Raw genomic sequence first — 57330 nt, 5'->3', positions numbered from 1 at the left:
CCGCTTGCCACGGGATGTGCTGTCGTGGTCCTGCCGCCACTCCAGGGAGACCACCGTGCCGCGGGCGCGCTCCGCATCGGTCAGGAACGAGACGGACACCCCCGCCAGGATCAGTCCGATGACCAGAAACAGCGCCCCGAACGCGATCGTCCCGAACGTGATCCACCGGCGGGCATTCCACCCACGCACCCGACCCTGCACAACCTGCACGACGTTCCTCTCACTCGTCCGAAGCGAGTAGGGACGTTATCCCAGCCACCCCGGTCGCCGTGCCCCGCCCCGGGCGACCGGCATCGGCACGCCTTCCGGGACGCAGGGCTCGCCCGGGCCTACGCCTTGTCCACGCCGCAACCCAGCCCGACAACGACACCGCGTGGATCAGTCAACTGCCTCTGCACAGGGCTACCTTGATGTCGCGAGGCGGCCGGCTCGACGGTCGTCCCGCGGGGCCGGAGTCACGGCGTACCTCGGCCGCGGCCTGCCGGTCGCGGATCGTGTGGATCGGGGCGGGCCGCACGCCAACTCCGCCGCCGGTTCCACGTATCCGTCGCCGGCGTGTCGATGCACGCATCGACGGCCACGCCGGCGTCCTGCGATCACCGCGGCGCCGCGCCGGCGCCATGCGAGCCGCACGGCCATCGAGGCGATGCTGCACCCTGCACCTTCCCTGCCCGCGGTGTCCGTCCGGGTTGTGCTGGTCCTGACGGGGGCGGATGGTGGGACATGGGCAAAGACCAGGTCGAGTGGGTGATGGGTCCGAAGAGTACGGTGAGCGACTTCGACATCGGTGGGCCGCTCGCTCTCACCAGGGCGGCCACGGCGGTCCTGGACGACCGTGGCGTGGTGATCGGCTGGAGCCCGGCCGCCCAGCACTTGCTCGGCTACGCTCCCGACGAGGTGGTCGGACGCAGCGGGGACAGCCTGCTGGCTGTCCCGAGGGCGGTGCCGGTCGAGGCACGGGCAGCGGACGCGGTCCGCGCGCGGGAGGCCTTCAGCGAAGTGATCGCGGTGCGGCACCGTGACGGTCACGCACTGTGGGCGGCGGTCACCATGTGTCCGGTCGACCGCGGCGGAACGCGGCCGGGCTGGGTGCTCGCCGCCGTCGGCCTGGAGGAGGAGCGGGCCTGGGAGGCCCGCCAGGCGATGCTGCACGGCCTTGCCACCCAGTCCCCGATCGGTCTCGCGATCTACGACGCCGAGCTACGGCTGACCTGGGCGAACGCGGCCTCCGACCGTGAGGTCGGGGCACCGCTGTCGGACTACGTCGGCAAGACCTCCGAGGAACTGTACGGCGTCGGCGAGGTGCTGACCGAGGGGTACGGGCGCACGCTGGGGGAGGTGATGCGGCGCGTCCTGGACACCGGAGAGCCCGTCATCGACCTGCACTTTCGCGGTCGGCCGCCGGTGGAAGCCACAGCGGATCACGTCTGGTCGTGCTCCTACTACCGGCTGCTGGACGGGCGCGGGAACACGCTCGGCGTGTGCGAGGACGCCTTCGACATCACCGACCGTTACCGTGCTCAGCAACGGATGGCCCTGATGGCGCTGGCCGGGCGGCGGATCGGTGCCACGCTCGGCATCGAGGAGACCGCCCGGCAGCTCGCCGAGGTCGCCGTGCCCGGTTTCGCCGACGAGGTCACGGTGGATCTGGTGTCGGTCGTCCTGGACGGCGAGGAGCCCACGGCGGGGAGCACGCGCCAGCCACTGATGCGCGTGGCCGGACGCGGCCGGGCCGGCCACCGGGACGGTGCGCGTGAGGACCGCGTCGCCGGCCGGTCCGGCGCCCACCCGGTCCGGTACGCCCCGGGGTCGCCGCAGGCCGTCTGCCTCGCCACCGGTGAACCTGTACTGGAACACGGCGGCGCGAAGACAGCCGGCGGACGGCCTGTCGCGGCGGAGCCCGACGCTGCCGTCCCGTCCTGCCTGGTGATGCCTCTGCGCGCCCGCGGCGTCATCATGGGCCTGGTCACCTTCCGGCGGGAGCCCACCTCCTTCCCGTTCGACGCCGACGAGCGCACCCTGGGCGAGGAACTGGCCACGCACACCGCGGTCTGCCTGGACAACGCCCGTCGCTACACCCGGGAGCGCAGGGCCGCCGTGACGCTCCAGCGCCTCCTGCTGCCGCACCGCCTGCCTGCCCAGAGCGCGATGGAGGTGGCCTGCCGTTACCTTCCGGCGGAGAGCCAGGTCGGCGTCGGCGGCGACTGGTTCGATGTGATCCCGCTCTCCGGTACCCGAGTGGGTCTGGTCGTGGGCGACGTGGTCGGCCACGGACTGCGTGCCGCGGCCACGATGGGGCGCCTGCGTACCACCGTGCGCGCCCTGGCCCGCCTGGACCTGCCCCCCGGCGAGCTGCTGAGCCGGCTGGACGACCTCGTCGGGCAGACCATCGACGGGGCGGACTGGGGCACGGACCGAGGGACATGGACGACCACCGGCCAGGGCGGGGGCGACGGCACGTACGGGCGGAGTGGCACGGGGGCGGGCTCGCAGCCCGGTCATGCGGACCAGCTGGTCTACGACGACGCGGTCGGGGCGACCTGTCTGTACGCGATCTACGATCCGGTCAGCGGCCTGTGCAGCATCGCCAGCGCGGGCCATCTCCCGCCGGCGATCGTGGACCCCCTCACGGGCGCGGTCGGGTTCCTCGACCTGCCACCCGGGCCGCCGCTGGGGCTGGGCGGGCTCCCGTTCGAGACGGTGGAGTTCAGCCTGGGCCACGGCAGCCTGCTGGCCCTGTACACCGACGGGCTGGTGGAATCGAGGGGCCAGGACATCGATGTGGGCCTCGGTCAGCTGGCCCGGATCCTGGCCGGCCCCGCCCGCCCCCTCGAGAGCCTGTGTGACGAGACCCTCGCCGGCATGCACCCCGACGAGCCGGCCAGGGACGACATCACCATGCTGCTCGTGCGCACCCGGCTGCTGGACACCGAGCAGGTCGCCGTCTGGGAGCTGCCCGCGCAGCCGGCCTCCGTGAGCCTCGCCCGCACCCTCGCGGACGAGCAACTGGAGAAGTGGGGGCTGCAGGAGCTGACGTTCACCACCGACCTGGTGATCAGCGAACTGGTCACCAACGCCATCCGGTATGCCTCGGCACCGATACAGCTGCGGCTGATCCGGGACCGTACCTTCCTGTGCGAGGTGTCGGACAGAGGACACTCCTCTCCCCATCTGCGCCATGCCGCCATCTACGACGAGGGCGGACGGGGCCTGTTCATCGTCGCGCAGCTGGTCCAGCGTTGGGGGACGCGCTACACCCCCGGCGGCAAGACGATCTGGACCGAGCAGGCGATCCCACCCGGCCACCAGCCGCTGCCCACCGCCGACTGAGGCCCGCCGTCACCCCTGCGGACGGGAGCTGCGAGCGGCGCCCGCCGATGCGGCCACCACGCACAGCACGGCGATCCACTGCGACCAGCGCAGCGACTCCCGGAGCACGATGAGGCCGACGAGGGCCGCCATCGCCGGCTCCAGGCTCATCAGGATGCCGAAGACGCGGGGCGGGATCTCACGCAGCGCTTCCAGATCCAGCGAGTACGGGATCACCGACGACAGCAGTGCCACGCCGAGTCCCGCAATCAGGATCCATGGCTGGATCAGCGCCGTTCCGAACAGCCGCAACGCGACCGTCCCGAAGCTGCCCACTTCGCCGAACAGGTGCTTGGCCGCTGCCGAGCCCACCTGGACGCTGACGATGCCGAGCAGTAGCAGTGCCGTTGGCGGGATCGCGCCGAAAGCACGTCCGGCAGGCGTGGTCAGCGAGGCTCGGGGGGACGCGCCGCGTTCCGTCGGGTCGACGTTCATGGTGGCCACGCGTGGATTGTGGAGGGTCGGATGCCGCACGGCACGTGAATTTCCGCTCCGGCGCGGGGACAGGGACCGAAACGCCGGGCTCCCCGGCGGACGGGCGCGTCAGCCCGGTACGCCCGTGAGTCCGGCCCACGGCTTCGCCCGTGACGCTGCCTCACAGGCTGACGGGCGCTCCGACGTACGCGAAAGCGTGATCTCATCGAGTCGGGGCCGGCGCCGACTCCTCTCGCCGAAGCGATCACACCGAGTGCAGTACCGGTTTCACCCGATTGCACCCGGTGGGCTGGCTCACTGCCACGTACGCGTGAAGCTGATGGGGCGTACGGTCCGACGGAAGGCGAGAACGCAATGAGTGCGGTCCCTGGCATACGACGTCACACGCGACGCCTCCACCGAACGGCGGCTGGATGCGCCGTCGCCGTCCTGTGCACGGTCCCGGCGCCACCGGCCTCGGCGGACGGTGGCGCCGGCGGTGTGAAGCCCACCGTTGTGCTGGTGCACGGCGCCTTCGCCGACGCCTCCAGCTGGAACGGCGTGGTCAAGCGTCTGCAGCAGGCGGGGTATCCGGTCATCGCTCCGGCCAACCCGCTCCGCGGGCTTGCCAGTGACGCCGAGTACGTCCACAGCGTGCTGAAGAGCGTGCACGGACCGGTCGTGCTCGCCGGTCACTCCTACGGCGGCGCCGTGATCAGCGAAGCGGCCGTCGGCGACGCCCAGGTCAAGGCGCTGGTCTACGTCGCCGCCTTCAGCCCCGCAGAGGGGGAGAGCGCCCTGGAACTGTCCGGCAAGTTCCCCGGGAGCACTCTCGGCAGCGCGCTCGACAATGTGCCCTTCCCCCTTCCGGGCGGTGGCACCGGCACGGACCAGTACATCCGGCCGGACAGGTTCCACGACCAGTTCGCCGCCGACGTGCCCAGGTCGGTCACCGACCTGATGGCCGCCACTCAGCGACCCGTGGCCGCCTCGGCCCTGCAGGAGAAGGCCACCAAGGCCGCCTGGAAGACGATACCCACCTGGACTCTGATCACCACCGAGGACCGCAACATTCCGCCGGCCTCGCAGCGCTTCATGGCGCGACGCGCCCACGCGCACACCGTCGAGGTCAAAGCGTCCCACGCCGTCTCGGTCTCCCAGCCCGGCGCGGTCACCGGCCTGATCGAGCAGGCCTCCCGGGCCGCCACCACCACCGTCACCACGACGGCGACCGACGCCGATCGTTCCGGCCCGGCCCTCGCGGACACCGGCTCCGGACGGCCGGGGATGCAAGCCGCCACCCTCGGCGGAACGGCCGTCGCGTCGGTCGGCGTCGGTTCCGCGGTCGTCCTCCTCGCCCGCCGCCGGCGATCGAAAGCCACGAGCGGTCGCTGAGGGCGTCCGTCACCGCGCCACGGGGAGGGAGAGGCGCGGACGAATCCGTGATTCTTCGCCTGGCCGCACGCGCGAGCGGATGTCTGCTCAGCGGCGTGCGGCCAGGCGCATGCATGCCCAGAAGCCGTTCGGTCCTCGGCCGGCCCGGAGACCGCCGCCACCGCCCGAGTGCGCGCCGCCTCGAACCTCGGCCAGCCCTCCCCCCCCGGCGACCGCGCAGGTCCTCACCGGCCCGATGGCCTGTCAGCCGGGGACAAAGCCAGTCGAACCCGCTGATACGGACGGACCGGCACCGTGATGCCGGCGAAAAGCCGTAGCGTTCGCACGCAGGTTTTACCAACCCGTGGTTGCCGCCTCAACAAGTCCGTCAGACTCTTGGTCACCATGCCGTCGGGCAACTGGTTCTGCAGGTCACGGGGGGTGCAGGGTCCCTCGCGCTGAGCGGGGAATGGTCATGCACCTCGAGTTCCGGCACCTCCGAATGCTGCTCACCGTCGCCGAGTCCGGCAGCATCCGCAGGGCCGCCGCACGGCTGCAGCTCTCGCAGCCGGCCACGAGCGCTCAGCTGAAGCGCATCGAACACGAGCTGGGCGGTCCGCTCTTCGTCCGCAGTGCCGACGGGGTGACGCCGAACGAGAACGGGCAGTACGTCCTGCGCTGCGCCCGCGACCTCGTCGCCGGCTTCGACCGGCTGCGCGAGCACGCGCGTTCGGCGGCCGAGGCGGACCGAGAGGCCGCCGCCCCGCTGAGGGCGGGCGGAACCGCCGGTCCCTTGGTGTCCCTGCTGGTCTCCGCCCTCTTCGAACTCGTCCCGGAGCGCCGGCTCACCATAGACGCCCGCCGCTCCGTGCACACGCTGATGAAACTGCTGAGCCTGTCGAAGTGCGACATCGCGGTATGCGGCGAGTTCCCGGGCTTTCCCCTCCCGGTCGGCGAGTGGGTGGCGACCCGCACACTGCTGCGCGAGCCGGTCTTCGTCCTGCTCGCCGAGGATCACCCGCTGGCGTGCCGGGAGATGGTCAGCCTCCATGAACTGGCGGGCGAGGACTGGGTCATGCCGGAGGCCGACGAGAGCGGTATGCACGCGTACCTCCATCTCACCTGCCAGGCGGCGGGGTTCACTCCGCGCATCGCCCATGTGACGCCGGACCTGTCCGTGGCGCAGATCCTGGTCGCCGGGCGGCGTGCCGTCTGCGGCGTGTGGCCGACCGCCGAAGTCTCCGCCGAGGGCACCGTTCAGCGGCCGCTCGTGGACGTCCCGTTGCACCGGCGGCTCCTGCTGGCCTGGAACACGGAATCGGTTCCGGCCGAGCTGGCCGACGCGGCGTACGAGGGGTTGCTTGCCGCCTATCTGTCGCTGGTGCGGCAGCGGCCGCAGTATCTGGCCTGGTGGGAGCAGGGGGGAGAGGAGTTCGCCCTCGGCGAGGGCAGGTGACGGCCGGGCCGCGAACCTCTGAGCCCTATAACTCCGCAGTTATATCCCAGATGGGATCACGTCAGGAACATGTCACCTGGTGAACACTTCGCGTCAACGTCCCAAGGACGTCGTCACCCCACGACGAGCGAAGGAATCACCCCGTCATGCCCCGTCCCCTTCTTGCCCTTTCCACCATGGTCGCCGCCGGCGTCATCACCGCGGGTGCGATGGCCGTCCCCGCGCACTCGCAGACCGATGCACTGCAGGGCGGAACAGCCGTCCGCGACACGGCGATATCCCACGCCAAGGCGAACGTGACCCGGCACGCCGACACGTTCGGGTTCGGCGCGGGCCAGACGCTCAAGGTGAAGGACGTCGTGATCGACGCCGACGGCACCCAGCACGTCCGTTTCGAGCGGGCCTACCGCGGTCTCCCCGTCGTCGGCGGCGACTTCGTCGTCCACCAGAAGGCCGACGGCTCGCTCAGAGGATCCACGCGCGCCAAGGCCCACAAGGTGGCGCTCAAGTCCGTCGCTCCCGCCGTCGGTGCAAAGGGCACCGCGGCCAGCGCCCTGAAGCGCTCGCACGGGCTGGTGCGCAACGCGAAGTCCACCCCCGAGCTGATCGTGTGGGCCGCCGACGGCACCCCCCGCCTGGCCTGGCGCACCACGGTGCAGGGCCTGGGCGACAAGGGCCAGCCGCACGGCGAGGTCTTCGTCACCGACGCCACCACCGGTGCGGCGATCGAGAACTACGACGCCGAGCGCGAGTCGACCGGCACCGGCCACTCCGAGTACACCGGTGACATCGGCATCGACACCACCCAGCAGTCCGACGGCACCTTCGCCCTGATCGACCCGGTGCGCGGCCACATCACCAAGGACGCGAACAACCTCTCGTCCTCGTCCCTGAAAAGCTCCTCCGGCACCCTGTTCACCGACGCCGACAACATCTGGGGCGACGGCAGGAAGTTCTCCACCAACCGCGCCACCGCCGCCGTCGACGCGCACGCCAACACCGCCAAGACGTTCGACTACTACAAGACGACCTTCGGCCGCAACGGCATCAAGAACGACGGCCGCGGCGCCACGGTCTTCGTCCACGTCGGCACCAACTGGGACAACGCCCAGTGGTCGGACTCCTGCTTCTGCATGCTGACCGGTGACGGCGACGGGAGCGTCGACCCCGAGCAGGTCGACCTCGACACCATGGGTCACGAGATGACCCACGGCGTCACCTCGGCCACTGCCAACCTGCGCTACAGCGGTGAGTCCGGCGGCCTGAACGAGGCCACGAGCGACATCCTCGGCACCATGGTCGAGTGGTACGCGAACAACCCGGTCGACACCCCCGACTACCTCTTCAGCGACCAGTCCACCCCGCCGTGGCTGCGCCGCTTCGACAAGCCGTCCCTGGACGGCCGCTCGGCCGACTGCTGGTCGAAGTCCGTCGGCCGTCTCGACGTGCACTACTCCTCGGGCGTCGGCAACCACTGGTTCTACCTCGCGAGCGAGGGCAGCGGCGCCAAGACCATCAACGGCGTCACCTACAACAGCCCCACCTGCAACGGCTCCACCGTCACCGGCATCGGCAACCAGAAGGCCTCCGCCATCTGGTACCGGGCGCTGTCCGTCTACATGACCTCCACCACCGACTACAAGGGCGCCCGCACCGCGACTCTGAACGCGGCGAAGGACCTCTACGGCGCCGCCAGCCCCGAGTACACCAAGGTGGCCGCGGCCTGGAGCGCGGTCAACGTCCTCTGACCCGGCGACGCACCGCCGGAATCATGGAAAGCCGGCCCGGACGACCACGAGCGCCTCACAGCCGTCGTCCGGGCCCCGTTCTCCGCTTCGACCCTGCTTCATGCACGCCGTCGGGGCCCCGGCCAGGGGTATCCGAGTCGATCGGCGAACTCCCGCGAACCGCCGCAGACTTCGGCGACCTCGCGGGGGTCCTGGGCAACGAGGCACGCCTCAAGGCGTCTCACCTGGTCGACCGGGTCGTCTCCGGAGACCGGAAGGGTCATGCGGAACTGAAGCCAGGGCCGGTCTTCCCTGATCGCGGAACGGCCGGGATGGAACAGGAAGACGTTGATCCGGTCAGGTTCCTGAGGCCAGGCCGAGACGGCTCCCAGCTCGCATTCCCAGGTGGTCAGCCAGCCGGTCCGCTCCCGGAGCCGCTCCTCCAGGAGCCTGGCGACCGTTCGGGCCGGCCACTCCCAGCTGTGGTCCGTCGCTGCCCTGTGGACCTCCGCTTCGTACTGGCCGACGTCGAATCGCAGCTCCGGGAGACCGACATCCCGGGCATCCGGGTTGCGCCAGCCGCTCCAGATCACCTGATCTCCGTCGCGCCTGATGGTCACGTAGACGGCGCCGCAGCAGCCTTCCGTGCACTCGGCCTCGGCAAGCCGCACCTCACGAGGGGTGCCGGTCGCGTGCAGCGGTGCACTCGGACCCAGCAGCCGGCGCGGGTCCTGAGCCGGTCCCTCGTCGAACACTTCGGCCAGGACGTCCCGCCCGCTGACGATCGGCCGGCATTCCACGGTGCCCTGCCGGCTTCCGAGCGGTGGAACGACGATGCGCAGGGACAGCAGATGCGTTTGCGAGGTCATGCACCGATGGTGCCGGAGCCAGTGACCGTAGTCCTGCGGGTTTCCGCGTACGCCTGGGGGGTGCCGCGTACGCCTGGCGGGTTTCCGTGGACGCCCTTTTCGGCCGGACGTGACTGCACGAACAGAATCCAGAGGCGTATGCCGGCTCGGTCTGGGCACCCGGGTGGAGGTGGCAGTGGGTGAGCACACGCGGCGGCGCGGCAACGATGACCGTGCCGCCGCGTGGTCCACGAGAACCCGCTACGCGCGGTAGCGGTAGCGGATCCGTCCGCGGGTGAGGTCGTAGGGGCTGAGCTCCACGAGCACCCGGTCGTACGGGAGGATCTTGATGTAGTTCTTGCGGATCTTGCCGCTGATGTGGGCGAGCACCGTGTGCCCGTTCTGCAGCTCCACCTTGAAGGTGGCGTTGCGCAGGCACTCGATGACGGTGCCTTCGACTTCTACGCCACCTGATGACTTCGTCATGTCGTTCGGTTCTCCCGTTCTGCGACGGTGTGTTCGGTAGGAAAGGAATGCGGCGCACGGTCGGCCGCGATGCCGTCTGCGAGCGGCCGGACACGCGCAGCCGATCCGCGGACGACGGCGGACCGGCGCCCGTCCGCCGGCGCTGCACCGCGCCGACGGACGGGCCCGCTAGCGGTGGACGAGTTCCAGGGTGCTGGCCGCGCGCCGGGCACCGATGCCCTCGAACAGGGCGGTGGCCGCCGCGTTGGACTCGTCCACCTCTGCCCATGCCCAAGCGGTCCCGGAGCGGTGCAGCGATCCCAGTGAGTGGGCCAGCAGCGCCCGGGCGATCCCCCGGCGGTGCCTGTCGGCCCGGACGGCGATCAGTCCGATCCGTGGCTGCCGGGGCAGCGGTGCCACCCGGATCAGGCCCACGTACGAGCCGGAGTGCCGCGCCACGGTGTACTTCGACGGGTCGAGCAGGGTGGTCTCCGCCGGACGGGGCAGTACCTCGGCCGGCATCGTCCGCCATCCGACGGTGGCCTCGACCTCGTCGCGGATGATGCGGTCCAGGGCGCCCAACGGGCCCTGCTCCGCCTCGCCGGAGGGCACGATCGTCACTCCTGACGGGGGCCGCACCGAAGCGAGCCCGGTGACCTCCGGGTCGGTGGGCACGAGGTAGCCCCATTCGCGGCGGGCCGCGGCGAAGCCGGCCCGTTCCCAGGCGAGCGTCGAGTCGTGGTCGGACTCGTCGACGACGGTGTGCAACGGTGTCGGCAGGTCCGTCAGCATGGCGTCGGCGAGGCGGTCGAAGACCTCGCCGTGCCACGCGTCGACGCTGATGAAGAGCCGCCCGTCGGATCGGCGCGAAGCGTTGCCGCGGCCGACCGTCCGGTCGTCCTCCACGGCGTGCCATTGCATGTCCGAAACCCGCGTGACCACGACCGGGTGGTGGCCCGTGCCCGAAGGGGATTGCACGAAGTTCATAGGTGGTGCCTCTCAGGAGTGCCTTGTCCGAGGCGCTCCCGGCGACACCTACGTCAATCGCCCACCGTGACGACAAGGGGGAGCACCCACATGGATACAGCCTTCATGGGTTCTCACCTCCTCGCGTTCTCTCACGGCTGCTCAGACGGTATCAGGGTGGGCCGGCCGGTCCAACCGAATTCGAGTCCCTTCCGGAGAACGGGAGTTGTGAATCCGTGGTCGGTGGTGGCTCGTCAGGGGGCCGCGCGGATAGAGGTACGCGCGAGAGCGGCGGCGTGGGCGGTGGGGAGCGCGTCGTGGGCTGTGGTGGGGATGTCGGGTTGGACGCCGGTGCCTTCTCCGGCCGGTGCGTGCGGTCCGGCCGAAGTCGGCGGCGATGCGTTCCCCGAGCTCCGGAAGACGTAGCGGTCGGCCACCAGTTCGCGTATCCGTGCTGTGGCGCGGTCGATTTCGGCGTGATCCATCGATTCCCCTCGGCTGCCGGACGCCGGCGCCAGTGGAGCACCAGCCTCGCCAAAGCGTCAAGATTCCTGGACGCTTGGCGTGTGGCCGCTGCAGTTCCCTCTGACCGCGACACTGACGGAGGTCGCCGAGAGCGCCACGGACGACGGTCCCGGCCGGCCTCGCCGCGGCATGCCGTGGCGGTGCAGGTAGCCTGCCGCGATGACGGTCTATCTCCTGTGGCACATCGGGCACCGGAACGAAGCCGGTGACGACGGTGCAACCCTCCACGTCCAAGGTGAGACCGTGTACATCGATGAGCAGGACGGTGACGACGCGAAGCTGCTCGGTGTCTACTCCACCCCGGAGAAGGCCAGGGAGCGTATGCGCCGAGCACGGCTCCTGCCGGGTTTTGCCGACGAGCCGGACTGCTTCGTCATCGACGAACACGGGCTCGACGAGGACGAGTGGTCGGAGGGTTTCGTGCGCATCCTCCCTGGGACCTGAGTCCCGCAGTTCTGTCGGTGCGCTGCCGCGTCTTCGTGCTGCCGCGTCTTCGTGCTGCCGGTCAGCTCGCCAGAGCCGGTTCCGTGGCCCGCCGGGGCGTGCGGTGGCCGGCTGCCCGGCGTGCGGCGGGACCCAAGGCGTACGCGGCGGCCGGCATGAGCGCGCCGAGCAGGAGCCAGCCGGGCGTGCCCCAGTCCAGCAGGAGCCAGGTCAGCAGAAGCGGGCCGAGCGTGCGGGCGATCGTCACGCCGGTGCCGAAGAAGCCCTGGTACTCGCCGATCCGGTCGGCGGGCGCCAGATCGAAGGAGAGCTGCCAAGAACCCGCCGACTGCTGCATCTCCGCCACGACTTGAAGCACCGCACCGGCGATCAGGAGGGCCGCCGCGGGCCAGGCCGGCCGCCCTGCCGACAGGGCGAACACCGCGCAGGAGGCGAACATGACGAGCCCGCAGCGGCGCAGAGCCCGCAGGGCGGTGCCGAGTCCCGTCACGGTCTTGGCCGTGCGTACCTGCAGCAGTGTCACAGCGAGCGTGTTGAGGACGAACAGCCCTGAGGCCAGCCAGGCAGGTGCCCCGGTCCGCTGGGTGATCCACAGCGGCAGCACAAGGCTGAGCAGCGGCAGCCGCAGCAGCAGAACGGCGTTGAGGAGCGCGACGAGGGCGTACGGTCGGTCGCGCAGCACGGCGAAACGCTGCCCACCGCCGGCCGTGGTGGTGGAGTCGGCGGTCGTGCCGGCTACGGCGGGCAGTCGCGACAGGAGCAGCGCGCAGACCAGGAAGCAGACCGTGTCCAGCACGAGCACACCCCGGTACGCGGCCGCGGTGGCGGCACTCAGCGCGAGTCCGCCGAGCGCGGCACCCACGGCGAGTCCGCCGTTCAAGGTCGCCTGCAACCGCGCCAGCAGGTCCGTCCGCTCACCGGCCGGGACCAGGCCCGTCAGCAATGCCTGCCGGGCGGCTGCGAGTCCTGACTGCGCGGAGGCATAGGCGCAGGCGGTCACAAGGAACGGTACGAACCCCTCGGCCAGGAGAAAAGAGGTGATCGCTGCCGAGGTCGCCAGCGCCAGCAGCACCGATGTGCCGCGTGGCCCGCGCCGGTCGGCCAGCCGTCCGAGCGGCACGCCGACCAGTGAACCGACCGCCCAGGCGAGCGTCAGGGCGAGCCCGACGCGTGCCGGCGCGAGCCCGGCGACATGGGTGAAGTACAGCGCCGAGGTCACGTAATAGGCGCCGTCCCCAGTGGAGTTGGCGAGCTGGGTGAGAGCCAGAAGACGCCGCGGTCGATTCGTCATACCGATCACGGTAGAAGCCGGGTGGACCGCTGAGCAGACCCAATTGCCTCCCGTGTCAGTGGCCCATTGTGGTCGCGCGGCAGCCGGCGACCGGTCACCGGAGTTCGGCGGGACCGGCAGCCGCCGGCGCCGCGCCGCCGGACGCGGGATCGAATCCCGGGAGACGTCAGCGGTGACTCAGCACGTTGACCACGCGGCCGTTGGGATCGCGGACGAAGAACCGCCGTACTCCCCACTCCTCGTCCCGCAGCGCATGAACGATCTCCGCGCCGCTGTCCCGCATCGCCGCGTAGGCCGCGTCCACGTCGTCGACCTCGATGCTCACGTCGGGAGTGACGGGGGCGGTCTTGTCGCTGGTCATGACGCTGACCTGCGCCGTCGGACTGGACGGTGAGGCAAGCGTCACGATCCAGCCGTGATTCATGACTTCCTCGAAGCCCAGCAGGCCGTAGAACTCCCGGCTCTCCTGTACAGCCTGTGACTGGATGACGGGCATGACGCGGCGCACGGCCATCGACGCCTCCTGACGAGAACAGAGCGCGGATCCAGGACAGTCCAGGGGTACTACGGCTAGTCCGTCACCGCACGCACCTTCGCCGCACGGCCCGTGCCGGCTTGTCGCCCGCCGGGTCGCGCCGTGCGGAGAGACACGCCGGCCGGCGGCCCGCACCCGGGCCGCTTCACATGGCCGGTGGAAACCAGGCTCGGAGGTTCTCCGGGTCGACCGGCACGGAGATGTGTTCGTGCGTGATCAGCCAGGTGCCGCCCACCCGGCGGCAGCAAACGGTCGAGCGTACCCAGATCGCGATGGGGAGCCCGTTCTTGCGTGTGCCGGAGTCCAGGTGAAGCATGTGCGCGAAGGCGACTTCGGCGCTGGTCGCCACGGTGAGGTCGCGGGTCTCCAGGCTGATGGGGCCGTCGTATTCGTCGAACCAGCGCACGAAGTTGCGGCGCACCTCGTCCAGCCCCGTGAACTGCATGGGGGGCACGACGTCGTAGTAGACGATGTCGGGGGAGTAGTGCGACATGAGCCGGGCGATGTCCTTCGTCCGACTGGCGTCGGCCCGGCTTTCCAACAGAGCCCTGACCTCGTGTTCGTTCGTATGCATCGCATCCTCCAATGACGCGTTCTCAGCCAGCCGGTGTCGGTGAACCGGGCACGGACACCGGCGCACCGATGGTGTCTGTCCGGTACGACCGGACAGCCGTCCGGATTGTGAGGCGGCACGGCGACCTCACAATGCGACGACCCGGTTGGTCGTACTGCTGAGAGCAGTCGAGACGAAGGAAACGGGGAAGACCATGACCATCCCGCCCGGGCCTGCGGACAGCGCCCTCGATCCGCAGCTGTGCGTGATCGTGAGCGAACGGCGTCGGCTGATCAACCTCGCCTACCGCCTGCTCGGTTCCCTGTCCGAGGCGGAGGACGTCGTTCAGGAGACCTACGCCCGCTGGTACGCCTTGTCCCGCCCGCAGCAGGAGGCCGTCGAATCGGTCGGCGGCTGGCTGACGACGGTTGCGAGCCGCATCTGCCTGAACCTGCTCGGCTCGGCACGGTCCCGGCGCGAGCGCTACGTGGGCGAATGGGTCCCCGAGCCGGTGCCGGACACCTCCGACTGGATCACCGGGCGCCCGGGTGACACCACCGCCGACCCGGCCGACCGCGTCACACTCGACGAGTCGATCAACATGGCCTTCCTCGTGGTGCTCGAATCCATGACCCCGGCCGAACGCGTCGCGTTCGTCCTGCACGACGTCTTCCGCTATCCCTTCGCCGAAGTGGCCGACATCGTCGGCCGCACCCCGGCGGCCTGCCGCCAACTGGCCTCCGCGGCCCGCCGCCGCATCCGCGCCGCCAAAGCACCGGCCACCCCCGCAGCGCACCAGGCCGGCCTGGTCAGGGACTTCAGACAGGCATGGGAAGCCAAGGACATCGGCGCACTCATCGGACTGCTCGACCCCGACGCCACGGCGGTCGGTGACGGCGGCGGCGTGGTCAGCGCTGCGGGCCGCCCGGTCACAGGCGCGCAGCGGATCGCGCACTACATGGTCGAACTCGCCCTCGGCGCACCGGACCTGACGTTCGCGGAACGCACGGTCAACGCCCGGCCCGGCCTCGTGATCCAACGTGCGGGCGCCACCGAGTCGGTGATCGCATTCGACGTCACGGACGACCGGATCACGCACATCTGGGCCGTACGCAACCCCGACAAGCTGCGGCCCTGGACGACGGGATGAGCGACCGGCACCAACGTCACGCACCCCCGGACGAGGTGATCAACAACGGCACAGTCCATGCCGGCAGGCGGCGCGCGGCCCTCACTGCTCCTCGCCACAGCACCCGTCGGGGGACGCGGAGCCCGCGGCGGTCTCCAGACGGCACGAGCAGGATGCCTCGATCGGTACGTCGGCCATCGCCGCGGCGATCTTCAGCTGCTGGGCCACGATCTGTGCCTCCCCCTCCTTGCCGAGCCGTACGAGGCACTCGTGGAGGCCGTGCAACGCCCACACGTTGCCCGGGTGCTGCAGCGGGCGCGGCAGCGAGTCGTCGAGTCCGAGGTCGGCGCGGTAGACGGCCTCGGCCTCCGCGACCAGGCCCTGTTCGAGGAGCAGGGCGCCGTAAGCGTGCCGGGTGGGCTGCATCCACCCCCACGGCTCGTCGTACGGGAGGCCGTCGTCCAGCTCGATCGCCCGGCGCAGGGCCGCGAACGCGGTGTCGTACCTGCCCTTGCGGTACTCCAGCTCCCCGTCCAGCATGTGCGCGGCGATGGCGAGGATGTCCGTACAGGTGTTGTTGAACAGCATCCGCGTCCGCGGGACCCGGGCGACCGCGTCGCGGAACAGCTCGCGTTCCCTGCCGGCCTCGTCGATCCGGCCCGTGGCCGAGAGAGCGACCCCGCGCGCGTACCGCAGCATGGCCGTGGTCACGCAGTACAGCCGCGCGTCGGCGGGGATCGGCAGCCGCAGGATGTCGTCCCAGCGGCCGAAGCGGACGAGGACGTGCACCCGCATCGCGAGGAAGCCCTCCAGCCAGTCCGCCATGGGCGGGCTGTCCACGCGCAGCAGTTCCTCGGGCACGGCCGCTTCGAGCCGGTCCGCCGTCTCGATCGCGTCCTGGAAACGACCGAGGAACATCGCACCATAGATCTTGAAGTGGTGGTTGTGACACCGGTACAGGGTGTAGAAGTTCATCGCCCCGGCCCTGGCGTGGAACTTCTCGTCGGCTGCGATCGCCGCGGTGTTGTCGGAGAGCACACGGCGGTAGTCGCCGCAGAGCACCTCCAGGTGTGACGGCATGTGCCGGAGGTGGCCCGCGTCCGGCACCAGACCGCGCAGCCGGTCAGCCGCCGTCAGGGCGGCCTCGGGAGTCGGGGACATCTCCATCAGGTGGACGTACATGTGGAGCAGACCCGGATGCCGCGCGCCCGCCTCCGTGGCGATGGCCCGCTCGAGCACCTCCCTGGCCTCGTCGGTCCGCGCGCCCGGGGCCGGCCTGCCCGTGCGGATGTCCCACAGCTGCCAGGGCGTGAGGTTCATCAGGGCGTCGGCGTACAGGGTGGCCACGTCGAGGTCACCGGCCGCGAGCCGGTGGACGGCCCGCATGCTGTCGGCGTAGGCGACGTTCCACACGGAACAGTGTTCGGCCTCCGGGGCCTGGGCCCTTGGATACCGGGCCGCCAAGGCGTCGACGAGTGCCTGCTCGACGGGGGCGGCGCCGGCAGCCTTCGCCCGTGCACGCTGCACGGCGGCATGCGCACGCGCCACCGTCCGCCCCAGGTCCTGCTCGTCGAAGAACTCCCAGGGCTTGTTGTAGTTGGGGCCGAGCGCGTAGGCCACGCCCCAGTCGGCCATCGCACAGTCCGGATCCGCCGCGGCGGCGGCCTCGAAACAGCGCACGGCCTCCTCGTGGTTGAAGCCGTACGTCCAGTTCAGCCCGCGGTCGAACCAGGTCTGCGCCTCGGCGGACGCCGTGGTCACGCGCCGGCCGTGGCTGCCGAGGTCGTAGTACTGCATGGAAGCTCCTCAGGGCCGCAGGCCGACCGCCTCCGGTCACCTGGGACGACACGAAGAAGACGGCCGGTGCCACGACCCTAGCGAAGGCCGGCAGCGATCCCGGCCCGACCGCGCAGGAAGACACCGCAGGTGTGACACCCGGTCGGAACGGTCCGGCCAAGCCTCCGGGACCGGAGGGGCGGCCGGCGGTGATCGCATTGTCAGTACCCCCTGTCATCATCCAGCCATGCTGTACGACGCCTTGACGGCCGCATCCCGTGGGAGCGACGCGCACGAGGACGCACTTCTCGCCCTGGTCCTCGGCGGGTCGGCGCCGCCCGCCGCCGACCCGAGGAGCACCGACGTCACGATCCTCCGCCCGATCAAGAGGGGTGTCCGATGGACCTCGCAGCCCGGCTGATGCGCGCGCTGACCGACCCGGACTTCAGCCACGACGACCAGGACGCACAGCCGGACCCGGCGCAGGTCTCCGACGAGGAACTCGGCAGCCTGCTCGCGGCGGCCTGCCGGGTCGGTGTCTCGGCCCCGCCCGCGATGCGAAGGGCCCGTTTCGTCGTAGAGGACGCCGCCCTGGAACGACGGCCGCGCTACACGCCCGACGCCTGCCGCCTGATGTTCGAAGCCCTCCTCGAGCGATGCGAGGAACACGGCTGGGCGGACCTCACCCGCGGCCTGGACGCGGTGGAGCACTGCACCGAACCGCGGCCCGACGTGTCCCGGCCGGCCCGCGCCCTGGTCGCGCTCCTGCTGGAGCAGGACACCGTGCGCCAGCCGTATGCACTGCTGTCGGTCGCGAAGCTCGCCGACGCCACGACACTGCGCGCGGCCGTGGAACGCCTGACCCGGGAAGAGGGCCCCATCGTCGCGGACGAGACGGCCGTCGTCGCCGGCCTCACCCAGGACGAACGGACGGTGCTGTCCGGGATCGCCCGGGAGGACAAGTTCAGCCCGCCGCCCCCGCACGCCTGGCGCAGAGCGGCCGGCAACCCGGCCTACGCCGCGTTCGCCCGCCGTGCCCTGGAAGCGGCCGCCGGCCGCACCGACGCCATCCGGGCGGGCGAGATCCCCTACCGGGCGGACAAGGCGTTCACGGACCGGGAGATCACCACACTCGGACAAGCCCTGCGCGTGGCGCTGCTGCGCGACGAACCCTGGCTGCCGGCGCTGTGCGAGCGACTGCTGCCCGGTGTCGCCCTCGCCCCGACGACAGCGAAGACCCTGCCCTCTCAGGGCCTGCTGTACGAGGTGGTGCGCGCCGTGCAGGACTTCCCGACGCCCGAGCTGGTGGCCGCGATCCGCACCGTGCGCCGCATCGTCCGGCACGCCGGAGTGCCCAAGCAGCTCGACAAGATGCTCAAGAAGGCCGACGCAGCCCTGGCCGAGCGCACCGACGTGGCCCTGCGGCTGCCCAGGCTGGACTTCCGCACCGTGGCCGACAGCGACGGGACCGCGGGCGGCGTCCTGTGCCGGACGGCCGGCGACTACCAGGCCGTCGTCACGGTCGCCGAAACCGCCACGCTCACCTGGCAGAAGGACGGCCACCCCCTGCGCAGCCTCCCCGCGCCGGTCCGCCGCGACCACCCCGCCCTGGTCAAGGAGCTGCGCGACCTGGTGAAGCGGGTGAACGCCCAGCTCGTCACGCTCGTACGCGCATTGGAGGGCGGCTTCGCCGTCGACGCCGTCCATCCCTACGGCTGGTGGCGCACCGAGCTGGCCGGACACCCACTGGCCCGCACCCTGGTCCGCCGGCTCATCTGGGAGGTCGAGACCGCACCCGGCGAGTGGCGGGCCGTGCTGCCCGAGACGGACGAGCACCTTCCCGAGGCGCCCGCCGACGCCTCCGTACGGCTGTGGCACCCGCTCCGCTCCGAGCCCGACGCGGTGCGGGCCTGGCGGGACCTGCTCATCGAGCGGCGCATACGGCAGCCCTTCAAACAGGCGTTCCGGGAGATCTACCTGCTCACTCCGGCCGAGGAGCAGACCCGCGTCCACTCCAACCGTTTCGCCGCCCACCTCGTGCACTACCCCAGGATGTACGCCCTCTTCAGGGCGCGGGGTTGGGACAGCAGGAGACTCGGCCCCTGGGACGGCGGGGACGCCGACGAAGCCGAGCGCACGCTCGCGGCGGGGGAATGGCGAGTCCGCTTCTCCCACAGCTGGGCCGACTGGGCGGACGGCGACGAACTGGCTTCGACCGACCACGTACGGTTCGACCGGCGGGTGGACGGTGCGTGGCACGAAACCCCGCTCGCCGACGTGCCCCCTCTGCTGTTCAGCGAGGCCATGCGCGATGTGGACCTCTTCGTCGGCGTGACCTCGATCGCCGCCGACCCCGACTGGACCGACGGCGGTCCCCGGCGCGCCTACTGGGAGCGGGCCTCCTTCGCCGAGCTGACCGCAAGCGCCGAGGCGCGCCGCGACGCCCTGACACGTATTCTGCCGCGCCTGAAGATCGCCGACCGGTGCTCGCTCGACGGCCGTTTCCTGACCGTCCGCGGCGATCTGCGCACCTACAGGATCCATCTCGGTTCGGGCAACATCCTGATGGCACCGGACGACAGCTACCTGTGCATCGTCCCGGCACGCGGCAAGGGCGACGGCAAGCTGTTCCTGCCCTTCGAGGACGACCGCCTCTCCCTGATCCTCAGCAAGGCGTTCCTGCTCGCCGCCGACACCCGGATCACCGACGAATCCATCCTCATGCAGATCGAGCGAGGTGCCTGATGGCCACCGTGACGTTCCGGGACGAGACCGCGACAGGCAAGCCGGTCGGCGAGTGGGCGGTCGCCGGGCTGCCGGACCGGATGACCGTACGGGAGCTGATCAGGCTGCGGGTCCGCGAGGAGGTCGACCGGCACAACGCCGCGCCGGGCCACCGCTTCAACGGCCTCGTACGGCCGGCCGACGCCGAGACGGAGCTGAACGGCTACCGGCTCCGCGAACCCCGCCGCATCGACTGGGAGAGCCAGGCCGAGACAGCCGAGCGTGCCTTCCTCGCCAACGGGTTCTTCGTGCTCGCCGGCGACCGCCAGGTCGAGGACCTCGACGAGGTCGTGGAACTCACCGCCGACCCCGACCTGGTCTTCATCAAGCTCGTCGCCCTCGTCGGGGGCTGAGCGCAGACACGCCCACGGTGCGGCCGGGGCAGGGGCCTGCGTGACTCATGAGCGTGGCGCCGCCCCTTCGTCGACGGGCAGGGAGACGGGCCGCTCCGGCGGCGGCGCGCCCGTTCCACGGGAACCGGACACCGTGCCGCCTTCCCCGCCCCGGACCCGCACACGGTGCAGCGCCACGTGCAGCACCGGCATCAGCACGCAGGTGATCGCGGCACTGTGCCACAGCAGCGCGTCCAGCCGGCCCGCTGCCAGATAGGCGCCCGCGGCCACCGCGGCGAGGGCGCACACCCCACGGTCCACGATGCTCTCCACCGACAGCAGCGTGGCCCGCGGCGCGTCCGCGGGGATGGCGTCGTTGACGAGCTTGCGCTGCACCGGATAGACGAACCCGGTGATCGCGGCGAATACGCACAGCAGCGCGACCACGGTCCACGGCCCGCCCACCGCCGTGCCCGCCAGGGCGGCGGCCAGCGCCACGCTCAGCAGCGACACCCAGACGGCAGGCGGCAGGCGACGGCTCAGCCACTGGGGGCGGGCCGACGCCACCGCCTCGGCCACCGTCATCGCCGCGAGCACACCGCCATGTGTGCTCTCCCCGATGCCGTGCTCCAGGAGCACCGGCTGGAACAGGTTGACCTGGCAGATCCGCGACAGCGTGAACACGGCAACGCCCTGGACCATGAGCAGGGCCAGCCACGGCGACGAGCGAAGGGCACGCAGGGCGGCGCCGGTGTCGCGCAGGAAGCCCCCGCTTCGGCGTCCCCGGGCACGCGCGCGGGTGCCCGTGCCGGGCGCGGCGAGCCGCGGCAGGGCGAGGGCACAACCCAGGGAGCCGGCCGCGCTCGCCGCACTGAGCAGGTACGGCGTCTGCGGGGCCAGCATCATCAGCGGCCCGACGAGCGGCCAGCAGACGACCTTGGCGGCGAGCCCGAGGGCGCGTGCCGTGCCCTCGGCCCTCAAGTAGTGGGCGTCCGCCCGCTCGGCGCGCAGGCCGTCGTAGAGATAGGCGCTCGCCGCGCCCGACGTCAGGGAACGTCCGGCGGCGATGGCGAGGAAGTGCGCGAGGAAACCGGTGTACGTCGGAGCCAGCACCGGCGCCAGATTCGCCGCCGTCATCACCACGGCCCCGGCGCGCAGGCAGTTGCGGGCGCCGATGCGGTCGGCGATGACCCCGGTCGGTATCTCGAACAGGCAGAAGGCGATGTAGTAGATGCTCTGGATGCCGAAGATCTGCCCGTCGGACAGGCCCACGTCACGCTGGTACGCGTAGAACACGGGCATCCACCACAGCAGGTTGAACAGGAGCTGGAACCCGTTGTTGAGGCGGATGATGCGCCGCGCGGCCGGGGACGGCACCGGCACGGAAGAAGACGACCGCAGCAGGGACATACGGCGCCTCACCGGGCGTAGGGGCGGACCTGAACCAGGTGGAAGGCCCCCTCCGCGGTCATGAGCCACTCGATGTCCAGGGCGCCGTCGGGATCCTCCTCGCTGAAGTGGGACTGCAGGAGGCGCCCGGCCAGGGCGAGCCGGGCCAGCGAGGCTCGTGCCGGCGCCGGGAGGTCCTCGCGCGACGAGCCGAGGTCGACCGTACGCCCGCCGCCCTCGACGGTGTTGTAGAGGTACTGCTGGGGCAGCACCGTGCCGTCGACCACCCGCTCGGGCGAACCGGGCGTGCAGTTGAGGTACACGTTGCGGAAGTCCTCGGGGCGGGTCGGATCGCAGGTCACCAGCACACCCCCCAGCTCGGCGGGCACGTACTCCTGGACGATCACTCCCATGTAGGTGTCGTCCAGGGGGATGCCGGCCTGGTGCCGCAGGCGCACACTGCGCGGCGACAGCAACGACGCCCACACCTGCCGCACCGCGTCCATGAGCTGGTCCGTGCCCCGCACCGTGGTGACCGAGTCGTAGATCCCTGCGGCCGAGAACCCCGGCAGGTCCTCGGCGTTGGACGAGGAGCGCACCACCAGGCGACACCCGTCCGCCGTGAGCGCCGCCACGGAGGCGGTGATCGCCCGCGCCACCTCCTCGGGCACCGGCGTACTGCAGGTCAGCCGCTGAAGGTGCAGGGACAGCGAGTCGATCACGTCCAGGGCGTCGAGTTCCAGCGCCATCTTCAGTCTGCCGATGCCCTGTTGCAGCCCGGGGGAGGAGGTGAGGAACAGATGGTGCAGCCGGAACGGCAGGGCCACGCCCCGGGGCGCGCGGACCGTCTCGGCGACGCGCTCGGCAGCCGCGGCGCGCAGACGCTCCGGGGCCGCTCCCGGTTCGCCCAGCCGGGCGGCGAGGTGGCCGAGCAGATCCGCCCGCGGCGGACGCGGACGCGTGTAGAACCTCGTCAGGTCCGCGGTGCGGCTGTCCAGGACGTGATGGAGCTCCCCGAGGTTGGCCGCCTTCGTGCCGTAGCCGTCCCGGTCGGTGCGCCGCAGCCGGTGCAGCGCCAGCACCGGGGCCTCCTGAAGCAGCGGGGTCGCGATGCGGATGCGCTGCCGGTGCCAGGCGGGCCGTTCCAGAGCCGGTGCGCGGGACAGCCGTTCCAGGGTGACGGCGTCCTCGCGCACGCGGTAGCGCACCCACGCGCCGTCGAGACCGTCGCGCCGTACGGCGGCGTCGAGGTCACGGACGATGGCGTTCGGAATGCCCCAGCCCGAGGCGAGGACGTTGGTGTGCGAAAGCGGCGTGGTGGGAGCCGTGTTGATGAAACCCGCTGTGCGGGGCACGTCGTCGGGCAGCCGAGGCATGGCGACGATGTCCGACCAGCCGAGGTCCGCGGCGGCACTCTCGTACTCGGCCGCGGTGCGGAAGTAACGCAGCCGCCCCTCGGCCTCGCCCGGGTTGAGACAGGTGCGGGTACGGTTGCCGAACAGCTCGTGGCTGAGAACACGCGGCACCCGCGCCTCACCGACCGCGGCCAGCTCGTGCTCCTGCCCGTGGTTGGCCGGCTTCAGCAGCAGCGGCAGGCGACCGTCCACCCGTGCGCGCACGAAGTGGTAGAACTCCTCCAGCAGCGGCCCGGGCATGGTGTCCGCCTCGGTCGTCTCCAGCACCAGGAAGGGCCGCTCGGGACCACCGGGTTCCTCCTCCGTGTGCAGGGACAGCACACCCAGCAGGAAACGGCGCTCGGGGTCCATGTACACGGAGGCGTTGAACGCGTCCAGCTGCGCGTCGAGTCCGTCCAGCGTCATACCCAGGACACGGGTCGCGACGTAGTCGACGTGGAACGGATGCACCCGGGTGTCCAGCAGATGCCAGGTGTCCTCGTCACGGTCCACGACGACTTTCAGGTAGGGGTGTCCGGCCAGCACCCCGGACAGGGCGCGGAACAGCGGCAGCGACAGGTTGGCACCTACGGCGGTACGGTCGCCCGCGACATCGGGCACACCCGCCTCGCCCAGTGTGTCCGTCATGCCCGCACCTCCTCGGTGACGACCGTGGGCAGGATCCGCGGCAGGGCCTCCACCACGGCGGCGAAGTCGCTGACGACGGTCTGTGGCCGGTCGGCCGACAACAGACACACCGCCGCCATGGTGTTGGCGCCGGCGGCAGGGTCGTAGACCGGCACGGGGGCGCCGTCGGGCAGGGAGCTCTCGGCGACGACGGACAGGGCGCTGCCCGGGCCGACCGGGGCGGACCGGACGACCGCCGCCGAGTCCCACAGATGCCGGCGGGCCCAGGGCGAGCCGTCAGCGTTCACAGCGAGCACCACCAGGGACCCGGCCGCACCTTCGCCGTCGTCCGGCGTCAACGCCCCGGCAGGCCAGGCGGGAGAAAGGCCGAGCAGCTGATCGGTGAACATACCGATCAGGTCGAGCCCGAAGACCTGCTCGATCTGCGGCACCGTCATCGCTCCGCCGAACCGCGCGGCCGTCTCGATCACCCACATGCGGCCGTCCGCGCCCAGCTTGATCTCCGCGTGCGTACCGCAGTTCTCCAGGCCCAGGGCGTCCACGGCACGCCGGGCCAGCTCCACGACCCTGGCCTGGGCCGCACCCCCGAGTGCCGCCGGAGTGATGCCGGCACGCTCGGTGAACGGCGCCACCGTCGGCATCCGCCCGCTCACACAGACCGGACGGAAGACACCGTCGACGACCACGCCCTCGACACTGACGTAGTCACCCCAGCCGGAACCCTCGAACCAGTCCCCGGCACACCCGCTGACGATCTCCTCCACGATGAAGTCCTGGCCGGCCCCGGCCACGTGCAGCTCGGCGAACCCGAGCAGCGCCGACTCGGCCATCACCGCGCGCGACCGCTCCCAGGCGCCGCGCACGTCAGCGGGCGTCCCGATGATCTGGTGGGCGGTGGAACCGGCGCTCCACGCGGCCTTCAGCAGCAAGGGGAACGACAACTCGGCCACGGCCCCCTCCAGTTCGGCGACCGTACCGACCGCACGGAACCGGGGCTGCGGTATGCCCCGGCGCTCCCAGGCCGCACGCATCAGCCGCTTGTCACGAGCGAGGGCCGCGGCGGGCCCGGCGCCCCGCAGCCCGAGTCGCCCGGACGCCTCGGCGACGGCCACCACCGCGTACTCCGAGAAGGTGACGACCGCGTCCGCGCGCACCTCGCGAGCACGGGAGACGATCAGCTCGACCAGATCACGCCCCTCCGCCACGGTGTGCTCGACGACCGAGTCGCACAGCTTCCCGGCCTCCTCCGCCACCGTGGCAGGCAGTTCACTCAGTGCCAGCAGGTGCACCGCGGACCTCGCGGCCACCCGCGTGAGGGCGTGCCCCACCGGGGGTCCGCCCTTGGCATGCACGTACAGCACCTTGCTCACCGATACCCAACTCCCTCGCTCGTCCGGAAGACCCGGGCACGGACCGCGCCCCGGCGGGGGCGGCGACCGGCGGACGTCCCGCCGGTGCGAAGTCCCGTGTCCCGCCCGCTCCTTCCAGCGAACCAGCCCCGACTCCGCGCAACGGCAGCGAGACGCTCGCCCCGTTCAGGCAAATGCCCGATTACAACGACGAGTTGCCGACACGTGAAGGCCGGGTGATGCGCTACCGCGCCCGTGTCCGCCGGAGCCCGTATCCGCCGCTCCGCATGTCTGCTGCGCTACGGGATACGCATGAGGTGTCACTCAAAGTGATGTAGTGGACAATTGAAGGAGTTGGGCCGTGGACGAGGCCGATTTCAAGACGCTGCTCGCCCCCCTCCCCGTGTCCTGGTGGGAGGCCGACGGCGGGCTGAGAGTCGTCGACAGCGGAGGCGGCGCCTTCGGCGACGAGCGGACCGCCCGACGCTTCCTGGAGGCCCTCTGCGCCGACCGCGGCGGCCCCGCCGACACGGCTGACGCGGGCCCCTCCGGCGCGCCGGACGCCGGCCCCTATCAGGCGTGCTTCGAGGGCCGTACCTTCGACGTCAACTGGCCGGGCCGGCCCCACAGGACCGGCCGGCACGGCAGCAGGGGAGTGGCCGTCGAGGTGGGCGGCCGTCCGGACGACGATCCGTACGCGGCGTTCGCCGACCTCACCCCGGCCGCGGCGTTCGTGCGCGACGCGACCGGGCGTTACGTCTGGGCCAACCACGCGTACGCCCACCTGTACGGCACCACGCGCGACGCCGTGATCGGCCGCCACCTCGCCGACGTCGACGAACCCGCCGACGTCACCCGGTTCCTCGCCCTCGACCAGGAGGTCCTGACCGGATGCAGGCCCGTACGGCACACCCTCACCTACCGCCGCCCCGACGGAACCCCCGGACAGGCAGCGGGATACCGCTTCCCCGTCCACTGGGGCGGCCACCGCTGTGTGGCCGGCATCTACATCGACATCACCGACCACACCCGGGTCCTGGACCAACGGCGCCGCGCCGAGGAGGACTTGAGCACCCTGCGCGATCACAGCGGCCTGCTCTGCGCCCGCCTGTCCGCGGACGGACTGGTGACGGAGGCCGGCACCGCCATGGCCGAACTCCTGCACCTGCGCCTCTTCGACCTCATGGGGCGTCCCGCCGACGCACTGCTGGCCAGGACACCCGAACGGACGGCCCTGCACCGGATCTGGGACGACCTCATAGGCGGCCGGCGCAGAAGCGCCCGTGCCTGCGCGGTCCTGCTCGACGCGGACAACGGGCAGCACCGCGTGCAGGTCCACCTGAGCACCGTGCCCTGCGCCGGGGAACGCGTGGCCGGGGTGTGGGCCGTGATCACACATGCCGGCCTGCGCCACGAACCACAGCCACCCCTGACGGCCACCCAGGTGCGCATCCTCGCCCTGCTCGCCGCCGGGAACAACAACGCGGACATCGCCGCAACGCTGCACCTCTCACGGCAGACGGTCGACTACCACCTCAGCCGGCTGCGCGACCTCCTCGATGCCGCCACCCGCCCGGCTCTCGTCGCCCGCGCCTACGTCCTCGGCATCCTCTCCCCCCAGGCGTGGCCGCCCCGTTCCGCTACGGCGGAACACCCGCTGAGCCCCGTGTGAGCAGGTCCGATCAGGTCTGAGCATGTCCGAGCAGGGCCCGAGCAGGCCGGCGCCAGGCCCGGAGCCCCGGGAAAAAGGATCTTCGCCGTTCCTGTCACATCGTGGTGTCCCGGTCCGTCAGTGCAGTGGAGTTGCCGATCAGGCCGATGTGAAGGAGCACAGACATGACGAACCCCCAGATCTCCCGGATGGCGAACCCGGCCGAGTTCGTCCCGGAGCTGAACGACGTCAGCGCCGCCCTGTTCCGGGCCACGGGCAACCGCTCCGTGCCACGCACCACGATCAGCCTCGTCCATCTGCGGGCCGGACAGATCGTCGGCAACACCTACCTGACGACCCTGAACACCGGTTTCCTGCGGAAGGCCGGGGAGTCCGAGGACCGCATCACCGCCGTCTCCTCCTGGCAGGACGCCCCCTGCTTCAGCGATGCCGAACGCGCCGCACTGGCCCTGGTCGAGGCCACCCTCCAGCCGGCCCCGGCCGGCAAGGAGCGCGTCGGCGACGAACTGTACGCCGAGGTGGCGCAGCACTACGACGAAAAGGCACTGGCCACCCTCACCATCGCGATCGGCCAGATCGGCTTCTTCATCGCCCTGGCCGTCATCGGCAAGCCGCAGCCGGTCGGCTCTCTGGCCGACCAGCAGTGGGACTGACCCGACCCCTCCCCAGCCGGACACGTCCCGCACCGAGACCGGCGGGGCGGATCCTAGCGGGGCGGGGCGGGCCGGCCCAGGGGCAGGAGGTACTGGACCGGCTCGTCCAGGTCGTCCAGGCCGAGGAGTTCGTGGGCCAGGTCGTCGTGGAGGCCACCGAGCGGCAGGGTGGCCAGGCCGAACGCCGCCGAGGTGAGAAGCAGTGTCTGCGCCAGGTGGCCGGCCTCCAGCAGGCCCAGCCGCAGCGCCCGCAGGCCGTAGCGGCGGCGCAGCAGGCCTAGGTCGAGGTGGACCGCGAGCACCGCGGGGGCCTCGTCGATGCCCACCGCGTCCGGGTCGTCCGCCGGCCGGGACAGGTACGAGGACAGTGCCTTCAGTTCGGCGACGGTCGGCGCCGCGCCGATGGGCAGCAGCGCACGGCGCTCCGGCACGCAGTGGTACGTGCCCGCGGCCAGCCCCGCGACGTCCAGCGCCACCAGGCGCACGCGCACGCTGTAGAGGGCACCGGCGCTCGGGTACGGGCGGTGCCGGAGGGCGCGTACGGTGCCGTCGGCGAGCGGCTGCTGCGTCGCGTGGCTCTCGGCGTACGCGGACCACAGCACCCCGCCCAGGGTCCCGGCGTCCAGCGGCCCGTACAGCGGGCCGCGCACGGAACTGCGCCGGCGCAGCGCCTCGGCAAGCGACAGCTGAGGCAACGGGTCTGCCGGCAAAGGGAGTTCTGCCGAGAGCCGGGCCGCCGAGGGGTCCGGCGACGGGGGCAGGTCGCGCAGCGCGGTTTCCTCGGACCGCCCCACCCGGAACTTGCTGCGCTCCAGGTACTGGTAGTCGGCGGCGCGGTGCCCGGCGGGGAAGAACCCGGGGTCGTCCTCGGTCTCCAGCAGCGTGCGGGCCGCGAGGCGGCAGACGGCCCGCTCCTCGTCCGGGGTCACACCCAGCCGGTTGAACAGCATGTGCAAGTGGGAGGCCCACACCCAGGGCACCCGGCGGGCGGCCTCCCGCGCGGACACGGCGCTGCGCAACCGGGCGTCCGCGGCGCCGACCCGGCGCGCCCACTCCGCCAGCCAGGGCGCGGCGGTGCCCGCATCGAGGGCGGCGCGCAGGGCCCGAGCGCGCAGGACCAGCCCCGGCCGTTGTACGGCGAACACCGAGTTCACCCGGGAGTGGACGGCGACGCCGGGCAGTGGTTCCACCTCGGTGATCCAACGCCAGGAGGCGGCGTGCCGGCGCAGCCACCCGGAGGCCGCCAGTTCGTCGAGGCCGAGCGCATGCGCGGTGGCGTGCGCGAGGTCGAGTGCGAGCGGAAGCCGGTCGGCACGGTCAGGGTTGGCGCGCAGGGCCTCGACGGCCGCGCGAGTGGAGTGGACGAACACCTCCTCGGCGAGGGGCAGGACGGCGGGGCCGCCGTACCGCTCGGTCTCCGGTGTGTACGGCACCTCGCGCACCTCGCCGTGCCCGGACGGCCAGGGGCCGGTGAACTCCGCGGGCCGGGCAGCCGCCAGCTCCGTGAGCGTGTCGGCAATTCCGGCCGCCGCGCCGGCGGGCAGCGGGCCCCGGAAGCGGATCCGCAGGTGGGGTCCGCCCTCGCCGTAGCGGATGAAGAACCAGGCGGCGCCCGGGCCGGCGGTCAGGCCGTCCATCAGCGGGGCGAGGTCGTCGGTGACGAACGCGTCCGTCGCCGGGCCGCCCGTGTGCAGGGCGAGGTGGAGGCTGTGCCAGGGGTGTCCGGGTCCCACGGACGCGGCCCCGGACTCGGCCGGGCGGGGGTGGGGGCGGGCGGTCGTCATCGCGTCCTCACGGGAAGGGGTGGGGGTCGAGGGGCAGTTCGTCGCGCCGCGCCGGCCGGGCGGTACGGCCCAGCCGGCAAGGCACCTCCAGCAGCCGGTCCAGTCCCGCGGTACGGCGGTTGACGTGCCCGAAGGTCATCGGAAGCGTGCCGGGGACGATCACCTTGGCGCAGTGCAGACCCAGCCGGTCCCGTACGCCCGGCTCGTCCTGCGTGACCGCGATGACCTCCAGGCCCTCGGCGGCCAGCCGCTGCACGGTCCGCTCCAGCAGCAGCGTCAGGTCCGTCACCGGCTCGGGCGCCCCCGGCCACCGCTCGTACCACGGCGCCGCCGCGGCGTCCGCGAACAGGAATTCCAGCCGGGCCGCCGCCTCGGGCAGCGCGTTGAGGCCGACGTGGTCGTCCAGGTCCAGCACCAGTTCGGGGCGCTCCAGCATCGGACGCAGCCGCTCCGGGTCCCGGGGACCACCAGGAACCGAACGGCGCGCGGCCTCCTGGACGTTGGTGACCACCTCGGCCACCGCCGAGCGGATCGCCACCCGGGGGTCGTGGTGGGCGCCGGCGGCCACGAACGCGCGGGGCGCGTCGGGATGCGTGCCCTCGTAGCGGCAGAGCGAGATCACCGCCGGGACGCCCAGGTCGTTGGTGGCGTCCAGCAAAGTCAGGCGGTACCGCAGCAGCGCGGCACGGTCGGCCAGGGCGGTGACCTCCGGGTCGTCGTCGGGGACGGCGACCCGGGGCAGCGGGGTGCGCGCGTACCAGGCCATCAGGAAGGCGTCGCGTTCGGCGACCTCGAACAGCCCGTACAGGACGGCCTCCTGGGGGCTGTTGCCCAGCCCACAGCCGTTCGAGGACTCGTACACCACCCGCGGCCGGTCCGGCCCCGGTACGTCCCAGTACGCCACGTGCTCGGGCACCGCCAGCACGCGTCGCTCGGTGAGCGACCAGCCGTACACCCAGTCGAGCACGAGGTCCGGGGAGTACGGGACGGTCCGGCGGGCGGGATGACCGTCGAACTCGGGATCCGGCAGACCGAGCCGGACGGGGTCGAGAACGGCGTGCTCACCGGCGGTGGCGAGGCGGGAGTGCTCGCGCGCGGTGGCGAGGTCGGCGTGCTTGCTTGCGGTGGTGAGGTGGGCGTGTTTGTCGGCGGCGGCGAGGTCGGCGAGCTTGCTTGCGGTGGCGAGGTGGGCGTGTTTGTCGGCGGCGGCGAGGTCGGCGCGCTTGCTTGCGGTGGCGAGGTCGGCGTGCTCGGCCGCGGCGACGAGGCCGGCGTACGAGGCGCGGACCACGGTGCGGCGGCCGGTGGGTCGCATCCCGGCGAGCCGCTCCACGCTCTCGAAGAGGGCGACGCGTTCGCTGGACCGGAAGTCGCCCGACCGGCCGTAACCGCCGTCGTCGAGGGAGCGGCCGTCCGTCACCCAGGCGGTGGTCAGCGCGAACGCGGAGTCCTCGGTCCTGAAGAGCCGGCGCACCGGCCCGAACCGCTCGTCGTGCAGCTCCGCCCGCAGACGGTCGGTCGTGGTGCGGCCGTTGTGGCCGCGCAGCACCGAAGAATCGGGCAGCGGCCGCGGCTCGGCCGGCAACCGGGCGCCGACCGGCGAGTCGTCCGGCAGCGGCCGGCAGACCGGGCAGCCGCCGACCGGCCGGATGCGGTGGGTGGACCAGGTGTACCGGTCACCCTGGAGGATGTGGACGACGGCCCGGTCGTCGGTCCTGATCGAGTTGTCAGCCGTGATCGGGTCGTAAGCCGTGATCGGGTCGTCGGCCGTGATGAGGTCGTCGGCCGTGATGGGGTTGTGGGCCGTGATGGGCTTGTCGGCCGTGATGGGGGCGTCGACGGTGATGGGGTCAGGGGCGTCGGGGGTGGGTTCGAGCGGGTGAGCCGTCAGCAGCTCTGCCGCCAGCCGTAGCGTCGCCTCGGCCAGCGGCGGGGTTCCGGTGCCGCCGAGCGCCAGCCGCGGGCTCTGCCACGGCACGCGGCCGCCTGCGGTGGCCAGCCGCTGGTACTCCGCGCAGCCGACGCAGGCCCGCACCCCGGGGTGGAGTACGGGACCGATCACGGTCAGCGCTCCGTCCTCACGCACCGGTACGAAGCGCACCGGGTGGGCCAGGGCGTGCCGGCTGAGCTGCTCAGCCAGACCGAGGTCCCATGTGGTCAGCCGCACTACGGCGGTGCCCTCGACGGTCGCCATCGCCGCCGCCGGCGTGAGGACGGGGACGGAGGCAGGAAGGGAATCGGGTACGGACGCAGGAAGGGAACTGGAACCGGAGGCAGGAAGGGGGAGGGGGTACGGGTCGGCGGTGTTCAACGGGGGCCTCCCGATCCGGTCAGGACCGTGAATCCGGATGCACGCAGGGCGTCGGCGAGGGGGCGGTGGCCGGTGTCTCGCCAGGGGGTGGGGCGCAGGCCGGTCAGGCGGTACAGGGTGGCGTGCAGGGCCGGCTCCCGGGCCGCGATCCCGGCCAGCCAGGCGTCGGTCCAGCCCTCGTCCGCCCAGCCGGCCGGCTCGATGCCGGCTGCGGCGAGCGGGGCCACGGCGCCGCTGAGAGAGGTGTGCCGCGCCCGGTCCGGCGCGTGCTCCGCCGCCATCGCGCGCGTGACCGCGTCGAGGGCGGCGAGGGCCACGGCGTCGGCCGCGGTGGCCTCGACGGCGCGGCTCACGGTGCCGGGGACGGCGTCGGTACCGGCCGAGGTCGGCCGGACCCGGACGACTGCCATGTGGGCTGCCGCAGAATCGAGTTGGCGGAGCGTCAGCTCGGCGGATCGGCCCATGCGCCGGGTCAGGACGGTCCACCAGTGGCGGGCCTGAGGGTGCGTGAGCCAGGCGCCGTCCGCGATGCCGACGGCGACCGGATCCACCTCTGCAGCGGTGGAGGCGGCTGTCGGCACGATGAGGTCGAGCGCGGCGCGGCGCAGTGCCCGGCCGCGGGCGTGTTCGGGGCTCGCTCCGATGACTGGGACCGACGGGCCGTCGGCGAGGGTGAGTTCGGCGGCTCGGCAGGCTGCTTCCAGCCGGGCCAGGTCCGCCCGTACAGCGCCGGCGACCAGCAGACCCGCCGGGGTCCGGCAGGATGCGAGCGACGCGGGGAGTTGTGGCAGGTCGCCGGGCAGCGGTGTGTCGAGCACGCCGAGCCGCGGGTCGCCCAGGGCCGTGACCCGGCCCAGGGCCTCCGCGAGGTCCGGCGCGGGCGGGGCGTCCGGCCTCCGGCGGGCTGGGCGCGGGGCTGCGGCCCATGGGTGGTACGTCGCTTCAGGCGGCTCGGCCCGCGCCACCAGCACGGCCGGATGCCCGGCCGTTGCCACGGCGGAGGCGTCCTCGTGCGCGGCGGGGTCGGGCAGGCGGGCGACGGCCGCGAGCAACCGCCCGGCTGCGGCACCGGCAAGCAGCGCGACCTGCGCAGGGGACGGCGCCCCGACAACGACAGCCGCCCGCGACGGCGCCACGGCACCGGGGGTCACCTCGGACGGTGCCTCGCTTCCGGCGGGCACCTCGGACGGCGCTTCGGTTCCGGTGGGTTCCTGGGACGGTGCTTCGGTTCCGGTGGGTTCCTCGGAGTGCGCTTCGGTTCCGGCGGACACCTCGGAGGGCGCTCCGGACGACGTTCTCGACGGCACTCCGGACGACGTCCTCGGCGGCACTCCGGGCGATATCCTCGGCGGTGTTGCGTCGGGCGTTCTGAATGGGGCGCAGGGGGAGGCGGCGGTCGGCGCAGTGGTTGGCGCAGCGGTCGGCGGCGTCGACACCGGCCGCCCAGTGGCGGGGCCGGACGCCGCCCCCGGCGGTGAGCCGGCGGCAAGGCGGGTGGCAATCGCGGCGGCGTCGCAGCGGGCGCGGTTCGGGGGCCCGGGCGCGGTGACGAAGCCGCCGTTCGCGTCGCAGGAAACGGCCAGTTCCACAGCCCCGGACGGTGCGTCGGCCGAGACCACGGCCCGGTCGGCGGGCAGCCGGGCGTCGGTGGCGACTTGCGGACTCGCGCCGGCGCGGCGGAGGGCGCGTACGAGACTTGCGGCGAGCGGACCCTCGGGGTCCGGTACGGCGACGACCGGTCGCGCGCTCCGGATCGCTTCAACCGCCTCGGCAGGGTGGGCGGCCGCTGACCCCGGCCAGGGCGGGAGTTCGACGCCGTCCGGGTGCTCGACCAGCAGGTCGTGCTCGCGCAGTCGTGCCGTGAGCGTGGCCAGGGCGACTTCCACCCGCGGGTCGGCTTGACCGCCTTCGGCGCGCTGCGCCCGGCCACCCCCAGCGTGCTGCGCCTGGGCACCAGCCGCACGTGCTTCGGCCTTGGTCTCTCCGGCGGCAGCCGAAATCCGGTCGTCGGCGGGCGTTCCGGCGTCGGCCTCCACCCGTCCCCCGGCCCTCGCCTCCTCTCGGACCTGTGCGGCGCCGTCGCCCCGCTCCCCGCAGTCCGGAGTGAGCCGCTCCGAGAGCAGCTGCCACAGGGCCGGCAGCGCGCGGCTGCCCTCCAGCGTGACGACGGCGCCGCGGCTGCGCAGGTGCAGCCCCGTGAGCAGCGGGGTGACGGCCACACCGGGCCGCAACCGGAGCTGTGGCCCCAGCCCCGGCCCCGGCGTGGACGCGGGCGCGGACGCGGGCACGGGCACGGGCACGACGGGAGTTTCGGTTGCCGGCGGTGCAGGCGAGACGGCGGCGCCGGGCGCCGTCGGCTCGGCGTCTCCACCCGGCGCCGGGGGCGGGGTTTCCAGGTCCGGGGTTTCCGGGTCCGGGGCTGACGCGGCGCTGGGAGCGGTGGTCATGACGTGCCCTCCACCGCCGCGATCACCTCGTCGATGCGGCCCTGCCAGGTGTGCCCGGTGAGCGTCGGAACCGTGCGCACGACCAGGTGCGCGGCGAGGTACCGCTCCACCGGCCGTACGTCGCAGATCGCGAACAGCCGGTAGAGCGCGTTCGTACAGGCCCGGTAGATCAGATAGTCGGGCCGGCTCCACATCGTCCCCTGCGGGTCGGAGCGGCGCAGCCGGCGGTGGAACTCGCTGTATCGGGTGCGGACATCCTGGTTCCAGCGGTCGGCCACCGTCCGGTCGCCGAGCGCCGCGGCCCGGTCCCGGTACTCGAGGGGGTCGCCGGCGAAGTCCGCGCCCGCAGCGAACCGCTCCGCCGCGATGCGCCACGCCTCGGCGGACCAGTCGGCCCAGGCGCGTTCCCAGCCGGCCGCCCCGCCGTCCGTGATCCGCCCGACCAGAGCGGTCACGGCCGGCCCAGTGGCCCCCCAACGGCGTTCGAAGGCCGCCCGCAGCCGCCCGTCCGGGTCCTCGTGGACCAGGAAGTCCTCGAGATGTGAGACGAACGAATAGTGACCCCCGATCAGACCCTCCGGGTGCGCCGCGGAGTGTGCGGCCAACGCAGCGACCGCGAGCTGCACACGGGCGGCGGACGCGTCCCCGTGCTCGCCCAGGAACGCGCACCCGGCGTCGAGCGCCGGCAGGCCGAGCGTCAGCAGGTCGTCGCGGAGCCTGACTCCGTCGGCCCCGATCAGGGCGCGCACGGACGACTGGTCCACCGGTTCGACGCGTACCGTGCCGTCCGGTACGAGCGGGCCGTACGGCGGGGCGATCAGCTCGGCGCGGCCGGCCACCGCGGCCCGGGCGAGGAGTTCCTCCTCGGTGGCAGAGCTGGCCGAGGGGTGGCCGGCGGCCCAGGTCCGCAGGGTGGCCGCGGTGCGCTCGGCCGCCGCTGCCACCTGGTCGGGTGCGCCGCGCAGCCGCAGCCGTACGTGCGGGCCGTGCAGCCAGTGGCGCTCGACGTGCACGGTCAGGCCTTCGGCCGCGGCCCGCCGCGCCAGTGGCAGCATCGCCTCGTGCAGTATCGGGGCCTTGTCCTCGCGGTAGTCGTACAGGACGACATCGACGGCCGCGGCGGAGCGGGGCGCGGCCGCGTCCAAGGATGCGGCCGGCTCCAGGTAGGCAGCCGAGTCCAGGACGGCAGCCGGTCCCAGGGGCGCGGCCGGTTCCCAGGGGGCAGCCGGACCGAGAGAGGCTGTCGGCTCCTGGGCCGCGGCCGGGTTCAGGGCCACAGTCGACGGGGCGGGGCCGTCCGGGGCGTTCATCGGGTGTCTCCTCGGCGGGGTACGGGCGGGGCGGCGGGCCGGGGCGCGTTCCGGCCGGCCGTGTGCGGGCGCGCCGGGCGGTAGGTCTCGACGACGGACTCGACGGCACGGGCGGGCTGGTCACGGCCGCCGAAGGCGGGCAGGGCCTCCTCCAGGACGACTCCCTGGTGATGGCGTGCCAACCAACTGGCCAGGCACCGCAGATGCAGGACATTGCCCAGGTCGAGCGCCTGCGGCTTGGGTGCCTGCAGCCGTGCGACGAAGTCGTCGACCGCGCGCCCGGCCGGGGGCCGCGGAGCCGGGTGCAGAAAGAGCTGCTCCGGAAGGTCGAGCAGGGCCCGCCAGCGGGCCACCGCGGCGGCCGGTACCTCCCCTTCCTCCGCGGCGAGGTCGGCGCGCAACGCGTCGAGCGTCCCCGCGCCGAGGTGCCAGCGGCGCCGGGCCAGCACCAGGTGGCGGTGGCGCAGCCGCGGCGTACGGACCACCTGACCGCCCGGCGCCGTCATGGCGTGCCGCGGCAGCAGCGGGCGGAAGTCCACCACGCCCGCGGGATGGTCGGACAGGAACGGCCCGAGCCGTTGCGGCAGCATGAGCGGGGCGAGGAAGCCCAGGTAGAGCACGTCCAGCGGCTCGCCGGTCGCGCGCACACGGAACCGCAGCCGGTCGGTGGCCGGGTCGTGGACGAGATCGAGGTCGGCTTCGGCGAAAGCGGTCCGGCCGCGGTCGGACCCGATCTCCTCGGCGAGCAGCAGCGGATGAAGATTGGCGTTGAACCCGCCCACCGGCCGGATCTGGGCCGCCCGCGCGCCCGCGCCGAGGCCGCGCCGGACGCGCTCGCCGACCGAGGCCGCTGCGCCGGCCGGGAGGGCGTCGAGGAAGCGGCTGGTGAACCGGCCCCAGCCGCCGTAGACGTGGTTGACGCACAACAATTCGCCGTCGTGGGCGCGTTGGACGAAGTGGGAGTAGCTGAGCGGCCTGGCGGCCGTCCAGTCGGGCAGGCGGGCGGCGAGGGCGCGGACGGGACCGGCGGGCAGGACGACCTCGGGGGCCGTTTCCCCGGCCGGTCCTGCAGCCTCTCGTACCTGGGCGGTGAACTCCGCGCGTAGGCATGCGAGTTCTACCAGCCCGTGCGGAAGTTCGGGGTCGTCGGACCGGCGGCCCACGAGGCGGCCGGCCTCCTCCCAGGCGGCGGCCGTGCCGGCGCCGAAGTCCCACGGATCGCGGCAGACGCCTCCCTCCCCGTACCGGGCGACGAAACGGTCCCTGGCCACCCGGCTCATCACGTGTCCGAGGTCGAAGAGTTCGGCCAGAGAGGTGAGTTCGGTGAGCGCGGCATGGTCGGCAGGGGTGAGCGGGTCGTAGCCGGTGGGCCGGTCCTCGTACGGCGGTTCCGTGATCCGCCCGCCCGCATCCGGTGAGACCGGCGCACGGCGAGGGGACAGGGGAGCGGGGGCGACGGCGTCCTCGGTGAGGACCGTCAGCGGGGCCGAACCCTGCGGGACGGGCCGGCCGGTGTCGGTGAGCAGCTCGTGCCAGCAGTCGGCCAGACCGGCGAGCAGGGCGGGGCGCTCGGTGGCGGGGGTGTCCGCGAACCGCCGTGTGTCATCGGCGAGTCGGGTGATCCGGTTCGCAAGGGCGGCGTCCTCGGGCCACTGACGCAGCCACGCGGCGAGCGCGCGGAGCGGGGCGGGGTGCTGCGGGTCTACGGGCTCCGCGGGCACGAGCAGGCCCGAGCCGGCGAGCCGGTCCACGAACCCGGCGACGGCGGAGTCGTCCGCCGCGCGGCCAAGGTCGGCCGCGAGCCGGGCGGTCAGCGTGTCCAGGAGGAGGGGGCCGCCCGCGAGGGCGGCGGCCAGCGTGTCCAGCGCCGGGCGGGCGGCCACCTCGACCTCGTCCTCGCGGGTGACCAGGTACCGGCCGCCGGCGAACAGCTCCTCCGCGCGGGCGAAGCGGGCCCGTCCGCCGGCCACCGCCGCCGTGCTCGTCATGCGGTGGGGGAGGGTGCGGCGGCGGCGCGGCTCGTCGAGCAGGGCGGCGGTGAGCGCGGCGACGAGGGTGCGGTTCTCCTTCACGACGGACGTCAGCTGCGTGGCCGGCACCGGCTCGGGCGCCGGCCCGGAGGTGACCGCGGCAGCCGTGGCGGCGGCCGGCTCGGCCGCCCACCCGACGGCGGTGAACCACGACAGCGGACTGGTCTTGGTGCTGGCCCGCAGGGCGTGCCGCAGGACCGAGGGCTCCTCCTTGCGCGCCCGCCGCCCGGTCTCGCCCCGCCCGGCCCTGCTGACCGCCCGCAGCAGGTCGGCGCTGGTCAGGGCAACGGCCCGGGCGAAAGCGGGGGAGCGACAGAGGTCTGCGAGCGCGGCGCGTTCGGCGGTCAGGGCGGCCGGAACGGCGCCGCCGAGCTCGTCGAGCAGCCGGGCCCGCAGCTCGCGCAGGGCGAGCCAGTCGGCGAGCCGCGGTACCCGTTCGGGAAGGGTGCCCAGCCGGCCGAGGAGAGCGGGGCGGGGCTCGCGGCCGTTGTACAGGGCGCGACGGAGCGGAAGGACCACTTGACGGTGGAACTCCTCGTCGTGGCCGGCGCGTGCCGCGAAGAGGTCGTCGCAGAGGGCGGCGCGCAGGGCGGCGCCCTGGACGGCCAGGGCGGTGAGCCGGGCGAGCAGAGCCCGCGCCTCGGCGCCGGGGGCGGACTCGGCGGGGTACGGGAGCACGGTCGTACGGACGAGAGCGTACGGCGCCGTCCGCTCGTACGGGTGCGCCGGGTCGTCGCGGTGTGCCGGACCGAGCTGATCGACCTCACCGTACGCGTCCGCGGGGCTGTGCGTGGTGGTCTGGTCGTGGCGGTCCGCCGGGCTGTACGTGGTGTGGCCGTGCGGATCCGCCGGGCTGTGTGTCGTGGTGTGGCCGTGCGGATCCGCCGGGCTGTGTGTCGTGGTGTGGCCGTGCGGGTCCGTTTGATCGGGCGGCGGCATGCGCGCCGGAGCTGTCGGCGGGGCGAAGTGCGGCATGACAGGGCTCCTGGCATACGGCTCGGAGGGCGGGCGGGATCGGTGGAGCGGACACGGCTGTGCGGACGACCTCAGCGCACCGGCTGCGGGCGTGCCGACCGGACGGCCTCAGCGCACCGGCTGCGGGCGTGCCGACCGGGCGGGCATGCGGACCGGGCGGGCATGCGGACCGAAGGGGAGATCGGCGCACCGCGTCGGCTCGGTGAGATGGGCGGGGGTCGTACGGCAGGCCGGGCAGGTCTGGACGAGCCGGCCCGCCGCACGGGAGCCGTAGCCCACCGGCCTCGTGGACGCTAGGCCGCGAGACCGCGAGCGGACTAGTACGGCATGTCGGGCAGCCTCGGCTGGGCGCACGAGGAGGAGCCGCACGAGCAGGAGCTGACTCCGCCCGAGGCGCCCGTCTCGGGCAGCGCGACGGTGTCCCGCAGGGCGGTGACGGTCAGTTCGCCGAGGTCGAGGTCCTCGAGGGCGAGGAGGTCCTCGCGATGGTCGGACATACGGAGCCTCTCAGTTCGAAGGACGAGGTTCGGGACGGGCGCGGAGTCAGAGGACGACGGGCGTTTCCACCTGCGGCTGCGCGCACGACGACGAGCCCTGGCATGAACAGGAGCCCCACGAGGCGCCGTTCTCGGGCAGCGCGGCGGTGTCGCGCAGCGAGGTCACGGTCAGGTCGGTGAGGTCCAGGTCCGTGTCCAGGGCCAGGTCCTGGAGCTCCAGGGCGTCCTGCTGGTTCGGGGTACGGGACATGACGAACTCCCTTCGGAAGAAGGTGAAGACCGGAACGCGCCGCCGGGACGGCGGCGCGGAACATGCCGAAAGAAGGGCATGTAAGCATTCCGCTCGAAGCCGGAGAAAAGGCCCGAACGGTCGTTCGTCGTACAGCAGCGAGTTTGGGTCCCGGGGGAGGTCGGCAGCAAGGCCAATCCGTACATTGGCCTGTTGTGTTCATCCCGGTTCGGTGCGTCTTGTCATGTCGCGATGCGGCGGTACGGCCGCGGTTGGACTGGTCGATCGTGAAGACGGCGTGGAGTTGTGTGCCCTTTGTGGGGTGGATCTTCCCCGAATGGCCAAGCGCCGCATCGGGGCTCCGGCAAGGGGACGCCGAGCCTCCGCCGACCAGGTGTCGGCAGCTTCGGGCACCTCGTGCGGGTCCGGCCGCGCGGAGGCGGCACGCGTCGCGTTCATGAGGGGTGCACTATCGGTCAACTTCCGCGCCGGAGAGGGGCCCGGAGTCGTCCGGGATGGACTGCATGGTTGCCGGAGGCTTCTTCTTCGGCCGTCTCCGACTGCATGGTTGCGGTAGTCCCCGACTGCCTGGTTGCGAAAGTTCCCGGGTGTCTCGTTGCGGAGGTCCCCGGCTACCTGGTTGTGGAGGTCCCCGGCTGCCTGTTTGCGGATGCCCCCCGCTACCTGGTTGCCGGCGGTTTCTTCTTCCCTTCTTCCAGGGGTCGGCCCCGCACTCGCGGGCATTGCGGACTCATGAACAATCCTCAGGTTTCTGTGGACTCCTCCACGCGCCGCTCCTAGGGTCACGGCGGCGCGACCACCCACCCTTCGCCCCCGAGGAGCCGCATGACCCGCCAGACACTCACCCGTGCCCTGGCCCTCGCCCTGGCGGTGACCGCCGGGACGGCCATCACCGGTCCCGCACCCGCGCACGCCGACCCGATACCCGAAGCGCCCGGACACCGGCTGGTCGACGCCTACACCGGCGCCCCCGCCACCGCCCAGCCCCTGCCCGGCGCCCGGCCGCCGCAGAATCCGCACCTGGCCGCCGACGGCCGCAGCGGCATGCACGCGGACAGCTGGGGCAGCGCCACCTACCCATGGTCCGGCCCGCTCGGCGACCACCCGCAGACCAGCAGCGAGCGCATGGCAGTGCTCGGCGGAGAGTGCGCGAACGTCACCTTCGACCGAGCCGGCCGCATCGTCACCGTCTGCGGCACGTTCACCGGCTTCCTGGTCAAACTCCTCGCCCCCGCCACTCTCGAGACGCTGGCCGAGTACAAGCTGCCGCAACGCCCGTCCACCGTCGAGGCGATCACCCGGCTGGACTTCTCCCGGATCTTCAAGGACACCTCGGGGGGTGCCTACTCCTACCTCGACCACGAAGACCGTCTTGTCCTCGCCGACTCGCGGCAGCACATCGTCCGGCTGGCCCACCAGCAGAAGCCCGACGGATCGTGGGAGTTCACGGTCGACGCGGACTGGGACCTGACCGGGCAGATGCCGCACGACTGCGTGTCCTGGACCAACCTGTTCCCGAGCGGGGAGTGCGACCCGGTCACGTCGGTGATGCCGGACTGGGCAGGCCGGATCTGGTGGGTGACCCGGCAGGGCCGGATCGGCACCGTCGACCCGACGTCGGGCGCCGTCCGATCGATCCGGCTGGACGGCGAGGAGATCCAGAACTCCTTCTCCGTCGCCGAGGACGGCGTGTCCATCGTCTCCGACCACGCGCTGTACGAGTTCACCGCCGCGACGGACGGCACCCCGGACATCGCGTGGCGGCAGACCTACGACCGGGGAACCGGCACCAAGCCCGGCTCCGTCAACCAGGGCTCCGGCACCACCCCCGACATCTTCGGCCCCGACGGCAAATACGTCGCGATCACCGACAACGCCGACGACCGCATGCACGTCAACGTCTACCGGCGCGAGGCCGGCAACCCTGAAGGCCGGCGGCTGATCTGCTCCGTACCCGTGTTCCGGCCGGGGGCGTCCACGACGGACAACTCCCTGATCAGCTGGGGCAACTCCCTGATCGTGGAGAACAACTACGGCTACGAGAACGTCACCTCGCTGACCTTCGGGCGCAGCGTCGCGGGCGGGGTGAGCCGGATCGATGTCCGTGCGGACGGCGGCGGTTGCGACACCGTGTGGGAGAGCAGTGAACGGTCCCCGTCCGTCGTACCGAAGTTGTCCACCGCCAACGGCCTCGTCTACCTGTACACCAAGGAGCCGAACCGGCTCGGCATCGATGCCTGGTACCTGACCGCCGTCGACTTCCGCACCGGCGCCACCAAGTGGAAGCAGCTGATCGGTACCGGCGTCGGCTACGACAACAACTGGGCGCCCATCACCATCGGCCCCGACGGCACCGCCTACATCGGCGTCTTCAACGGACTCGCAGCCGTACGCGACACCCACTGACCCGCCGCCCGGAGCCCGCCCCTCGCCCGTGACAGGCCGCCACCAGGCTTCCGGAACCCGACACGGATTTCCCGTTCGTCAGTGCATCAGCAGCAGCCGCGTGTTCGGCACGAGCTTCCGGTTCACGCTGGTGCTCTGCACGAAGATCGTGAAGTCGTCGTTGTGGTCCGGTTTGATGCGAACCTCCACGTCCGGCAGGCCGAGCAGGGCTCGGGCCTCGGGCCCCGTGAACACCCGGTCCGTCTTCTTCTCCAGGACTGCGATCTGCTTCCGCGCCTGAATCTTCTCCGACTTGCTCAGCTGATAGAACGCACCACCGGTGCGGTAGGTGTGCCCGCATTCGATGACCCAGTCCCGGATCGCCGCGTCACGAGTCACCGCGATCAGGTCATACTCCGACTGGTTCACCGGCGTGAGGCCGGCCGCCTCGATGGTGTCCTTGTTGACCGCCTCCGCACCCGTGGAGAACACCGCCCGTGATCCCCTGATGCCCTGGGTGCGGCCCACCATGAACTTCTCGGTCGCCTGCTGGATGACCTGCCCGGCCTCCTCCAGACCCTGCGTGCTCGTGGCGTCCCAGATCGCGATGTTGTCCTTCGGGAAACCGCACCGCATGGCCTCGCGCTTGCCCATCTGGTCCGGCACGAGGACGGCCAGCGTCCAGTTGACCTCCTGGGTCTCGATCATCTCGGCCACCGCCTGGACCAGTTCCCGCGGGTCCCCGGCCGGGGCGTCCGGGCCTCGGTGACTTGCGTTCTCCTGCCCGTCGGTGAGTATGAACGTCAGGAAGCTGTGGTCGCCGTACAGTTGAGCCGTCTGCGCCAGTTCCCGCTGAGACTTCAGTGCGGCCGCCAGGAGCGCGGTCATTCCACCGACCCGGTACAACTGCTCGAGCGACGGCATCCGCAGCACGTCCTTGTCATAGATGACGCACTCCACCTTGTCCGCGAAGACGTACACCGTGACGCGGGTTTCCTGGTCCAGCTCCCGTGACCGGCGGGCGAGATAGGCGATCTGCTGGTCGGCGACTTCGACCACCTTGCGGCTCAGATGCGACATGGACGAACTGGCATCCAGCACAAGGGCGACGTGATTGATGTAGTTCTGGTTCCCGGACATGACGGTTCCCCCTCTTTCCGACTCGATGCTCCGATCGTCTCACCCACCACTGACAGTCGATCTTGCTCTCATCGCGCGGTCCGGTGCTCCTGATCCCGCCGCCCATCCCGTACCCGACGGCAGGCCTTCACCGTGGCGCCGGCGAGGTGCTGCCCACCCGAGCGGTGCCGCATGTGTCAGACGCGGCAGCTGTCGATGTGCGTGACTTCACGGAAGTCGGCGATGACGGGACTGGCCATGGACTCCCGGTAGACGACGGCTGTCCGGCCGTACGGCCAGGTGGTGTGGTCGTGGAAGTCCTGCTGGGCTTCTGAGCAACTGCCGAACATGAGGGCCCGGACGGTTTCCGTGTAGTCGGGGTCGTCGAGGTAGTCCTGTCCTTCGGGGTAGGCGCCGGGGCCGAAGGTGACGAACATCGTCTGTGCTGCTGGGTTGAAGGTGACACTCACGGCGTCGTCCAGGTAGGTCTTTCCTTGCAGCACCGGAGTGGCGTCTGTGATGAAGCGCTTCGCGGCGGCTTTCTCGGCCGCGGTGGCCGGGACCCGAGCGGCGACCCACTCCTCGACCGTGGGCTGGCGGGTGTCGGTGCGGGTGTAGGCGGGGTCGGGCACCGAGGGAGGCGGGGACTCGTGTGCGGCGGCTGCCGCGTCCGGCTGTGCGGTGGTGGTGCCGGCATCGTGGGCGGGGGAGTGCTGCGCCGGGCCGGCGGCCGCCTGCCGATGGGTCGCGGGAGGCTGGTTCTGCGCGGCGTCCGATGACGACTGGGCTGCGGCGAGGGCACCGCCCACACCGCCCACGACCGTTGCGGCCGCGGCGACCGCGAGATATACGCGGGTGCGGCGCCTGCGGTGCGACGGCATGGGCCAAGGCGACTCGACGGCGGGCGGCAGGTCCCAGTTGAGACTGACAAGATCGGCTATCAGGGTGGGCGGCTGCTCGGAGCCGGGGTTGATGACGGCTGTGGCCTGCGCAGCCAGGAGCCGGCCGCATTCTCCGGCGAGTTCCGCGGCGGCCGGCCGGTCGGACGGATCCTTGGACAGGGCCCTTGCCGTCAGGGACTGCAGGTCGTCGGGGATGCCGTCGAGGTCGGGTTCGGCTGACAGGACGCGGAAGGCGACCGCGTCGGCAGCCCCGGTTCCGAAGGGCAGGCGTCCGGTTGCTCCGTAGGCGATGAGCGCTCCCCAGGCGAAGACGTCGCCGTGCGGGCCGACAGCGCCGGTGCGGTAGTGCTCAGGGCTGATCCAGCCCGGCGTGCCGGTCATCACGCCGGTGCGGGTGACGGACGTGCCGTCCAGAGCGTGGGCGATGCCGAAGTCGAGGACGGCCGGACCGGAAGGAGCCAGAATGATGTTCTGCGGCTTGATGTCCCGGTAGATGACGCCCGCCTGGTGAATGGTCGAGAGCGCGGCAGCGGTGCCGGCCGCCAGAGCGTACAAGCTCGCACCCGCCAACCGGCTGGAGGCTGCGACGTGTTCGTCGAGGGTGGGCCCCGGCACGAACGCGGTCGCAAGCCAAGGCGCGGGCGCATCGACGTCAGCATCGTGCATGACCACCAGTCACGGCCCGGCGATCCTCCGCGAAAGCTGCACCTCCCGCCGGAACCGGGCCCGGAACTCCGCGTCCGCGGCGAGCGCGGGATGCACGACTTTGACGGCCAACCGCTCGCCGCCCGTACCCAACGCGGCATACACGGTTCCCATGCCGCCCGACCCGAGCCGCCCCACGACCCGGTAGGGACCCACAGTGCGCGGATCCCCGTGCTGCAGCGGCTGGACACGGCTGGACACGACGAAGCCCCCCTCGTCCCGGACTCTCCCCATGCGCCGCCCGAAGCGGCGATCGATCGTATCGGGCCGACGACACTACGGCGCCCTACTCGCCACAGGTCCCGTCGGCGTCGTGGAACGGCGCGTCGTCCACGGGGCGTTCGACAAGGCGCGTCTCCTGCGCGTCACGTCTGGACGGAGTCGTCCTCTGGCCGCACCCAGTCCAGTTGCGCGCCGCTCGGCAAGGGGTCGAACCCCTCGGGGAACATCAGCATGAGCGGCTGCGGCAACATGTTCTCGGGCCCGTCTCTGCGCAGTGCAGGACAACCAGAAGATGCGGCCCTCTCCCGCAGGCCTCCTGCCAGTAGCGGCGGTCATGGGACTGGCAGAAGTACCAGAACGTCGTGCAGCCGTCGTCATCGCTCGGGTCGTAGAAGCCGGGGTCACGGACGATCAGTGTCCGGCTCCTGCTGGTTGAGCGGCGGGACGATGGGGGGCAGGCGGCGAAGTGCACAAGCGGAAGGACTCGTCCCAGTAGTGCGGATGATCTTTCCTTGAGTACTGTGAAGCAGCGGACGATGGGCAGCTGTTGGTCAGCCACCACCATGACTCCGCGCTTGCCCGCCGGCGCTTGCCATGCACGAAGACGCCTCCGCAGCGGGGATGGTGCGCCGCGGGACGACGACTCTTTCCCCGGTCTCGGCCGCGAGGTGTTCGCGGCGCCGGAGCGGGCGATGCGCATTCCGCCGAGGCCAGAAAGTGAGCAGAGACGGCCACCGTCGCGGCCAACCAACGGCCCGACCTGATCGACCGCATCGTCTACGTCTCCGCCTGGTACCCCGTCGACCTCGACGTCGGCGCCTACTACGCCGAGCCCGAGATGGCCACGGTCGACGCCGCAGGGCTGGCCTCGGCGATGGTCGGGAACCCTGTCGAACTCGGGCTGCTGCGCTCCAACTTCCGCTCCGCCGACCCCGGCGTCCTCGCGGCCTTCAAGGCAGCCTTCCTCGCCGACGGGACGGACGAGGAGTTCATGGTCTTCCTCAACACCTTCCAGCCCGACGAGAACCTCGACGTCGGCACACCCGACGACCGGGCGCAGGCCGACACCCGGGGTCGGATCCCCAAGTCGTACATCCGGCTGACCGAGGACACCAGCGTGCCGCTCGCCATGCAGGACCGGATGATCCGCGAGGGCGACGCACTGACGCCGGAGAACCCCTACGACGTCCGTACCCTCACCAGCAGCCACCTGAAGTGGCTGGTCGACCCGGCGCCGGCCGCCCGAGTCCTGGGCGACATCGCCACCCTGCACAACCTCGCCGTGGCAGGGTGAAGCAGAAGGTCAGCCGTCACTCAACCATGCCCGCCAATGCCCGCCACCGAGTCTTCTGCGACACCCTTCAGGGCGTGTATCGAAGTGCCTGGTGAGGATGGCGGAGAGCCCATTTCGTGATCCAGAATGATTGGATGGCCACGCTTGAGACTCCCCGTTTGATACTGCGTCGCTGGCGCGAGGAAGACGTTGCGCCCATGGCTGCCATCAATGCCGACCCCGAGGTCATGCGGTGGATCCGTGACGGAAGCGTCCGTGACGAACAGCAGACTCGCCGTGGGATCCAGGCATGGGAGAGCGAGTGGGAGTCACAGGGCTTCGGCCTGTTCGCCGTGGAGATCCGGTCCACTGGCGAGCTGGCCGGGTTCACCGGCCTTTCGGTGCCCGACTTCTTGCCGGAGGTACTGCCGGCGGTCGAGGTCGGTTGGCGGCTGGGACGTTCCCACTGGGGGCAGGGCCTGGCCACCGAGGCCGCCGCGGCCGCTGTACGGTTCGGGTTCGAGGAGCGAGGGCTGGAGCGGATCGTCAGCATCACTCAAGTGGGCAACGACGCCTCCGAACGGATCATGACCAAACTGGGAATGCATCCGGTCCGTGAGACCGTCAATCCCACCGGCGGTCGGCGAGTCCGCGTGTTCGAGTTGTCGTCGGACCAGTACGTCACCACCACTCGTTGACGGCGGCAACGAGGACGGTAGCCTCGCAGCGGACCGCGAGTTTGTCGTACCGGGTGGCCACAACTCGGTGTCTCGCTCATCCGTGAGATCTCCCCGCCCCATAACCGAGATCATCCACAGCTCAAGATCCACTTTCGCTGCACGATCTAGTGCGGTGGCTGGTCGCGCAGCCACGCCAAGACCTGCTGGGCATGCACGTCGGGCGGGAAGACCGGGTAGAAAACATGCTCGATCACCCCGTCGCGGATGATGAGAGTCAATCGCTTGAACAGCCTCAGGCCGTCGAACTCGAAGGTGGGAAGGCTGAGGTCCGCGGCCAGGCTCAGCTGGGGGTCGGAGAGCATCGCGAACGGCAGTCGGAGTCGCTCGACGACCTCGCTCTGATAGGCGGTGTCCTGGCTGGACAGACCGAAGACGCGGTCCGCGCCTGCGGCGAGAAGAGTCTGGTGGTGGTCACGGAAGTCGCATGCTTCGCTGGTACAGCCCCGTGCTCCGGGTATGGAGTCCCAGCCGTGGGGCAGGTCCGCTTCGGGCCTGCCTGTGAGCGGGTAGACGTAGAGAACCGTACGGCCCGTCCCGAGCGTGTCGATACCGACCAGTTCACCTGTCGTGCTCGGTAGTTCGAGGCGTGGCGCCTTCAGCCCGGGAAGGTGGTCGGCCGCGCCGTCGTCCTCGGGAACGGGCAGGTTCGCCGGCAGCCGGGACAAGTCGCTCATGAGGTGCCCTCCGTCGTTCGGGGATGGGATGCTGACGTTGCGATGAGCGGCCTGTCGCAGGTGTTGCATCAGGGTCGCTCGGCGGGACGTGAGCGCCTCGATCCGTTCTGTCAGCTCGTCAATGGCCCTGCGATAGCCGGCCAGTGACGCCGGGCAGTCGTCGGCATGCCGATGTCCGGCTGCCAGGCACTCCAGGAACGGCCGCGTCCGCTCGACCGGGATGCCGAGGTCGCCGAGAGCCCGGATCTCGCGCACCAGACGCACATCGTCCTCGTCGTAGTCCCGGTACCCGTTGGCCAGGCGGCGCGGCGTGATCAATCCCAGCGACTCGTAGTAACGCACCGCCTTGATCGTCACACCGGCGCATCTGGCCAGCTCGCCGATTCTCATCCCGCTCATCACCACCACGAACGCTAAACATTGACCTCAGGGGCAAGGTCAACCGTTCTCGGGAGACTCTCACGGACGGTCATCGGCGGGGCCCGCACAGCCGGCGACGGGCAGGGCAGCGGCCCGTGCCGCCGTCGGTACCCCGCCGTCGGTACCTGGCGGCCCACCGGCTTCACCCCGGTGGGCTGAACAGTCGATGCCCCGCGCTGCCGTACGTCTCCTCGCGGTCGTCGTCCGCTGGAAAATAGTAGCCATGTACATAGTGTCCATGTACTGTATTTCGCATGAGCAAGGTTCCACCGGGCCCCACGCCCGGCTTTCTGGTGTGGCGGCTGGCCAACAAATGGCGTGTCGCAGTGGATCGTGCGGTGGCTCCCCTGGGGCTGACGCACGCGCAGTACTCGCTGGTGGCGTCACTGCACGGCATGCAGCGCACCGGTGAGCGGCCCAGCCAGCGCCGGCTCGCCGACCACACCGGCCTGGAGGCGCTGTACGTCTCGAAGCTGGCGCGGGCTCTGGAATCGGCCGGCCTGATCGAACGCACCCGCGACGCCCGCGACCCCCGCGCGGTGCAACTCGCCCTCACCGAGCAGGGCCAGGCCGTCACCCGGCAGGCCATCGACGTGGTCCAGGACCTGCTCCAGCAGCTGCTGCAGCCGCTCGGCGGCCTGGACGCCCCGCGGACGCGTGCGTTCACCGACGAGCTGACGGCCTTGCTCGATGTACCTCTTGCTCCGCCCGTACCGATCGACGAGCACACTCAGGGGAGAACACCATGACCACCGCCTCCACCAACCCCACCACCGCTGTCCCCACCGACCCCGCCCCCTCCGCCACTGCGCCTCCAGCCGACGCCCGCGCTCTGGGCCTCGCCCACTACGCCGCCCGCGGCGTCCTGGAGCAGGTCCTGACCCGGCACGGTTCCACCTTCCAACAGCAGATCGCCTTGCGCGCCGCCGTCACCGCCGACGCCCCGCAGACCCGCGACGACCTCATCACCCAGGTCCACAGCACCCTCAAGGCCGACACGGCCGACATCCAGGCCACCATCGACGAACTGCTGGCTCGAGAACTGCTCGTCACGGACGGCTCGCACCTCCGTCCCACGGACGCGGGCCGCGAACTGCTCGCCACGGTGGGCGCGGCCACTGCCCCGATCACCGCCCGCATCTGGGGCGGCATACCCGTCGAGGACCTGGCCGCCGCGGGCCGTGTACTGGCTCTGGTCAGGCAGCGCGCCGACGCGGAGCTCGCAGCGCTGAACGCCTGAACGCCGCCGGTCAGCCGGTCAGCCGGTCAGCCGGTCCGCCAGTCCACCGGTCCGCCGATCGGCAGGCGGCCAGCGGTCGGTCGGTGGTCGGTCGTTCGGTGTGCGGTGTGTGCTCGGTCGCTCGGTCAGCCGTCGCCGTCGCCGTCAGCCGAGCCGTCGGCCGTCGGCCGTCGGTCGCTCGGCGCTCGGCAGCGGCCGGGTCGTCCGCCGTCTGGACCGAGCGGGTTGCCTTCCGGCGTGCCGGACGGTCTGCCCGCGCCCTCGGCCGCGAGCGCCTTCTAGCCTCGACGGCATGCTGGGGCTACCTGCTCACGTCCGTGCCTGCCTGTTCGACCTCGACGGGGTGCTCACCCAGACCGCCAAGGTGCATGCGGCCGCCTGGAAGGAGATGTTCGACGCCTATCTCCGCGAGCGCGCGGCACGGGAGGGGACTGCGTTCGTACCCTTCGACGCGGTCGAGGACTACGACGAGTACGTGGACGGCCGGCCCCGCGAGGACGGGGTGCGCACGTTCCTCGCCGCCCGCGGTGTGCACCTGTCCGAGGGATCGGCGGACGACCCGCCGGACGCGGAGACCGTGAACGGACTGGGCACCCGGAAGAACAACCTGGTACTGCGCCGGATCCGCGAGGACGGGGTGGAACCGTACGAAGGGTCGGTCCGGTTCGTCCATGCGGTGCGGGAGGCCGGTCTGCAGTGCGCGGTGGTCTCGTCCAGCGCGAACTGCCGGGACGTCCTGGTGGCGGCCGGTATCGAGGAGCTCTTCGACGAACGGATCGACGGCGTGGTGGCGCACGAGCGCCGTCTGCGGGGCAAGCCCGCTCCGGACACCTTCCTGGAAGCGGCCCGCGAACTCGGCAGGGAGCCGGGCGAGGCCGCGGTGTTCGAGGACGCCCTGGCCGGTGTCGAAGCGGGGCGGGCGGGCCGGTTCGGCCTGGTCGTAGGGGTCGACCGGGTCGGCCAGGCGGAGCAGCTGCGGGCACACGGCGCGGATGTGGTGGTCCGTGACCTGGCCGAACTTCTGGAGTCGCGGTGATCACCCATCCCAGCTACACGGTCGAGCCGTGGTGCCTGCGCGAGACCGAGCTGAACCTGGAGGTGCTCGCCCAGAGTGAATCGGTGTTCGCTCTGTCCAACGGGCACGTCGGATGGCGCGGCAACCTCGACGAGGGGGAACCGCATGGTCTGCCCGGCGCCTACCTCAACGGCGTCTACGAGCGGCATCCGCTGCCGTACGCCGAAGCGGGCTACGGATACCCCGAGTCCGGACAGACGATGATCAACGTGACCGACGGCAAGGTCATCCGGCTGCTGGTCGACGACCATCCGTGCGATCTGCGCTACGGTCAGCTGCTGGCCCACGAGCGGGTCCTGGACTTCCGCTCCGGTGTGCTCAGCCGCACCGCGCGATGGACCTCTCCCGGCGGCCGCACGGTCCAGATCACCTCACAGCGGCTCGTGTCCTTCACCCAGCGGGCCGTGGCCGCGGTGGTGTTCGAGGTCGAGCCGATCGACGGACCGGCCACGGTGGCCGTACAGTCCGAACTCGTCGCCAACGAACAGCTGCCCCTCGTCCAGGGTGACCCACGTGTCGCCGCGGCGACCGAATCCCCGCTGATCCCCGAAGAGTACTTCGCGCAGGACACCCGACTGCGGCTCGTGCACTGCACCGCTCGAAGCGCACTGCGGGTGGGAGCGGCGGCCGACCATCTCATCGAGGGGCCCGAGAGCACCCGCTGGACGGCGCAGAGCGAGCCCGACGTCAGCCGTCTGACGGTGACCGCCGACCTGACACCCGGTCAGCCGCTGCGGCTGGTCAAGTTCGTGGCCTACGGCTGGTCGGGGGAGCGGTCGCTGCCCGCCGTGCACGATCAGGTGGACGGAGCGGTGGCGGGTGCTGTCAGCACCGGGTGGGACGGACTGGCCGCCGCACAGCGTGCCTACCTGGACGAGTTCTGGGCCGGCGCCGACGTCGAAGTGGAGGGTGACGCGCGGATCCAGCAGGCGGTGCGGTTCGCCCTGTTCCATGTGCTGCAGGCGGCGGCCCGCGGTGAGAACCGGGCGATCCCGGCGAAGGGCCTGACCGGAACCGGCTACGACGGTCACTCCTTCTGGGACACCGAGTCCTACGTGCTGCCGGTACTGACGTTCACCGCGCCGCAGACCGTCGCCCCGGCGCTGAGGTGGCGGCACCGGACGCTGCCGGCGGCGCGGGAACGGGCGCGTCAACTGGGGCTGTCAGGAGCCGTCTTCCCGTGGCGGACCATCGACGGCGCCGAGTGTTCCGCCTACTGGCCGGCCGGGACGGCCGCCTTCCACGTCAATGCCGATATCGCCTCCGCCGCGGCCCGGTACGTCATGGCGACCGGAGACGAGCAGTTCGAGCGCGCCGAGGGACTCGACATCCTCGTCGACACCGCCCGGCTGTGGCGCTCCCTGGGCCACCACGACGCGGACGGTGTGTTCCACATCGACGGAGTCACCGGACCCGACGAATACAGCGCCATCGCCCGGGACAACCTGTACACCAACCTGATGGCCCGGCACAATCTGGTCACCGCGGCGGATACGGCCGCCCGTCATCCGGACCGGGCCGCGGAACTCGGCGTCGACCAGGAGGAGACCGCAGGCTGGCGTGACGCGGCGGCCCGCATGGCGGTGCCGTACAACGAGGGCCTCGGAGTGCACGAACAGTCGGCGGGGTTCACGCATTTCGAGCGCTGGGACTTCGAGTCCACCCCGCCCGAGCACTACCCGCTCATGCTGCATTACCCCTACTTCGACCTGTACCGCAAGCAAGTGGTGAAGCAGGCCGACGTGGTCCTGGCGATGATGGAGTGCCCGTTCGCGTTCACCGACGAGGAGAAGGCACGCAACTTCGCCTACTACGAGGCGCTGACCGTCCGCGACTCCTCCCTGTCGGCATGCTGCCAGGCAGTGCTCGCCGCCTGGACCGGACATCTGCGACTCGCCTACGCCTACCTCACCGAGGCCGCGCTGATGGACCTGGAGGACCTGGAGCACAACACCCGTGACGGGCTGCACATCGCCTCCCTCGCGGGAGCGTGGATCGCCCTGGTCGCGGGCTTCGGGGGCGTGCGCAGACACCTCGGCGACGACGGGCGGGCGAGCCTGCTCGGTTTCGCACCGCGCCTGCCCGAAGCGCTGTCCAGGCTGGCGTTCACGGTGCTGGTGCGCGGGCGCAAGCTGAAGGTGGACATCGGTCCGACCCGCGCCCGCTACCGGCTGCTGGAAGGCGAACCGCTCGTTGTACTGCACTACGGGGACCCGATGACCCTGACAGCCGAGGCGCCGGTCGACCGCCCGGTGCCGCCCACGCCCGAGCAGCCCGAGCCGCAGCAACCGCACGGCCGCCGCCCGGAGGGCCTGTCCACCGGGGAGGACACCCGGGCAGAGGCACAGGACTGAGGAGGGCAGGCCGCCACGGCCGCAACGCGCTCGGCGTCGCTCACGACCCGAGCCGAAGGCGGATCGACGCGGCGGGTCCTGCGCTGTGCGGCTCCGGTCCCGCAGCGCCTTCACTCCTGGCGCAGACTCAGGACCAGATCGCGTGGCAGACCGTGGGTGTCGTGGAGGTAGTGAAGGTCCTCGTCTCCCAGCGGGCCTTGGAACCGAGGCCGGGCGAGCACCTTCCGGCCGCGCTCCAGGAGCTGCCCGAACCGGCGCTCCTCCTGCAGCAGCATCCGGCGCACGCCGCCGGGGTCCACTCCCTGCCGGAAGTGGTCGAGCGTGTGCGAGATCAACTCGTCCGGCAGGTCCGAGAGACTGCGTGACGGATCCTCCTGCCACAGGACGGTGAGCACGCGTCGCACCAGGCGGCGCAGCACGTAGCCTCGTCCGGTGTTGGCCGGGCGAACCCCGTCGCCGAGAACCACGACGGCCGAGCGCAGGTGGTCGTAGACCAGGCGCAGCGACCGCTCGTCCAGTGGCCACAGGGCCGGAACATGGCGGCGCCACAGGTCGAAGACATCGCACTCGAACACCGATGACTTGCCCTGCAGCAGTGAAGAGAACCGCTCCACGCCGAGTCCGGTGTCGATGTTGCGCTGGGGGAGCGGCACGAGCGAGCCGTCCCCCAGCCGGCGGTGCCGCATCATCACGTGGTTCCACACCTCCACCCAGCGGTCGTCGCCGGTGGGCGTCGACCGCGGTGGCGTGTCACCGGTCCACAGGAAGATCTCCGAGTCGGGACCGCACGGACCGACCGGCCCGTTGGACCACCAGTTGTCCTCCACGGTGAGTTCGACGGGAACGCCGCGGTCCTGCCACACCTGCAGCGAGGCGGTGTCCGGCCCGACTTGGTCGTCGCCGCCGTAGACCGTGGCGTGCAGCAGACCCGGATCGACGCCCAGCCCCTCCGTGAGCAGCTCGTACCCCCACTGGAGACTGGCCGGGCCGTCGTAGTCGCCCAGGGACCACGTGCCGAGCATCTCGAAGACGGTCAGATGGGTCTGATCACCCACCTCCTCCAGGTCCGTGGTCCGCAGGCAGCGCTGTACGTTGACCAGCCGCCTGCCCAGCGGGTGGGGGCTCCCTTCCAGATACGGGGTGAGCGGATGCATGCCGGCGGTGGTGAACAGCACCGGGTCGCCGGGCGGGGGCAGCAGCGTCGAGCCGGTGATCCTGCGATGACCCCGGTCTTCGTAGTACTCGACGATCCTGCGGACGATCTGCTCCGTGTTCATGGGTGACTCCTTCGCTGCACAGCGGGGAAGGCACCGGATGACGGCACCGTGCAGGAGTCGGACCGGGGCAGGAACGAAGGAGCGCCACGGAACCACCGACGGGCCGTTTCCGGTCGCCGATGGGAATTGGAGAAGGTCAGGCGGCGGCAACCGGCGAGCTGGTCGCTCGCGCGGTCGCGATGGGGCTTCGGCCGGTGACGTTCATGTGGCAGACCATAACGCGCTCAGGCCGCCCAGGCATCCGCATTTCGCCTCTGCCGGCCCGGCCGCTGTGACTGGGCTGCACGCGCCCCGCCGCGGCTCCTCGCGGGCCTGCGGCCACGCACACGGCGAGTCCCCGCGGAGTACCTCGTCCTCTGCGCGCGCCGCACCGGATACGGCGCGGGCGCCATCGGCTCCGCCGCAGCGGCTCAGGGCGCGGTGAACAGGGTGGGGAAGCGAGGGGCCAGCCACGGCCGGGAGCCCCAGGCGACGATCTGCCCCCGGGCGATGGCACGCCAGGGGTTCAGCCGCCCCAGCGCGATGAGCAGGAAGATCACAGGATCGAGGACGATGGTGCAGTCCGCGCGCTGCACCGATGCCCCTGGTGTCACCTGTACGGCGCCCTCGGTCAGGGACACGTCGAACGCCTCGCCCCCGCGCAGCCGGATCCGGTAACGGGCCGTGAGACCGGCTGTGGCCGTGCGGTCCGCGACACGCGGCATGACCGACAGCATGAACGGCATGCACAAGCCCGCCCGTGCCCGGTCCACCATGTGCGGACGCTTCAGGGCGCGAGCCAGGTCGTATCCATGGCCGAGCATGTGCGTGAGCAGGTACGACGCGAGAACGGACCGGTCCATCGGGCCCAGGGGCGTGGCGGGTGCCGGGCCGTCGGCCGCGGGATGCGACAGAGCCTCCAGGAACGCCTCGGCCTGCTCCGTGATCATCGTTGCGAGAGGCTCCGCCCGGCGCTCTGCGAAGACGGCCAGCGACTCCGCGTTGGCACCGGCGAGGCTCTGGGGCGTTCCGTCGCCGTAGGGACGCTCCCGCCCGGCTGCCAGGTCGGCCATCAGCTCGTTGGCCAGGGCCAGGTGGGCGGCGGCCTCGCCGAAGGTCCACTGCGACCCCGGCACGGCAAGCGCCGTGTCGCCCGCGCTCCGCACCAGCGCGGCGATCTCCTCGGCAGTGCCCCGGATCGCCTGCCCCAGCCCGTCGGGCAAGGCCGACGAGCTGTCCTGCCGTACCGTCGTGTGCACGTTGTTCGCTCCACTCCCCGCCCGCCGGGCACGCCCGACGTGCCTGCGGAGCTGGTACCCAACCAGACCCGGGGGCGCGCGGCAAGTGCCCGCGCGCCTCCCTTCGGTCGCCGTCGGCGGTCGCAGGTTCCGACGCACGTGCACGGGGGATCTGTTCGGCGACGGTGGGCGGCGTGAAGCTCCGAGGTCGCGGTGGGGCGTCGTAGGAGCGCCGTTCCTTACCGGATGCTGACGGGTTGGCCGTCTTCCGGTTCTGTACGGCGCGCGTCGGGCAAGGTGGAGCTGCGTCGGACGGATTCGTCGGTGACGGCTGCGTGCTGAGACCGGACAGCACACGGCTTCCGACCCCGCCGGAGCCGGTAACAAGGAGTCGGCAACCAAGGCCGGGAGGGGTTGCCGGTGGCTTCGCGGCCCGTCCGGGCCGGCGGTGAGGCTGTCGCTGCGGCATGAGGGAAGCGGCTGTTGCAGCGGCGAGGGGCGCCCCGGGCACCTGCCCGGGGCGCCCGCACATCCACGCCGGGGTCGCCGGACCCCGTCCACGCCGGACCCCGTCCACGCCGGAGCCGGGCCACCGCCCGTGGCGGCTCCTGCACCGGCGCCTTCGCAGGACGCGCGGTGCAACCTTGTGGGCAGGTTGTGAGTCTCCTGATCGATCCGCCGTGATCGGACCTACGAGGAGACTGTCATCAACGCCATACGCAAGACCCTGACCGCCACCGCCGTCGTCGGTGCGGTCCTCGCGGGCTCCGCCGCCTGCGGAACGGTGGAGCAGCTTTCTGCCGGCAAGAAGCTCGACCGCGCCTTCGAGAAGCTGGGCAAGAAGAAGACCCTCTCCTTCGAGCTCGACCTGGACACCGACGTCACCTCCCTGAAGGCACTGGACGCCGAGTCCGACCCCGCGCCCGGCGAGGAGATCCCGGACGAGGCCGCCGAGCTGATGAGCGGCGCGAAGATCAGTTTTACCGTGCAGTCGAAGAAGCCGATCGAAGACTCCGGTGAGAAGGACCTCATCGGCATGGCCATGAAGATCAGCAGCCCGGACGGCGACCTCGTCGAGTACCGGGTGATCGGCGACTACGTCTACGTCCGCGCCGACATGGACGGTGTCGGCAAGGTGATGGGCAGCCCCGTACCGGACGCCGAGGACCTGCCTCCGGAGGCAGGGGCGCTCAAGGACGTCATCGAGGGCAAGTGGGTGAAGTTCAACACCAAGGAGATGGACAAGGCCGCCGCCGAGGGACAGGGCGCCCAGGGCGACCCCGCACCCGCACCGTCCCTCGACGCCAAGTCACAGAAGAAGCTCGTGGGGGCCCTTCGCAAGGTCGTCGCCCGTGAGGTGGACTTCAAGACGGCCGGCGGCGAGGACGGCACCGAGCACATCACCGCCACCGCCCCCTTCCGCACGCTGATCACCGAGCTGTTCGGCGAGATCCGTCCGCTGGCGAAGGACCTGCCGCCCGGCATGGAGCTGCCGACGGACAAGGACCTGAAGGACGCCCCCGACAACAAGGTCACAGCGGACTTCACGCTCAAGAACGGTGAGCTGACCGAGGTGGACGTGGACCTCGCCAAGCTGGCCGAGAAAGCCAAGGTCAAGAAGCTGGGCCTGACACTGCGGATGGGCGCCGGCACCAAGCCCACCGCTCCGGCCGGCGCCACGGAGCTGAACCTGAACGAACTCATGCAGGACTTCTTCGCCGGCCCGGCGCCGAGCGATGCCGAGTTCCCCGACGGCGACCTCGCTGACCAGGACTTCTGACCGGACTGGTGCTGATCGCGCCGGGCGCGTACGGGGCGGGCACCTCATCCGCACGGTGAACAGCCGCGCGGATGAGCACCGCGGGACTGTTCGCCGCCGGCGACGGTACCTACGGCCGGGGGCGTCTCAGCAGCCGGTGATCCACCGGGCGGGGAACTCGGCCCGGGCCGCCTACTGTTGCGGCCCAGGTGACCGTGGCCCGGCCCGGCACGTCCGGTGCCGGGCCACGGTCAGTGTTCAGAAGTTCCAGCTCTGGCTGGCCGCTCCGTCACAGCTCCAGCTCACCAGGAGCTGGCCGTTGTCAGGCCGGCCACCCAGGATGTCGAGGCACTTTCCGTTCAGCCGGCTGCGGATCCAGGCCGAGAGGGATCCGGCCGCTCGGCGCTGAGTGCCCTCCGCGGCCGGTGCCTGCTATGGGGTGGTGGTCAGTAGGCGATGCGGTCGGCCTTGGCGAGCCACGTGTCGAAGGGCTGGGTGCGGTTGGGCAGGTCGAGGTGCTCGACGGTCATGGGCCACAGGGTGCTGGGCTTCTTTTCGAACAGGTCGTAGAACTTGCGGTCGTCGAAACCGGCGACGGCGGCGTCGTGGCGGTCGGCGGAGTAGACGAGGCGGTCGACGCGTGCCCACAGGGCGGCCGACAGGCACATGGGACATGGTTCGCAGGAAGTGATCAGGACGCAGCCTTCGAGCGAGAAGGTGTTGAGTTCCTTGCAGGCGGCGCGCATGGCGCTGACTTCGGCGTGCGCGACGGGGTCGAGGGTGGAGGTGACCTGGTTGTTGCCGGTGGCGACGACCTCGCCGTCCTTCGCGATGAGGGCTCCGAAGGGTCCGCCGCCGTTGGTGACACTGGTGGTGGCCACGGCGATGGCCTGTTCCATCCAGGCGCGCTCGAGGCCCTGGATGCTTGTTTCCTGGGTGTGGATGGTCATGGTGGCTCCTTCGCCGGTGGTGGGGTGTGGGTGGTCGGTGGTGCCGCCGCTCCGCGCGGTGCGGCGACCGGGGTGTCCCGTGCGGGACGGTGCGCGGTGCTGCCGGCCGTGCTGGTGGTCCGGGGGAGGGGTCACGGGCCGCGGAGTTGTCCGGGTGTGACGGGTGTGCGGGTGAGGTAGAGGCCGGCGGTGATCAGGCGGGACGGGAGCCGCGGGAGTTCCCCCCCCCCCCACAAAAAGAAAGCCCCCGCTCCCCCCCCCCCCCCCTCCCCCCCCCCCCCCCTCCCCCTTCCCCCCGTCCCCAAAAAACACCAACACCAG

45 protein-coding genes and 1 pseudogene (1 of these 46 only partly in view) are annotated in these 57330 nt (G+C 71.6%); 19 read left to right on the top strand and 27 right to left on the bottom strand.

What is annotated here, in order from left to right; genetic code table 11:
• Positions 1-189, bottom strand: partial view of a DUF3592 domain-containing protein gene (locus ACZ4SF_RS27535; protein ID WP_468389152.1) — the 5' portion only. The gene continues 270 nt to the left of window position 1, outside the view; only the first 189 of its 459 coding nucleotides appear in the window; the start codon lies at positions 187-189; its stop codon lies beyond the left edge, outside the window.
• A 534-nt stretch (positions 190-723) separates the two neighbouring features.
• On the opposite strand from ACZ4SF_RS27535, the gene ACZ4SF_RS27530 reads away from it, so the two are divergent.
• Positions 724-3330, top strand: a complete 2607-nt coding sequence (locus ACZ4SF_RS27530; protein ID WP_468389150.1) for a SpoIIE family protein phosphatase — start codon at positions 724-726, stop codon at positions 3328-3330.
• A gap of 9 nt (positions 3331-3339) precedes the next feature.
• On the opposite strand, the gene ACZ4SF_RS27525 is transcribed toward ACZ4SF_RS27530, so the two are convergent.
• On the bottom strand, positions 3340-3804 hold the full coding sequence (locus ACZ4SF_RS27525; RefSeq protein WP_468389481.1) for an EamA family transporter: 465 nt from the start codon (positions 3802-3804) through the stop codon (positions 3340-3342).
• Positions 3805-4284: 480 nt separating this feature from the next.
• On the opposite strand from ACZ4SF_RS27525, the gene ACZ4SF_RS27520 reads away from it, so the two are divergent.
• The 3 genes from ACZ4SF_RS27520 (at position 4285) to ACZ4SF_RS27510 (ending at position 8361) form a co-directional block, all read left to right on the top strand.
• The gene (locus tag ACZ4SF_RS27520) at positions 4285-5178 is read left to right on the top strand and encodes an alpha/beta fold hydrolase (RefSeq protein ID WP_468389149.1); all 894 of its coding nucleotides are present in this window, start codon (positions 4285-4287) and stop codon (positions 5176-5178) included.
• Between the two features lie 454 nt (positions 5179-5632).
• The gene (locus tag ACZ4SF_RS27515) at positions 5633-6613 is read left to right on the top strand and encodes a LysR family transcriptional regulator (RefSeq protein ID WP_468389147.1); all 981 of its coding nucleotides are present in this window, start codon (positions 5633-5635) and stop codon (positions 6611-6613) included.
• A gap of 146 nt (positions 6614-6759) precedes the next feature.
• The gene (locus tag ACZ4SF_RS27510; RefSeq protein ID WP_468389145.1) at positions 6760-8361 is read left to right on the top strand and encodes a M4 family metallopeptidase; all 1602 of its coding nucleotides are present in this window, start codon (positions 6760-6762) and stop codon (positions 8359-8361) included.
• 98 nt (positions 8362-8459) lie between these two features.
• Here the strand turns inward: ACZ4SF_RS27510 and ACZ4SF_RS27505 are convergent, their stop codons facing one another.
• The 3 genes from ACZ4SF_RS27505 to ACZ4SF_RS27495 form a co-directional block, all read right to left on the bottom strand.
• A complete protein-coding gene (locus tag ACZ4SF_RS27505; protein ID WP_468389143.1) occupies positions 8460-9209 on the bottom strand; it encodes a hypothetical protein in 750 nt (249 codons plus the stop codon).
• Positions 9210-9449: 240 nt separating this feature from the next.
• A complete protein-coding gene (gene infA, locus ACZ4SF_RS27500; RefSeq protein WP_468389141.1) occupies positions 9450-9674 on the bottom strand; it encodes a translation initiation factor IF-1 in 225 nt (74 codons plus the stop codon).
• Positions 9675-9842: 168 nt separating this feature from the next.
• Positions 9843-10640, bottom strand: coding sequence for a GNAT family N-acetyltransferase (locus ACZ4SF_RS27495; protein WP_468389139.1), 798 nt, complete (start codon positions 10638-10640; stop codon positions 9843-9845).
• A 663-nt stretch (positions 10641-11303) separates the two neighbouring features.
• Between ACZ4SF_RS27495 and ACZ4SF_RS27490 the strand changes: the two genes are divergently transcribed.
• On the top strand, positions 11304-11588 hold the full coding sequence (locus ACZ4SF_RS27490; protein WP_468389137.1) for a DUF7336 domain-containing protein: 285 nt from the start codon (positions 11304-11306) through the stop codon (positions 11586-11588).
• Between the two features lie 61 nt (positions 11589-11649).
• On the opposite strand, the gene ACZ4SF_RS27485 is transcribed toward ACZ4SF_RS27490, so the two are convergent.
• The 3 genes from ACZ4SF_RS27485 to ACZ4SF_RS27475 all read right to left on the bottom strand — a co-directional run bounded on the left by ACZ4SF_RS27485 (position 11650) and on the right by ACZ4SF_RS27475 (position 13988).
• Positions 11650-12879 carry an MFS transporter gene (locus ACZ4SF_RS27485; protein ID WP_468389135.1) on the bottom strand — a complete coding sequence of 410 codons (1230 nt, stop codon included), beginning with the start codon at positions 12877-12879 and terminating at the stop codon, positions 11650-11652.
• A gap of 166 nt (positions 12880-13045) precedes the next feature.
• Positions 13046-13393, bottom strand: a complete 348-nt coding sequence (locus ACZ4SF_RS27480; protein WP_468389133.1) for a VOC family protein — start codon at positions 13391-13393, stop codon at positions 13046-13048.
• Positions 13394-13559: 166 nt separating this feature from the next.
• Positions 13560-13988 (bottom strand): YybH family protein, encoded by a 429-nt coding sequence (locus ACZ4SF_RS27475; protein ID WP_468389131.1) that lies wholly within the window; start codon positions 13986-13988, stop codon positions 13560-13562.
• A gap of 193 nt (positions 13989-14181) precedes the next feature.
• Here ACZ4SF_RS27475 and sigJ point away from each other — a divergent pair, with 193 nt between their 5' ends.
• Positions 14182-15117, top strand: coding sequence for an RNA polymerase sigma factor SigJ (gene sigJ, locus ACZ4SF_RS27470; RefSeq protein ID WP_468389130.1), 936 nt, complete (start codon positions 14182-14184; stop codon positions 15115-15117).
• An 81-nt stretch (positions 15118-15198) separates the two neighbouring features.
• Here sigJ and ACZ4SF_RS27465 read toward each other — a convergent pair whose 3' ends face one another.
• The gene (locus tag ACZ4SF_RS27465) at positions 15199-16893 is read right to left on the bottom strand and encodes a hypothetical protein (RefSeq protein ID WP_468389128.1); all 1695 of its coding nucleotides are present in this window, start codon (positions 16891-16893) and stop codon (positions 15199-15201) included.
• A 226-nt stretch (positions 16894-17119) separates the two neighbouring features.
• On the opposite strand from ACZ4SF_RS27465, the gene ACZ4SF_RS27460 reads away from it, so the two are divergent.
• The 3 genes from ACZ4SF_RS27460 to ACZ4SF_RS27450 are packed head-to-tail and all read left to right on the top strand — an operon-like array spanning position 17120 to position 20009.
• Positions 17120-17293: a hypothetical protein gene (locus ACZ4SF_RS27460; protein WP_468389126.1), complete on the top strand. Its 174-nt coding sequence runs from the start codon at positions 17120-17122 to the stop codon at positions 17291-17293.
• On the top strand, positions 17272-19617 hold the full coding sequence (locus tag ACZ4SF_RS27455) for a DUF4132 domain-containing protein (protein ID WP_468389124.1): 2346 nt from the start codon (positions 17272-17274) through the stop codon (positions 19615-19617). The genes ACZ4SF_RS27460 and ACZ4SF_RS27455 overlap by 22 nt, the downstream gene beginning before the upstream one ends.
• Positions 19617-20009: a hypothetical protein gene (locus tag ACZ4SF_RS27450; protein WP_468389122.1), complete on the top strand. Its 393-nt coding sequence runs from the start codon at positions 19617-19619 to the stop codon at positions 20007-20009. Before ACZ4SF_RS27455 ends, ACZ4SF_RS27450 begins: the two co-directional genes overlap by 1 nt.
• A gap of 45 nt (positions 20010-20054) precedes the next feature.
• Here ACZ4SF_RS27450 and ACZ4SF_RS27445 read toward each other — a convergent pair whose 3' ends face one another.
• The 3 genes from ACZ4SF_RS27445 to ACZ4SF_RS27435 are packed head-to-tail and all read right to left on the bottom strand — an operon-like array spanning position 20055 to position 24789.
• Entirely contained in the window at positions 20055-21398 is a 1344-nt protein-coding gene (locus tag ACZ4SF_RS27445) for an MFS transporter (protein ID WP_468389120.1), read from the bottom strand.
• Positions 21399-21406: 8 nt separating this feature from the next.
• Positions 21407-23419, bottom strand: a complete 2013-nt coding sequence (locus ACZ4SF_RS27440) for a PEP/pyruvate-binding domain-containing protein (RefSeq protein WP_468389118.1) — start codon at positions 23417-23419, stop codon at positions 21407-21409.
• Positions 23416-24789 carry an ATP-grasp domain-containing protein gene (locus ACZ4SF_RS27435; RefSeq protein WP_468389116.1) on the bottom strand — a complete coding sequence of 458 codons (1374 nt, stop codon included), beginning with the start codon at positions 24787-24789 and terminating at the stop codon, positions 23416-23418. The genes ACZ4SF_RS27440 and ACZ4SF_RS27435 overlap by 4 nt, the downstream gene beginning before the upstream one ends.
• Positions 24790-25129: 340 nt before the next feature.
• On the opposite strand from ACZ4SF_RS27435, the gene ACZ4SF_RS27430 reads away from it, so the two are divergent.
• Together ACZ4SF_RS27430 and ACZ4SF_RS27425 are read left to right on the top strand one after the other, a co-directional pair.
• On the top strand, positions 25130-26440 hold the full coding sequence (locus ACZ4SF_RS27430) for a PAS domain-containing protein (protein ID WP_468389114.1): 1311 nt from the start codon (positions 25130-25132) through the stop codon (positions 26438-26440).
• 164 nt (positions 26441-26604) lie between these two features.
• Complete coding sequence (locus tag ACZ4SF_RS27425; protein WP_468389112.1) at positions 26605-27093, top strand: carboxymuconolactone decarboxylase family protein; 489 nt, start codon at positions 26605-26607, stop codon at positions 27091-27093.
• Between the two features lie 53 nt (positions 27094-27146).
• Here ACZ4SF_RS27425 and ACZ4SF_RS27420 read toward each other — a convergent pair whose 3' ends face one another.
• The 7 genes from ACZ4SF_RS27420 to ACZ4SF_RS27390 all read right to left on the bottom strand — a co-directional run bounded on the left by ACZ4SF_RS27420 (position 27147) and on the right by ACZ4SF_RS27390 (position 38697).
• Positions 27147-28877: a thiopeptide-type bacteriocin biosynthesis protein gene (locus tag ACZ4SF_RS27420; protein ID WP_468389111.1), complete on the bottom strand. Its 1731-nt coding sequence runs from the start codon at positions 28875-28877 to the stop codon at positions 27147-27149.
• A gap of 7 nt (positions 28878-28884) precedes the next feature.
• Positions 28885-31071, bottom strand: a complete 2187-nt coding sequence (locus tag ACZ4SF_RS27415; RefSeq protein WP_468389110.1) for a TOMM precursor leader peptide-binding protein — start codon at positions 31069-31071, stop codon at positions 28885-28887.
• Positions 31072-31184: 113 nt separating this feature from the next.
• Positions 31185-33488 carry a DNA polymerase III subunit gamma/tau domain-containing protein gene (locus ACZ4SF_RS27410; protein WP_468389109.1) on the bottom strand — a complete coding sequence of 768 codons (2304 nt, stop codon included), beginning with the start codon at positions 33486-33488 and terminating at the stop codon, positions 31185-31187.
• Positions 33489-33631: 143 nt separating this feature from the next.
• A complete protein-coding gene (locus ACZ4SF_RS27405) occupies positions 33632-34945 on the bottom strand; it encodes a hypothetical protein (protein ID WP_468389108.1) in 1314 nt (437 codons plus the stop codon).
• Positions 34942-37950, bottom strand: a complete 3009-nt coding sequence (locus ACZ4SF_RS27400) for a lantibiotic dehydratase (RefSeq protein ID WP_468389107.1) — start codon at positions 37948-37950, stop codon at positions 34942-34944. The genes ACZ4SF_RS27405 and ACZ4SF_RS27400 overlap by 4 nt, the downstream gene beginning before the upstream one ends.
• A gap of 317 nt (positions 37951-38267) precedes the next feature.
• Positions 38268-38447, bottom strand: a complete 180-nt coding sequence (locus ACZ4SF_RS27395; protein WP_201836582.1) for a thiazolylpeptide-type bacteriocin — start codon at positions 38445-38447, stop codon at positions 38268-38270.
• Positions 38448-38493: 46 nt separating this feature from the next.
• Positions 38494-38697 carry a thiazolylpeptide-type bacteriocin gene (locus tag ACZ4SF_RS27390; RefSeq protein ID WP_468389106.1) on the bottom strand — a complete coding sequence of 68 codons (204 nt, stop codon included), beginning with the start codon at positions 38695-38697 and terminating at the stop codon, positions 38494-38496.
• An 825-nt stretch (positions 38698-39522) separates the two neighbouring features.
• Here ACZ4SF_RS27390 and ACZ4SF_RS27385 point away from each other — a divergent pair.
• A complete protein-coding gene (locus tag ACZ4SF_RS27385) occupies positions 39523-41103 on the top strand; it encodes a hypothetical protein (protein ID WP_468389105.1) in 1581 nt (526 codons plus the stop codon).
• Between the two features lie 78 nt (positions 41104-41181).
• Here the strand turns inward: ACZ4SF_RS27385 and ACZ4SF_RS27380 are convergent, their stop codons facing one another.
• The 3 genes from ACZ4SF_RS27380 to ACZ4SF_RS27370 all read right to left on the bottom strand — a co-directional run bounded on the left by ACZ4SF_RS27380 (position 41182) and on the right by ACZ4SF_RS27370 (position 44009).
• Positions 41182-42222, bottom strand: a complete 1041-nt coding sequence (locus ACZ4SF_RS27380) for a vWA domain-containing protein (RefSeq protein WP_468389103.1) — start codon at positions 42220-42222, stop codon at positions 41182-41184.
• 176 nt (positions 42223-42398) lie between these two features.
• Positions 42399-43769: a serine/threonine protein kinase gene (locus ACZ4SF_RS27375; RefSeq protein WP_468389101.1), complete on the bottom strand. Its 1371-nt coding sequence runs from the start codon at positions 43767-43769 to the stop codon at positions 42399-42401.
• A gap of 9 nt (positions 43770-43778) precedes the next feature.
• The gene (locus ACZ4SF_RS27370; RefSeq protein ID WP_468389100.1) at positions 43779-44009 is read right to left on the bottom strand and encodes a hypothetical protein; all 231 of its coding nucleotides are present in this window, start codon (positions 44007-44009) and stop codon (positions 43779-43781) included.
• A gap of 748 nt (positions 44010-44757) precedes the next feature.
• Between ACZ4SF_RS27370 and ACZ4SF_RS27365 the strand changes: the two are divergent.
• Both ACZ4SF_RS27365 and ACZ4SF_RS27360 read left to right on the top strand, forming a co-directional pair.
• Positions 44758-45324: pseudogene (locus ACZ4SF_RS27365) on the top strand (alpha/beta hydrolase); the annotation flags it as partial.
• Positions 45325-45458: 134 nt separating this feature from the next.
• A complete protein-coding gene (locus ACZ4SF_RS27360) occupies positions 45459-46001 on the top strand; it encodes a GNAT family N-acetyltransferase (RefSeq protein ID WP_468389099.1) in 543 nt (180 codons plus the stop codon).
• A 146-nt stretch (positions 46002-46147) separates the two neighbouring features.
• Here ACZ4SF_RS27360 and ACZ4SF_RS27355 read toward each other — a convergent pair whose 3' ends face one another.
• Complete coding sequence (locus tag ACZ4SF_RS27355) at positions 46148-47107, bottom strand: MerR family transcriptional regulator (RefSeq protein WP_468389479.1); 960 nt, start codon at positions 47105-47107, stop codon at positions 46148-46150.
• Positions 47108-47391: 284 nt separating this feature from the next.
• Between ACZ4SF_RS27355 and ACZ4SF_RS27350 the strand changes: the two genes are divergently transcribed.
• The 4 genes from ACZ4SF_RS27350 to ACZ4SF_RS27335 all read left to right on the top strand — a co-directional run bounded on the left by ACZ4SF_RS27350 (position 47392) and on the right by ACZ4SF_RS27335 (position 51806).
• Complete coding sequence (locus tag ACZ4SF_RS27350) at positions 47392-47886, top strand: MarR family winged helix-turn-helix transcriptional regulator (protein WP_468389097.1); 495 nt, start codon at positions 47392-47394, stop codon at positions 47884-47886.
• Positions 47883-48377 carry a MarR family transcriptional regulator gene (locus ACZ4SF_RS27345; protein WP_468389095.1) on the top strand — a complete coding sequence of 165 codons (495 nt, stop codon included), beginning with the start codon at positions 47883-47885 and terminating at the stop codon, positions 48375-48377. Before ACZ4SF_RS27350 ends, ACZ4SF_RS27345 begins: the two co-directional genes overlap by 4 nt.
• A 292-nt stretch (positions 48378-48669) precedes the next feature.
• Positions 48670-49413, top strand: a complete 744-nt coding sequence (locus ACZ4SF_RS27340; RefSeq protein WP_468389093.1) for an HAD family hydrolase — start codon at positions 48670-48672, stop codon at positions 49411-49413.
• Entirely contained in the window at positions 49410-51806 is a 2397-nt protein-coding gene (locus tag ACZ4SF_RS27335) for a glycoside hydrolase family 65 protein (RefSeq protein WP_468389091.1), read from the top strand. Before ACZ4SF_RS27340 ends, ACZ4SF_RS27335 begins: the two co-directional genes overlap by 4 nt.
• A gap of 110 nt (positions 51807-51916) precedes the next feature.
• Here ACZ4SF_RS27335 and ACZ4SF_RS27330 read toward each other — a convergent pair whose 3' ends face one another.
• Together ACZ4SF_RS27330 and ACZ4SF_RS27325 are read right to left on the bottom strand one after the other, a co-directional pair.
• Positions 51917-53083, bottom strand: a complete 1167-nt coding sequence (locus ACZ4SF_RS27330; RefSeq protein WP_468389089.1) for an alanine--tRNA ligase-related protein — start codon at positions 53081-53083, stop codon at positions 51917-51919.
• A gap of 410 nt (positions 53084-53493) precedes the next feature.
• Positions 53494-54321 (bottom strand): maleylpyruvate isomerase family mycothiol-dependent enzyme, encoded by an 828-nt coding sequence (locus ACZ4SF_RS27325; RefSeq protein ID WP_468389087.1) that lies wholly within the window; start codon positions 54319-54321, stop codon positions 53494-53496.
• Positions 54322-55084: 763 nt separating this feature from the next.
• On the opposite strand from ACZ4SF_RS27325, the gene ACZ4SF_RS27320 reads away from it, so the two are divergent.
• Positions 55085-56080 carry a hypothetical protein gene (locus tag ACZ4SF_RS27320; protein WP_468389085.1) on the top strand — a complete coding sequence of 332 codons (996 nt, stop codon included), beginning with the start codon at positions 55085-55087 and terminating at the stop codon, positions 56078-56080.
• 237 nt (positions 56081-56317) lie between these two features.
• Here ACZ4SF_RS27320 and ACZ4SF_RS27315 read toward each other — a convergent pair whose 3' ends face one another.
• Entirely contained in the window at positions 56318-56434 is a 117-nt protein-coding gene (locus tag ACZ4SF_RS27315; RefSeq protein ID WP_468389477.1) for an RICIN domain-containing protein, read from the bottom strand.
• Between the two features lie 71 nt (positions 56435-56505).
• A complete protein-coding gene (locus tag ACZ4SF_RS27310) occupies positions 56506-57009 on the bottom strand; it encodes a nucleoside deaminase (RefSeq protein ID WP_468389084.1) in 504 nt (167 codons plus the stop codon).
• Positions 57010-57330 lie beyond the last annotated feature (321 nt).

The organism is Streptomyces sp. NPDC027663 (assembly GCF_055566415.1).
Note: the sequence above shows the minus strand (reverse complement) of the source record. Positions and strands in the feature narration are given on the sequence as shown.

What these genes read in the sequence shown, in the direction of transcription:
- ACZ4SF_RS27530 (WP_468389150.1), top strand. Translation starts at nt 724, where the DNA reads ATGGGCAAAGACCAGGTCGAGTGGGTGATGGGTCCGAAGAGTACGGTG.
- ACZ4SF_RS27525 (WP_468389481.1), bottom strand. Translation starts at nt 3,804, where the DNA reads ATGAACGTCGACCCGACGGAACGCGGCGCGTCCCCCCGAGCCTCGCTG.
- ACZ4SF_RS27515 (WP_468389147.1), top strand. Translation starts at nt 5,633, where the DNA reads ATGCACCTCGAGTTCCGGCACCTCCGAATGCTGCTCACCGTCGCCGAG.
- ACZ4SF_RS27510 (WP_468389145.1), top strand. Translation starts at nt 6,760, where the DNA reads ATGCCCCGTCCCCTTCTTGCCCTTTCCACCATGGTCGCCGCCGGCGTC.
- ACZ4SF_RS27505 (WP_468389143.1), bottom strand. Translation starts at nt 9,209, where the DNA reads ATGACCTCGCAAACGCATCTGCTGTCCCTGCGCATCGTCGTTCCACCG.
- infA (WP_468389141.1), bottom strand. Translation starts at nt 9,674, where the DNA reads ATGACGAAGTCATCAGGTGGCGTAGAAGTCGAAGGCACCGTCATCGAG.
- ACZ4SF_RS27495 (WP_468389139.1), bottom strand. Translation starts at nt 10,640, where the DNA reads ATGAACTTCGTGCAATCCCCTTCGGGCACGGGCCACCACCCGGTCGTG.
- ACZ4SF_RS27490 (WP_468389137.1), top strand. Translation starts at nt 11,304, where the DNA reads ATGACGGTCTATCTCCTGTGGCACATCGGGCACCGGAACGAAGCCGGT.
- ACZ4SF_RS27485 (WP_468389135.1), bottom strand. Translation starts at nt 12,879, where the DNA reads ATGACGAATCGACCGCGGCGTCTTCTGGCTCTCACCCAGCTCGCCAAC.
- ACZ4SF_RS27480 (WP_468389133.1), bottom strand. Translation starts at nt 13,393, where the DNA reads ATGGCCGTGCGCCGCGTCATGCCCGTCATCCAGTCACAGGCTGTACAG.
- ACZ4SF_RS27475 (WP_468389131.1), bottom strand. Translation starts at nt 13,988, where the DNA reads ATGCATACGAACGAACACGAGGTCAGGGCTCTGTTGGAAAGCCGGGCC.
- sigJ (WP_468389130.1), top strand. Translation starts at nt 14,182, where the DNA reads ATGACCATCCCGCCCGGGCCTGCGGACAGCGCCCTCGATCCGCAGCTG.
- ACZ4SF_RS27465 (WP_468389128.1), bottom strand. Translation starts at nt 16,893, where the DNA reads ATGCAGTACTACGACCTCGGCAGCCACGGCCGGCGCGTGACCACGGCG.
- ACZ4SF_RS27460 (WP_468389126.1), top strand. Translation starts at nt 17,120, where the DNA reads ATGCTGTACGACGCCTTGACGGCCGCATCCCGTGGGAGCGACGCGCAC.
- ACZ4SF_RS27455 (WP_468389124.1), top strand. Translation starts at nt 17,272, where the DNA reads ATGGACCTCGCAGCCCGGCTGATGCGCGCGCTGACCGACCCGGACTTC.
- ACZ4SF_RS27450 (WP_468389122.1), top strand. Translation starts at nt 19,617, where the DNA reads ATGGCCACCGTGACGTTCCGGGACGAGACCGCGACAGGCAAGCCGGTC.
- ACZ4SF_RS27445 (WP_468389120.1), bottom strand. Translation starts at nt 21,398, where the DNA reads ATGTCCCTGCTGCGGTCGTCTTCTTCCGTGCCGGTGCCGTCCCCGGCC.
- ACZ4SF_RS27440 (WP_468389118.1), bottom strand. Translation starts at nt 23,419, where the DNA reads ATGACGGACACACTGGGCGAGGCGGGTGTGCCCGATGTCGCGGGCGAC.
- ACZ4SF_RS27425 (WP_468389112.1), top strand. Translation starts at nt 26,605, where the DNA reads ATGACGAACCCCCAGATCTCCCGGATGGCGAACCCGGCCGAGTTCGTC.
- ACZ4SF_RS27420 (WP_468389111.1), bottom strand. Translation starts at nt 28,877, where the DNA reads ATGACGACCGCCCGCCCCCACCCCCGCCCGGCCGAGTCCGGGGCCGCG.
- ACZ4SF_RS27415 (WP_468389110.1), bottom strand. Translation starts at nt 31,071, where the DNA reads ATGGCGACCGTCGAGGGCACCGCCGTAGTGCGGCTGACCACATGGGAC.
- ACZ4SF_RS27405 (WP_468389108.1), bottom strand. Translation starts at nt 34,945, where the DNA reads ATGAACGCCCCGGACGGCCCCGCCCCGTCGACTGTGGCCCTGAACCCG.
- ACZ4SF_RS27400 (WP_468389107.1), bottom strand. Translation starts at nt 37,950, where the DNA reads ATGCCGCACTTCGCCCCGCCGACAGCTCCGGCGCGCATGCCGCCGCCC.
- ACZ4SF_RS27395 (WP_201836582.1), bottom strand. Translation starts at nt 38,447, where the DNA reads ATGTCCGACCATCGCGAGGACCTCCTCGCCCTCGAGGACCTCGACCTC.
- ACZ4SF_RS27390 (WP_468389106.1), bottom strand. Translation starts at nt 38,697, where the DNA reads ATGTCCCGTACCCCGAACCAGCAGGACGCCCTGGAGCTCCAGGACCTG.
- ACZ4SF_RS27385 (WP_468389105.1), top strand. Translation starts at nt 39,523, where the DNA reads ATGACCCGCCAGACACTCACCCGTGCCCTGGCCCTCGCCCTGGCGGTG.
- ACZ4SF_RS27380 (WP_468389103.1), bottom strand. Translation starts at nt 42,222, where the DNA reads ATGTCCGGGAACCAGAACTACATCAATCACGTCGCCCTTGTGCTGGAT.
- ACZ4SF_RS27375 (WP_468389101.1), bottom strand. Translation starts at nt 43,769, where the DNA reads ATGCACGATGCTGACGTCGATGCGCCCGCGCCTTGGCTTGCGACCGCG.
- ACZ4SF_RS27360 (WP_468389099.1), top strand. Translation starts at nt 45,459, where the DNA reads ATGGCCACGCTTGAGACTCCCCGTTTGATACTGCGTCGCTGGCGCGAG.
- ACZ4SF_RS27355 (WP_468389479.1), bottom strand. Translation starts at nt 47,107, where the DNA reads ATGAGAATCGGCGAGCTGGCCAGATGCGCCGGTGTGACGATCAAGGCG.
- ACZ4SF_RS27350 (WP_468389097.1), top strand. Translation starts at nt 47,392, where the DNA reads ATGAGCAAGGTTCCACCGGGCCCCACGCCCGGCTTTCTGGTGTGGCGG.
- ACZ4SF_RS27345 (WP_468389095.1), top strand. Translation starts at nt 47,883, where the DNA reads ATGACCACCGCCTCCACCAACCCCACCACCGCTGTCCCCACCGACCCC.
- ACZ4SF_RS27340 (WP_468389093.1), top strand. Translation starts at nt 48,670, where the DNA reads ATGCTGGGGCTACCTGCTCACGTCCGTGCCTGCCTGTTCGACCTCGAC.
- ACZ4SF_RS27330 (WP_468389089.1), bottom strand. Translation starts at nt 53,083, where the DNA reads ATGAACACGGAGCAGATCGTCCGCAGGATCGTCGAGTACTACGAAGAC.
- ACZ4SF_RS27310 (WP_468389084.1), bottom strand. Translation starts at nt 57,009, where the DNA reads ATGACCATCCACACCCAGGAAACAAGCATCCAGGGCCTCGAGCGCGCC.